Annotated in this window: 43 protein-coding genes and 1 pseudogene; 28 read left to right on the top strand and 16 right to left on the bottom strand. The window is 69.0% G+C overall.

Annotated features, from left to right (window positions below):
• The first annotated feature begins 122 nt into the window (after positions 1–122).
• Together NL1_RS28065 and NL1_RS28060 are read left to right on the top strand one after the other, a co-directional pair.
• The gene (locus NL1_RS28065) at positions 123–749 is read left to right on the top strand and encodes a TerD family protein (RefSeq protein ID WP_084511030.1); all 627 of its coding nucleotides are present in this window, start codon (positions 123–125) and stop codon (positions 747–749) included.
• Positions 746–1,648: an NAD-dependent epimerase/dehydratase family protein gene (locus NL1_RS28060; protein ID WP_162272775.1), complete on the top strand. Its 903-nt coding sequence runs from the start codon at positions 746–748 to the stop codon at positions 1,646–1,648. The genes NL1_RS28065 and NL1_RS28060 overlap by 4 nt, the downstream gene beginning before the upstream one ends.
• Before the next feature lie 10 nt (positions 1,649–1,658).
• Here the strand turns inward: NL1_RS28060 and NL1_RS28055 are convergent, their stop codons facing one another.
• Positions 1,659–2,303 (bottom strand): TetR/AcrR family transcriptional regulator, encoded by a 645-nt coding sequence (locus tag NL1_RS28055; RefSeq protein WP_067845360.1) that lies wholly within the window; start codon positions 2,301–2,303, stop codon positions 1,659–1,661.
• 61 nt (positions 2,304–2,364) lie between these two features.
• On the opposite strand from NL1_RS28055, the gene NL1_RS28050 reads away from it, so the two are divergent.
• From NL1_RS28050 to NL1_RS28035, 4 genes are all read left to right on the top strand, one after another.
• Positions 2,365–3,888, top strand: a complete 1,524-nt coding sequence (locus tag NL1_RS28050; protein WP_067845359.1) for a flavin-containing monooxygenase — start codon at positions 2,365–2,367, stop codon at positions 3,886–3,888.
• Between the two features lie 5 nt (positions 3,889–3,893).
• The gene (locus NL1_RS28045) at positions 3,894–4,724 is read left to right on the top strand and encodes an SDR family NAD(P)-dependent oxidoreductase (RefSeq protein ID WP_067845375.1); all 831 of its coding nucleotides are present in this window, start codon (positions 3,894–3,896) and stop codon (positions 4,722–4,724) included.
• Between the two features lie 5 nt (positions 4,725–4,729).
• Complete coding sequence (locus NL1_RS28040) at positions 4,730–5,647, top strand: alpha/beta hydrolase (RefSeq protein WP_067845357.1); 918 nt, start codon at positions 4,730–4,732, stop codon at positions 5,645–5,647.
• Positions 5,648–5,827: 180 nt separating this feature from the next.
• The gene (locus NL1_RS28035; protein WP_067845355.1) at positions 5,828–7,621 is read left to right on the top strand and encodes an AMP-dependent synthetase/ligase; all 1,794 of its coding nucleotides are present in this window, start codon (positions 5,828–5,830) and stop codon (positions 7,619–7,621) included.
• Between the two features lie 155 nt (positions 7,622–7,776).
• Here the strand turns inward: NL1_RS28035 and NL1_RS28030 are convergent, their stop codons facing one another.
• Positions 7,777–8,640: an alpha/beta fold hydrolase gene (locus NL1_RS28030; RefSeq protein WP_067845353.1), complete on the bottom strand. Its 864-nt coding sequence runs from the start codon at positions 8,638–8,640 to the stop codon at positions 7,777–7,779.
• An 81-nt stretch (positions 8,641–8,721) separates the two neighbouring features.
• Between NL1_RS28030 and NL1_RS28025 the strand changes: the two genes are divergently transcribed.
• The 3 genes from NL1_RS28025 (at position 8,722) to NL1_RS28015 (ending at position 12,219) form a co-directional block, all read left to right on the top strand.
• Positions 8,722–9,276, top strand: a complete 555-nt coding sequence (locus tag NL1_RS28025; protein ID WP_067845351.1) for a CGNR zinc finger domain-containing protein — start codon at positions 8,722–8,724, stop codon at positions 9,274–9,276.
• A 98-nt stretch (positions 9,277–9,374) separates the two neighbouring features.
• Positions 9,375–11,471, top strand: coding sequence for a molybdopterin-dependent oxidoreductase (locus tag NL1_RS39715; RefSeq protein WP_245673584.1), 2,097 nt, complete (start codon positions 9,375–9,377; stop codon positions 11,469–11,471).
• 124 nt (positions 11,472–11,595) lie between these two features.
• Positions 11,596–12,219, top strand: coding sequence for a Uma2 family endonuclease (locus NL1_RS28015; protein ID WP_067845349.1), 624 nt, complete (start codon positions 11,596–11,598; stop codon positions 12,217–12,219).
• A gap of 39 nt (positions 12,220–12,258) precedes the next feature.
• On the opposite strand, the gene NL1_RS28010 is transcribed toward NL1_RS28015, so the two are convergent.
• From NL1_RS28010 to NL1_RS28000, 3 genes are all read right to left on the bottom strand, one after another.
• A complete protein-coding gene (locus tag NL1_RS28010; protein ID WP_067845346.1) occupies positions 12,259–13,740 on the bottom strand; it encodes an MFS transporter in 1,482 nt (493 codons plus the stop codon).
• Between the two features lie 50 nt (positions 13,741–13,790).
• Positions 13,791–14,471, bottom strand: a complete 681-nt coding sequence (locus tag NL1_RS28005; RefSeq protein WP_067845340.1) for a PadR family transcriptional regulator — start codon at positions 14,469–14,471, stop codon at positions 13,791–13,793.
• Positions 14,472–14,719: 248 nt separating this feature from the next.
• The gene (locus tag NL1_RS28000) at positions 14,720–15,607 is read right to left on the bottom strand and encodes a glycine betaine ABC transporter substrate-binding protein (protein ID WP_067845333.1); all 888 of its coding nucleotides are present in this window, start codon (positions 15,605–15,607) and stop codon (positions 14,720–14,722) included.
• A gap of 187 nt (positions 15,608–15,794) precedes the next feature.
• Here NL1_RS28000 and NL1_RS27995 point away from each other — a divergent pair, with 187 nt between their 5' ends.
• The 5 genes from NL1_RS27995 (at position 15,795) to NL1_RS27975 (ending at position 19,947) form a co-directional block, all read left to right on the top strand.
• Positions 15,795–16,727 carry an ABC transporter substrate-binding protein gene (locus NL1_RS27995; protein WP_084511034.1) on the top strand — a complete coding sequence of 311 codons (933 nt, stop codon included), beginning with the start codon at positions 15,795–15,797 and terminating at the stop codon, positions 16,725–16,727.
• Between the two features lie 34 nt (positions 16,728–16,761).
• Entirely contained in the window at positions 16,762–17,931 is a 1,170-nt protein-coding gene (locus NL1_RS27990) for an ABC transporter ATP-binding protein (RefSeq protein ID WP_067845331.1), read from the top strand.
• A 49-nt stretch (positions 17,932–17,980) separates the two neighbouring features.
• Positions 17,981–18,643, top strand: coding sequence for an ABC transporter permease (locus tag NL1_RS27985; RefSeq protein WP_067845371.1), 663 nt, complete (start codon positions 17,981–17,983; stop codon positions 18,641–18,643).
• A complete protein-coding gene (locus NL1_RS27980; protein WP_174553474.1) occupies positions 18,640–19,344 on the top strand; it encodes an ABC transporter permease in 705 nt (234 codons plus the stop codon). The genes NL1_RS27985 and NL1_RS27980 overlap by 4 nt, the downstream gene beginning before the upstream one ends.
• A 177-nt stretch (positions 19,345–19,521) precedes the next feature.
• Positions 19,522–19,947 carry a CBS domain-containing protein gene (locus NL1_RS27975; protein ID WP_067845329.1) on the top strand — a complete coding sequence of 142 codons (426 nt, stop codon included), beginning with the start codon at positions 19,522–19,524 and terminating at the stop codon, positions 19,945–19,947.
• An 82-nt stretch (positions 19,948–20,029) separates the two neighbouring features.
• On the opposite strand, the gene NL1_RS27970 is transcribed toward NL1_RS27975, so the two are convergent.
• From NL1_RS27970 to NL1_RS27955, 4 genes are all read right to left on the bottom strand, one after another.
• Positions 20,030–21,226, bottom strand: coding sequence for an NAD(P)-dependent malic enzyme (locus NL1_RS27970; protein ID WP_067845327.1), 1,197 nt, complete (start codon positions 21,224–21,226; stop codon positions 20,030–20,032).
• Between the two features lie 439 nt (positions 21,227–21,665).
• A complete protein-coding gene (locus NL1_RS27965; RefSeq protein WP_084511025.1) occupies positions 21,666–23,345 on the bottom strand; it encodes an FAD-dependent oxidoreductase in 1,680 nt (559 codons plus the stop codon).
• Positions 23,346–23,396: 51 nt separating this feature from the next.
• Complete coding sequence (locus NL1_RS27960; RefSeq protein WP_084511024.1) at positions 23,397–23,663, bottom strand: hypothetical protein; 267 nt, start codon at positions 23,661–23,663, stop codon at positions 23,397–23,399.
• Positions 23,660–24,514, bottom strand: a complete 855-nt coding sequence (locus tag NL1_RS27955) for a PHP domain-containing protein (RefSeq protein ID WP_084511023.1) — start codon at positions 24,512–24,514, stop codon at positions 23,660–23,662. The genes NL1_RS27960 and NL1_RS27955 overlap by 4 nt, the downstream gene beginning before the upstream one ends.
• 84 nt (positions 24,515–24,598) lie before the next feature.
• Here NL1_RS27955 and NL1_RS27950 point away from each other — a divergent pair, with 84 nt between their 5' ends.
• Positions 24,599–25,675 carry a magnesium and cobalt transport protein CorA gene (locus NL1_RS27950; RefSeq protein ID WP_084511032.1) on the top strand — a complete coding sequence of 359 codons (1,077 nt, stop codon included), beginning with the start codon at positions 24,599–24,601 and terminating at the stop codon, positions 25,673–25,675.
• 27 nt (positions 25,676–25,702) lie between these two features.
• On the opposite strand, the gene NL1_RS27945 is transcribed toward NL1_RS27950, so the two are convergent.
• From NL1_RS27945 to NL1_RS27935, 3 genes are read right to left on the bottom strand one after another with little or no spacing between them, the layout of a single operon-like run.
• Entirely contained in the window at positions 25,703–26,281 is a 579-nt protein-coding gene (locus tag NL1_RS27945; protein WP_156095084.1) for a suppressor of fused domain protein, read from the bottom strand.
• Positions 26,282–26,285: 4 nt separating this feature from the next.
• Positions 26,286–26,777 carry a YflT domain-containing protein gene (locus NL1_RS27940; protein ID WP_067845322.1) on the bottom strand — a complete coding sequence of 164 codons (492 nt, stop codon included), beginning with the start codon at positions 26,775–26,777 and terminating at the stop codon, positions 26,286–26,288.
• A gap of 12 nt (positions 26,778–26,789) precedes the next feature.
• Positions 26,790–27,746, bottom strand: coding sequence for an HpcH/HpaI aldolase/citrate lyase family protein (locus NL1_RS27935; protein WP_067845321.1), 957 nt, complete (start codon positions 27,744–27,746; stop codon positions 26,790–26,792).
• A gap of 26 nt (positions 27,747–27,772) precedes the next feature.
• Between NL1_RS27935 and NL1_RS27930 the strand changes: the two genes are divergently transcribed.
• The 9 genes from NL1_RS27930 (at position 27,773) to NL1_RS27895 (ending at position 35,684) form a co-directional block, all read left to right on the top strand.
• Entirely contained in the window at positions 27,773–29,050 is a 1,278-nt protein-coding gene (locus NL1_RS27930) for a magnesium transporter MgtE N-terminal domain-containing protein (protein ID WP_067845319.1), read from the top strand.
• Complete coding sequence (locus NL1_RS27925; RefSeq protein ID WP_067845317.1) at positions 29,047–29,685, top strand: DUF1003 domain-containing protein; 639 nt, start codon at positions 29,047–29,049, stop codon at positions 29,683–29,685. The genes NL1_RS27930 and NL1_RS27925 overlap by 4 nt, the downstream gene beginning before the upstream one ends.
• Before the next feature lie 359 nt (positions 29,686–30,044).
• On the top strand, positions 30,045–31,286 hold the full coding sequence (locus NL1_RS27920; protein WP_281180869.1) for a lytic transglycosylase domain-containing protein: 1,242 nt from the start codon (positions 30,045–30,047) through the stop codon (positions 31,284–31,286).
• A gap of 116 nt (positions 31,287–31,402) precedes the next feature.
• Entirely contained in the window at positions 31,403–32,245 is an 843-nt protein-coding gene (locus NL1_RS27915) for a lytic transglycosylase domain-containing protein (protein WP_067845313.1), read from the top strand.
• A 19-nt stretch (positions 32,246–32,264) separates the two neighbouring features.
• Entirely contained in the window at positions 32,265–33,401 is a 1,137-nt protein-coding gene (locus NL1_RS27910; protein ID WP_067845309.1) for an Mrp/NBP35 family ATP-binding protein, read from the top strand.
• A gap of 87 nt (positions 33,402–33,488) precedes the next feature.
• Positions 33,489–33,935 (top strand): DivIVA domain-containing protein, encoded by a 447-nt coding sequence (locus tag NL1_RS39710; RefSeq protein ID WP_245673580.1) that lies wholly within the window; start codon positions 33,489–33,491, stop codon positions 33,933–33,935.
• On the top strand, positions 33,902–34,513 hold the full coding sequence (locus NL1_RS27900) for a DNA-3-methyladenine glycosylase I (RefSeq protein ID WP_067845307.1): 612 nt from the start codon (positions 33,902–33,904) through the stop codon (positions 34,511–34,513). Before NL1_RS39710 ends, NL1_RS27900 begins: the two co-directional genes overlap by 34 nt.
• Before the next feature lie 156 nt (positions 34,514–34,669).
• Entirely contained in the window at positions 34,670–34,837 is a 168-nt protein-coding gene (locus NL1_RS36890; protein ID WP_011211259.1) for a DUF3117 domain-containing protein, read from the top strand.
• 19 nt (positions 34,838–34,856) lie between these two features.
• Positions 34,857–35,684, top strand: a complete 828-nt coding sequence (locus NL1_RS27895) for a putative RNA methyltransferase (protein WP_084511019.1) — start codon at positions 34,857–34,859, stop codon at positions 35,682–35,684.
• A gap of 140 nt (positions 35,685–35,824) precedes the next feature.
• On the opposite strand, the gene glgA is transcribed toward NL1_RS27895, so the two are convergent.
• Complete coding sequence (gene glgA / locus NL1_RS27890; protein ID WP_067845363.1) at positions 35,825–36,982, bottom strand: glycogen synthase; 1,158 nt, start codon at positions 36,980–36,982, stop codon at positions 35,825–35,827.
• A gap of 149 nt (positions 36,983–37,131) precedes the next feature.
• Between glgA and glgC the strand changes: the two genes are divergently transcribed.
• Positions 37,132–38,346, top strand: a complete 1,215-nt coding sequence (glgC, locus tag NL1_RS27885) for a glucose-1-phosphate adenylyltransferase (RefSeq protein WP_067845304.1) — start codon at positions 37,132–37,134, stop codon at positions 38,344–38,346.
• 47 nt (positions 38,347–38,393) lie between these two features.
• Here the strand turns inward: glgC and NL1_RS27880 are convergent, their stop codons facing one another.
• From NL1_RS27880 to NL1_RS27870, 3 genes are all read right to left on the bottom strand, one after another.
• On the bottom strand, positions 38,394–38,603 hold the full coding sequence (locus tag NL1_RS27880) for a hypothetical protein (protein ID WP_067845302.1): 210 nt from the start codon (positions 38,601–38,603) through the stop codon (positions 38,394–38,396).
• Between the two features lie 104 nt (positions 38,604–38,707).
• Positions 38,708–38,950 carry a hypothetical protein gene (locus NL1_RS27875; protein ID WP_067845301.1) on the bottom strand — a complete coding sequence of 81 codons (243 nt, stop codon included), beginning with the start codon at positions 38,948–38,950 and terminating at the stop codon, positions 38,708–38,710.
• A gap of 194 nt (positions 38,951–39,144) precedes the next feature.
• Positions 39,145–39,777 (bottom strand): O-methyltransferase, encoded by a 633-nt coding sequence (locus NL1_RS27870; RefSeq protein ID WP_067845300.1) that lies wholly within the window; start codon positions 39,775–39,777, stop codon positions 39,145–39,147.
• Positions 39,778–40,118: 341 nt separating this feature from the next.
• Here NL1_RS27870 and sigE point away from each other — a divergent pair, with 341 nt between their 5' ends.
• From sigE to NL1_RS27855, 3 genes and pseudogenes are all read left to right on the top strand, one after another.
• Positions 40,119–40,736, top strand: coding sequence for an RNA polymerase sigma factor SigE (gene sigE / locus NL1_RS27865; RefSeq protein WP_067845362.1), 618 nt, complete (start codon positions 40,119–40,121; stop codon positions 40,734–40,736).
• Positions 40,737–40,794: 58 nt separating this feature from the next.
• Positions 40,795–41,217, top strand: coding sequence for a hypothetical protein (locus tag NL1_RS27860; protein WP_067845299.1), 423 nt, complete (start codon positions 40,795–40,797; stop codon positions 41,215–41,217).
• 10 nt (positions 41,218–41,227) lie between these two features.
• Positions 41,228–41,532, top strand: a pseudogene (locus tag NL1_RS27855) (serine protease); the annotation flags it as partial.

Genomic DNA, 41,532 nt, shown 5'->3' with positions numbered 1-41,532 from the left:
CGTTCGCCGTTTCCGGATGCATGCTCGCGGGTGTGCGAGGCGCGCCGAAGAACTGAACGCGCCGCCCAGCCGCCACGAGTTGTTCGTCGGGATGCGCGGGGAAATGGGTGCGGCTCGGGCGGATGTGCCGACGGGATGACGTGGCGGCTCCTAGGGTGGGGCGTGACGTGGCGGGCGCGCCGCGCGCCGGAAAGGATTGGTGGAGAGTGGCTCCCGATACGGGTGGGGATTCCCTGACTGTCGTGCAGATGGCTGCCGGATGGGATCCGGCAGCCAAGCGGCGGTGGTTGCCGGGGAAAGTGAAGGACATCGACTTGAACGCGGCGGCGCTGCTGTTCGCGGGCGACGCGATCGTCGACGTGGTGTATCACGAGCAGCTGACTTCGCAGGACGGGTCGGTCCGCCTTCTCGGCGACAACACGACCGGCGAGGGTGAGGGCGACGACGAGATCATCACGCTCGACCTGACCAGGATCTCCCCGCGGGTCACCACCGTGTTCTTCCTGGTGACCTGCTACACCGGCCAGACGTTCGAGAAGATCGAGCACGCCTTCTGCCGCGTCGTCGACGGCAGGACGAAGACCGAGATCGCCCGCTACGACCTCAGCAAGATCCACGCGCACACCGGCTTCCTCGCGGGCAAACTCGTTCGCGCCCAAGAGGGTTGGAAGTTCCGCTCGATCGACGAGGAGATCCAGGCCGAGCACCCGGTCGAGGCGCTGCCCCAACTGGCCCCGTTCCTCGCGTGAAGCCGTTGCGAATCCTGGTCACGGGCGCCAACGGCTACCTCGGCAGCGCCGTCGCCGCGCGGTTGCATAGCGACGGGCACGACGTCGTCGGACTGGCGCATCGCGAACGCGACCGGCTCCCAAGGGAATTACCGATCCGATTCGCGGACTTTCAGGAGCCGGAATCACTCACGGCGGCCGTCCGCGATGTCGATGCCGTATGCCACCTGGCCGGACTCACCCGCGCCAGGGAATCGGTCGCCGACCCCCTGCCGTACTTCCGAGTCAACGTAGGCGGCACCGTGGCGCTGCTCGACGCGATGGCGAACGCGGGCATCGAGAAACTGGTGTTCGCCTCGACCGCCGCGATCTACGCCACCGACACCCAGCCGATGACCGAGGACCTCCCCGACGCGCCGCCCCACCCGTACGCCGCGAGTAAGCAGGCGGCGGAATCCGCCATCGCCGCCCAGGCTGCCTCCGGTCGCCTCGCCGCGATCGTTCTTCGCCTGTCCAACATCGTCGGCGGCAACGACACCGACGACACCCGCATCCTCCCCCGCCTACGAGCCGTCGCGGCCGGAACCGACGCCAACCTGCCGATCAACGGCGACGGCACCGCGACCCGCGACTACCTGCACATCGAGGACGCCGCCCGCGCCTTCGCCGCCGCCCTCACGCATCTCCCTGGCACCGGTATCTGCCGCCGCTACAACATCGGCAGCGGAACAGGCACAAGCATCGCCGAATTGGTGGACATCACGTCGCGCATCACCGAACGCCCCATCCCGGTCGAACACCTCCCCGCCGCCCGCGAACCACAGACCCTGGTGTGCGACATTTCCCGCGCCGCAACGGAACTCGGCTGGAAACCGACCTGGGACATCGAAACGACCGTGCGCGACATGTGGGCCAATTAGAGGCCCACACTCACCTCTGCAACGCGGCAGCCAGCTCCGGACTCAGCGCGAGCGCCAAGCTGAGCAGGGATTCCACCAGCAACTCGATCAGTTCCTCGCGGCTGATCGGCTCGGTCCGCAACCAGGTGAGGGTGGTTTCCTCCACGAAGGCGATCCACCCGCGCATGCCGAGCATGAGCCGCGGGTGGTCGGCGGGGTCGATGGGGGTCGGCGCCTCGGCGAGGATGATGCCGATGATGGCGTCGCGAGTCTGGTCGACCAGCGGGACCAGGTCGGGGCTGACGCTGGTGGGGCCGCGCAGGAGCGCGAGGTAGGACGTGCGGTTCTCGCTGACGTAGTCGACATAGCGCTCGATCGAATCGCGCAGCATGTCGAAGATGCTCAGCGACCGGTCCGGCGCCACCCGTTCCAGCAGTTCGGCGTTGGCGTGCCGGACGACCTCGCGCTGGAAGTCCTGTTTGGTCGGGAAGTAGTGGAACAGCAGTCCGCGTGAGATCCCCGCCTGGGCCGCGATCTCGCTGACCGACAGTTCCTCGATGGTGCGTTCACCGAGCATCTTGGCGCCCAGCGCGAGCAGCTGCTGACGGCGTTCGTCCGGGCTCAGCCGGGTCCGCTTGCCGTTGCCACCGGGGCTTTTGCTGTTCACGGGTCTCATGTTACTGAACGGAACTCAATAGCTGTTGACTCATGCTCAATAAGCTCGTATCCTCCCGTACATGAGTCGCAAGGTTACAGACAAAGCTGTCGGCGACCGGTCCGTCCGCCATGCCAAGACGATCATCATCGGCAGCGGCTTCGCCGGTCTGGGTCTCGCCATCCGGCTGAGCCAGCAGGGTCGCAACGACTACCTGGTCCTGGAGCGCGGCAGCGATGTCGGCGGTACCTGGCGGGACAACACCTACCCCGGCGCCGCATGCGACGTGCCCTCGCACCTGTACTCGTATTCCTTTGCGCTCAACCCGAACTGGTCGCGCTCGTTCTCCCGGCAGGGCGAGATCCAGTCCTACATCCAGGGCGTCGCGAAGAAGTACAACGTGCTCGGCAAGCACATCTTCGACTGCGACGTGACCGGCGCCCGCTGGAACGACGACACCGCGCAGTGGGAAATCACCTCCAGCAAGGGCGATTTCACCGCCGACACGGTCGTCTCCGCGGTCGGCGCGCTGTGCGAGCCGAACCTGCCGGACATCAAGGGCATCAACACCTTCGAGGGCGAGATCTTCCACTCGGCCCGCTGGAACCACGACGCCGACCTGACCGGCAAGCGGGTCGCGATCATCGGCACCGGCGCCTCGGCGATCCAGATCGTCCCCGCCATCGCGCCGCAGGTCGCCAAACTCGACGTCTACCAGCGGACCGCGCCGTGGCTGCTGCCCCGCATGGACCGGCCGTACCTGAAGGCCGAGCGCCTCGCGTTCAAGTACCTACCCGGCGTGCAGCGGCTGTCCCGCGCGGCCATCTACGCCGCCCGCGAGACCCAGGTCGTCGGCCTGGCCAAGTTCCCCGCGCTGATGCAGGGCTTCCAGCTGCTGGCCAAGGCCAAGCTGCAGTACGAGGTGCGCGACCCCGAGCTGCGCATGAAGGTCACGCCGGACTTCCGCATCGGCTGCAAACGCATGCTCATCTCCAACGAGTACTACCCCGCGCTGAGCCGCGACAACGTCGACGTGGTCACCGACGGCATCCGCGAGGTCCGCGCGGGCTCGATCGTCACCAAGGACGGCACCGAGCGCGAGATCGACGCGCTGATCGTGGCCACCGGCTTCCACGTCACCGACTCGCCCACCTACGAGACCATCACCGGCAAGGACGGCCGCACGCTGAGCGAGGTCTTCGACGAGATCGGCCAGCAGGGCTACAAGGGCGCGTCGATCGCCAACTTCCCCAACATGTTCTTCCTGCTCGGCCCGAACGTCGGGCTCGGCCACACGTCGATGGTGTACATGATCGAATCCCAGATCAACTACGTCTCCGACGCGCTCGCCACCGTCGACCGCCTCGGCCTGCGCACCGTCGAGGTGCGCCGCGAGGTGCAGGACGCCTACAACAAGGACCTGCAGGCCAAGCTGAGCAAGTCGGTGTGGAACACCGGCGGCTGCGCGAGCTGGTACCTGGACAAGCACGGCAACAATACGACGCTGTGGCCCGATTTCACCTTCGAATTCCGTAGGCTGACAAAGACATTCGATGTCCCTGCCTACGCGACGACAACCGCGCCCGCCGAACCGAAAGTGGTGTGAACACAGTGAGCAACGAGGCTTACTTCAAGAACAAGGTCTGTGTCATCACCGGAGCAGGCTCCGGCATCGGACGCGCGCTGGCCGAGAATCTGGCCAAGCGTGGCGCCAAGCTCGCGCTCTCCGACATCGACACCGACGGCCTCGCCGAGACCGTCCGCCGCTGCGAACAGCTCGGAGCCCAGGTCAAGTCCGATCGGCTCGATGTGGCCGAGCGCGAGGCGGTGCTGCTCTACGCCGACGCCGTGAAGGCGCACTTCGGTGTGGTGCACCAGGTCTACAACAACGCGGGCATCGCGTTCCACGGCGAGGTCGTCCGCTCGGAGTTCAAGGACATCGAGCGGATCATGGACGTCGATTTCTGGGGCGTCGTCAACGGCACCAAGGCGTTCCTGCCGATGCTCATCGAGTCCGGCGACGGGCACGTGGTCAATGTGTCCAGCCTGTTCGGCCTGATCGCCGTGCCCGGCCAGAGCGCGTACAACGCGGCCAAGTTCGCGGTGCGCGGCTTCACCGAGTCGCTGCGCCAGGAGATGCTGGTCGGCAAGCACCCCGTCAAGGTGACCTGCGTGCACCCGGGCGGCATCAAGACCGCGGTGGCCCGCAACGCCACCTACGCCGAGGGCATCGACGGCAAGTCGGCCGCGTCCATGTTCGACAAGAAGCTGGCCATCCACACCCCGGAGATGGCCGCGCAGACCATCACCGAGGGCGTGCGCAAGGGCCACGGCCGGGTGCTGATCGGCTGGGAGGCGAAGCTGCTCGACGTGTTCGTGCGCGTCACGGCCTCCGGCTACCAGCGCATCGCCGCCGCGGTGAACCGGCCCTTCCTGCCCTGACGCCGATGCGAGAGTTCGACATTCCACTGCCCGTCGGCCGCGTGCTGCTGAAGCCGGTGTTCCGGTTGATGCTCAACGCTCGACTGCCGTTCACAGTGCAGCGCAAGCTGATGGATCTCGGTGCCCCGCTGCAACCGATGCCTTCCGGCGTCACGGTGCGCAAGACGCGACTCGGCGCTCGTCCGGCCGAACTGCACATCGCGAACTCGACCGACCCCACCACCGCCGTGCTCTACCTGCACGGCGGTGGCTACGCGGTCGGCTCGATGGCCACCCACCGCTCGCTGGCGGCGCGGCTGGCCCGCGATACCGGCAGCGCGGTGTACGTCATCGATTACCGGATGGCGCCGGAACACCCGTTCCCCACGGGTCTGGACGACGCCGTCGCCGCGTTCCTGGAACTGGTGTCGGAGAAGGGTTTCCGGCCCGATCAGATCGCCGTCGCCGGCGATTCGGCGGGCGGCGGCCTGAGCGTGGCCACCGCGCAGCGGCTGATCGCCGAACACGGGATGACCCCGGCCGCGCTCGGCCTGATCGCGCCGTGGACCGATCCGAACGAGATCCCCGATCGCGAGGGCGACACGGTGATCAACAAGCCGTGGTCGCGGGCCTGCGCCGCCGCCTACCTGGGCGACGGCGATGGGAACGATCCCCGGTACGCGCCGCTGCGTGGCGTGCTGCACGGGCTGCCGCCGACCTACGTCCAGGTCGACGTCAGCGAGCTGCTGCACGCGCAGTGCGTCGCGCTGGTCGCTGCGCTGCGCGGGGCGGGCGTGCACGTGCGGTTCACCGAGAGCCGCGGGCTATGGCACGTCGCGCAGCTGCAGGCCGGGCTGTTCCGGCCCGCCGCCGTGGCGCTGCGCGAACTCTCCGATTTCCTGCGCGATGCCGTCCAGCCGGTGTCGGCAAGCGACCTAGGATAAGGCGTACCTCCGCCTGCGCTCCGGCTGTGCGCGGGCTGTCGACGGACCTCGTCCGACTGGCAAAACGAGTACGGAAGAGCCGGTCGATTACCGAGCAGCGAGATTTTCGGTAGTCGATCGCACGGACCGGCACAAGGTGTCGTAGATTACTGGCGAGTAAACCCACGTGGAAGGGCACTGATGCGAGAGTTCGAAGTCCCGGCTTCCTACACCATCCCGGATGACGCGAACAATTCCGACAACGTCTTCCGCCACGCCGAGCAGACGCCGAACGCGGTGCTGTTCAACGTGCCGAACGGCAGCGGCGGATGGCGCGACGTCACGGCGGCGGAGTTCGCCAAAACCGTCACGGGCGTAGCCAAGGGCATCATCGCCTCCGGCATCGAACTCGGCGACCGCGTCGCCATCATGGCCCCGACCCGCTACGAGTGGGCCGTGCTCGACTTCGCCATCTGGGCCGCGGGTGGCTGCACCGTCGCCATCTACGACAGCTCCGCCGCCGAGCAGGCCAAGTGGATCCTGCAGGACTCGGCGACCAAGCTGCTCGTCGTCGAGAACGACAAGCACCGCGCCACGATCGACGAGATCGAGGCGGGCTCGCTGCCCGACCTGAAGGACACCCTCCAGATCGACAAGGGCGCCGTCGACGAGCTGATCGCCCGCGGCGCCGAGCTGGACGACCAGGCCGTGCACGACCGCCGCGCGCAGGTCGGCGCCGCCTCGCCGGCCACCCTGATCTACACCTCGGGCACCACCGGCCGCCCCAAGGGCGTCATGCTCACCCACGCGAACCTCTACGCGGAGTCCAAGTCCGACCGGATCTCGCTGAAGAAGTACATCACCGAGGGCAAGAAGACCCTGATGTTCCTGCCGCTGGCGCACGTGTTCGCGCGCGCGGTGGCGCTGACGGCCTTCGACGCCAAGGTGATCGTCGCGCACACCTCCGACTGGTCCACCCTGGTCGACCAGTTCGGCAGCTACAAGCCGCACTTCATCCTCGCGGTGCCGCGCGTGTTCGAGAAGGTGTTCAACGCCTCGAAGCAGAAGGCGCACGACGGCGGCAAGGGCAAGATCTTCGACGCCGCCGCCGACACCGCCATCGCCTACAGCGAGGCGCTGGACAACGGCGGCCCGGGCCTGGTGCTCAAGCTCAAGCACACGGTGTTCGACAAGCTGGTCTACAGCAAGCTGCGGGTCGCCCTCGGCGGTCAGTGCGACGCGGCCGTCTCCGGCGGCGGTCCGCTGGGCGCGCGCCTCGGCCACTTCTTCCGCGGCGTCGGCGTGACCATCTACGAGGGCTACGGCCTCACCGAGACCACGGCCGCCATCACCGTGAACACCCCCGAGAAGATCCGGGTCGGCTCCGTCGGCCGTCCGATCGAGGGCCACGCGGCGAAGATCGCCGCGGACGGCGAGCTGCTGCTGCGCGGCTCCGTGGTGTTCGGCGGCTACTGGGGCAACGCCGGGGCCTCCGAGGAAGCCTTCGAGGACGGCTGGTTCAAGACCGGCGACCTCGGCGCCATCGATGCCGACGGCTTCGTCACCATCACCGGCCGCAAGAAGGAAATCATCGTCACCGCGGGCGGCAAGAACGTCTCCCCCGCGCTGCTCGAGGACTCGCTGCGGGCACACCCGCTGATCAGCCAGGTGATGGTGGTCGGCGACGGCCAGCCGTTCGTCGGCGCGCTGGTCACCCTCGACCCGGAGGCGCTGCCCGGCTGGAAGGAACGCCACGGGCTGCCCGCCGACACCGCGATCGAGAAGCTCATCGAGAACGCCGATCTCGTCGCCGAGATCGATTCGGCCATCGCCGAGACCAACAAGAAGGTCTCGCACGCCGAGCAGATCAAGAAGATCCGTATCCTCGCGGTCGACTGGACCCAGGAGGGCGGCGAGCTCACCCCGAAGATGTCGCTCAAGCGCGCCGTCGTGATGAAGCAGTACGCCTCCGAGGTGGAGAAGATCTACGGCTGATCGACTGATCGCCGAAGGGCGCTGTCCGCGAGTTCGGCTCGTGGACAGCGCCTTTCTCGTTCTATGGATTCTCACCTGTCTGTGCGATTCGCGTACCGGGTCCTGGACACAGCCTGGACATGCGGCACAGCTTCCGCGTGCGGCGCGCGTTCCGATCAGAGACGGTCGAGGAACTTCGCGATGAGCGGAGCGATCTCGGGTAGGTGGGTTTCCAGGGCGAAGTGGCCGGTGTCGAAGAGGTGCAGTTCGGCGTCGGGCAAGTCGGCCAGGTAGGCGTGGGCGCCCGGGGCGGGGAAGAAGGGGTCCTCGGCGCCCCACACGATGAGCGTGGGCGGGGTGTGCTCGCGCAGCCACCGCTGCCATTGCGGGTAGGACTCGACGTTGGACCGGTAGTCGAAGGCCAACGCGACCTGCGCCTCCTTTCGGCCCGGCAGCTCCAGGAAATGCTGGTCGAGCAGCCAGCTCTCGGGCGCGAGCAAGGCCGGGTCGGGCACGCCGTGCTCGTACTGGCCGCGGATGCCCTCGAGGGTGAGCAGCCCGCGGATGGTGTCCTCGGCGCCCTCCTGCTCCGGGCGCAGCGCGACGAATTCCCTTGCGCCGTCGGAAAGTCCGGCCTCGTAGGCGTTCCCGTTCTGCACCACGACACCGGTGATCCACTCGGGGTGACGTAGGGCCAGCCGAAAGCCGACCGGAGCGCCGAAATCGAAGACGTACATCGCGAACCGGCGCAGGTCGAGAGCCTGCACGAAGCGTTCGACCACGTCGGCGAGGCGGTCGAAGGTGTACTCGAAATCGGCGGGCGCGCGAGTGTGTCCGAAGCCGGGGTAGTCAGGGGCGATCAGGCGGTAGTTCGCGCCGAGAGCCTGGAGCAGCGCGCGGAACTGATGCGAGCCCGACGGAAAACCGTGGAGCAGCAACAGAATCGGGGCGTCGGCGCGCTCCGGAATCGATTCGCGGTAGAAGACCTCGACGCCGTCGATCTGGACGGTGCGGTGCTGGATACGGGGCAGCTCGAACATTTCACATGCCTTATCTACGTGATGATGCATTAGTTCTAGCCGGTCTGGATCTAATGTGTCAATAGATGGATGTACCATTAGATGGTGGACACGACCCCGCTGCTCGGTGAGCCCTTGGCGCTGGACCTGGTCAACACCCGCCCGCTCGGCGCCGACCTCCTCGCCACCACGGAACAGCTGGCGGACTGGCTCGCCCGGCAATCCGAGCGTCACCCCGATCTCGCGCTCGACCGCCCGACCGCCGCCGACCTGACCGCCGTGCACGAGGTGCGCGACCACATCACGGCTGCCCTCGACGCGCTCATGCACGGCACACCCCCGCCCGCCGACGCACTGCGCGCGCTCACCGCCGCCCAGTCCGCCGCCCCCGCCACCCGCCGCCTGCACTGGGACGGCACCGCAGTCGTCGCCACCCCCCACCGGGACGCCCCACCCGCTGCGCGCCTGTCAGCGGTCCTCGCCGAAGCCGCCGCCGACCTGCTCACCGGCCCCGCCCTCGCCAGAATCAAACGCTGTGAAGCCGACGACTGCGTACTCCTCTTCCTCCCCGCCCACCCCAAACGCCGCTGGTGCTCCCCCGACCGCTGCGGCAACCGCGTCCGCGTCGCGCGCTACTACCGGAAGCACAAGGAGTAGGCGGAGGGCGCCTGCGGCGGTGTGCCCTCAGAAATGGTGGTTCCCCGATCTGCGCTTGGGGGCGGGCGCGGGCCAGGTGGGCGCAGTAGGCTCGCGGCATGGCCGGACTGCGGTGGCGGGTGGCTGCCGGGATACTGTCCGCCGGGTTGGCGCTCGGTGTGGCGGAGCTGATCGCAGCGTTCATCCGCTCCGAGAGCGCACCGATGTACGTGCTCGGCTCGACCGTTGTCGATCAGACCCCCGATGGCCTGCGTGAATGGGCGATCAGCACGTTCGGCACGGCCGACAAGACGGTGCTGTTCGTCTGCATGGGTGTCGTCGCGGTCCTTGTCGCGGGCCTCGCAGGGGCCTTAGAGCGTGTCGATCGCGCGACTGGCTCAACGCTGCTCGTCTTCTTCGGCCTGCTCGCCGCTTTCCTTGCCGCCGAACGCTACGGCCTCGTCGCCGCGATCCCCACCGTAATCGGCGTCGCCGCAGGCATTTACGCGCTCCGTGTACTGACCGAGCAGATCGCGGACGCGTTCCCGCGTGCAACATCTGAAGCACCCGGCCCGGACACGCCACAACCCGGTCGGACCCCCGCTCCCCAGCCATCCCCGCGGGCACCACAGGTCCCTCTCGGGCCCGCCGAGGCCCCCGCGTGCGCTCCGCCGGAAACCACTGGCGCGCAGCCCGACTCAGATGCCCCGGCAAGTAGCCGCCCCGATCGGGTGCAGGCGGCCGATTCGACGCCACTCGAAGCTGACGCTGCTCCTCATGTCGACACTGCTGGCCCTGCGCCGACGACCGACGACGGCTCCACCGCTCGGAAAGCGCACAGTTCGGCGCAACTCGATGCTGATACCGCCGCTCACACGGACACCGCTGCGGCTGCGCCGATGGCCGACACCTCCACCAAGCCGCTCGGCAAGACCGCGGACGGTTCCAGCCGCACCGAGTCCGGGACCGCAGGCACACCTGCTGCGCAGGCCGATGCCACCCCGCCTTCGCCGGTAGCCGCTCCCGGTGCCGCCGAGCCGCGGAGAGGCACCGACGCGACCGCGGCATCGTCCGGTAGCGCTTCTGCGCGGCGGGCCGAAGCGGATGCGGGGGCGCGTTCCGCTGGGTCCGGGCGGATTACGGCTGGCCCGCAGCGGCGAGATCTGTTGCGGGGCCTTGCCATTACCGGGGGCGTGGCGGTGCTGGCCGGGGTGAGTGGGCGGTTGTTCGGGGTGCGGCGCGGGGATGTTTCCGGGGAGCGGGCGGCGGTGGTCTTGCCGCGGCCGACCGAGCCGGGGATTTCGTTGCTGCCCGATGCCGATCTGCGGGTGCCGGGGCTGACGCCGTACCTCACCGCCAACGACGACTTCTATCGGATCGATACCGCGCTCTTCCTGCCGCAGGTGTCGATCGACGACTGGTCGCTGCGCATCCACGGCATGGTGGATCGCGAGATCCAGATCGGCTGGGCGGATCTCGCGCGGCGGCCGGTCGTGGAGCGGCTGGTGACGCTGGCCTGCGTGTCGAATCCGGTGAACGGCGACCTGATCGGCAACGCGCTGTGGCGCGGCTACCGCATCGACGAACTGCTCGCCGAGGCCGGACCGCATCCCGACGCCGACATGGTGCTCTCCCGCAGCAAGGACGGCTGGACCGCGGGCACCCCGCTGGCCGTGCTCACCGACGGCCGCGACGCCCTGCTCGCGGTCGGCATGAACGGCGAACCGCTGCCGGTGGCGCACGGCTATCCGGCCCGGCTGGTGGTGCCCGGCCTGTACGGCTACGTCTCGGCCACCAAATGGGTGACCGAACTCGAGATCACCCGATTCGACCGCGCCACCGCCTACTGGACCCGCCGCGGCTGGTCGGCCTTCGGCCCGATCAAGACCGGCACCCGCATCGACACTCCGCACGGCCGCGTCCGCAGACCACCCGGCCGCATCCCCGTCGCGGGCGTGGCCTGGGCCCAGCACCGCGGCATCGCGGCCGTCGAGGTCCAGATCGATGACGGCGACTGGCGTCCCGCCCGCCTGTCCACCGAACAATCCATCGACACCTGGCGCCAATGGGTCTACGACTGGGACGCCACCCCGGGCACCCACACCCTGCGCGCCCGCGCCACCGACGGCACCGGCGAAACCCAAACCGCCGAACGCCGCGACGTCATCCCCGACGGCGCCACCGGCCACCCCACCCTCACCATCCACATCGGCTGACGCCGAGCACGGCGGCGGCATTCGCATTCATCGAATGAAATCGCATTCATCGAATGCGATAGCGTTCATCGAATGCATCCGGATAGGGTCTGTCCAGGTAGTTGGCCGATCCCAAGGAGCGCACATGTCCGCGATCTTCGACTGGGCGAAGTTCGAGAACCTGCAGCCGGAACCCATCACCCTCGACATCTGGCGAGAACTGCCCGAAGACTTCTGCCGCCAGGTCGAGCTGGTCAATGGTGAGGCAGTCCGCGCCGAATCGCCGAATCGGCAGCACCAGAAGGCTGCTCGACGGCTGGCCGAACTCCTCGAGACAGGTGCGGAACAGCACATGGATCGATACCAGGACGGCTGCCTCGATGTGGACATCGACTTCGATGTTGTGCTGTGGGAACTTCCGAAGGCCACCGTCCGGCGCCCCGACGTCGCCCTCTACGAGTGCGCCCCCGACGAGTTGCGGCCGCTGCCAGGGTCCATGGTTCTCATCGCGGTCGAAGTCGTCTCGCCCGGCAGCGAGAAGATCGATATCGCTCAGAAGAAGGCCGACTACGCGCTGGCGGGAATTCCCTGGTACTGGATCGTCTGGATCGCCGACAACCGCGTCGATTCGATCGAAGTATTCGTGCTGGATCACGCGCTGACGCAGTACCGTCCGCACATTGTGCTCGAACCGGGCGGGGCCGAGATCGTCGATATGCCGGTGCGGTTGAAGGTCGATTGGGACCGGCTCTCCGGACTCGTGCGCTGAGGGCCGCATCCCCGGCGTGGGGATGCGGCCGGGCGACGGTCAGGCCGAGACGCTGTCGGCCTTGGCGAGTTTGTCGGACGGGCCCGACGGGGTGGCGGCGGTGTGGCGGATGAAGAGGGCCGAGGCTACGACGCCGATCAGGAGGATGGCGGCGGGCAGCAGCATGGATTCGCTGAGGGCGGAGCTGAATTCGCCGAGGATCTGCGGGGGGATGGGGCCGTGGCCGACGCCTTCCGCGCTGGGCGCCCCGCCCGCGAGCCCGTTGGCGGACATCCTGGCCGCGATCAGCGCGCTGATGGCCGCGCTGCCCAGCACCGAACCGACCTGGCGGGTGGTGTTGTAGACGCCCGCGCCCGCACCCGCCTGCTGAACGGCCAGGTTGTGGGTGGCGGTGGAGGCCAGCGGCGCCCAGATGCAGGCGTTGGCGATACCGGCCAGCGCGGCGGACACCAGGAACCACACGAGGTTGGAATCCGGCGTCATGATCGCCGACCACCAGAAGATCGAGACAGCGAACAGCGCGAAGCCGAGGGTCGGGACGATGCGCGGGTGCAGCCGGTCGGCGAACTTGCCGATGAACGGCGCGAAGACGCCGGTCGCGATCGCCATGGGTGCGAACACCAGCGCCGACCTGGTCGGCGACATCTCGCGCACCGCTTGCAGATAGAAGTACGCGGGCACCATCACCGAGACCACCGTGGCGCCCATCGCGGCGATGGCCACGTTCGACAGCGCGAAGTTGCGATCACGGAAAAGGCTGAGCGGCACCAGGGGCTCGCCGGTGTTGCGCGCCTGATTCACCACGAACACGCCGAGCACCACCAGACCCGCGCCGATCATCAGCCAGATGCGCGCCGACCAGTCGTAGGAGTTGCCCTCCTGGATGCCGAACACCAGCAGGAACATGCCGATGCCGCTGAGCACCACGCCGGGGATGTCGAACTTGTGCGGGTGCGTGGGCAGCGCGGGCACCAGCCAGAACGCCAGCGCGAAGGCGAGGATGCCGACCGGCACGTTGACGATGAAGATCCACTCCCAGCTCAGCCCGTCGACCAGCACGCCACCCAGGATCGGGCCGACCAGGGTGGCCAGACCCGCCACGCCGCCCCACAGGCCCATGGCCGCGCCGCGCCGGTCCGGCGGGAAGGTGCGGGTGATCACCGCCATGGTCTGCGGCGTCATGAGCGCGGCGCCGAGGCCCTGCGCGGCGCGCGCGGCGATCAGCATGCCGACGCTCTGCGACAGCCCGCACCACAGCGACGCGGCGGTGAAGACCGCGAGGCCGACGAGGTAGATGTTCTTGGGGCCGTAGCGATCACCGAGCCTGCCGGTGACGAGCAGGGGCACCGCGTAAGTGAGCAGGTAGGCGCTGGTCACCCAGATGACCTGGGAGATGTCGGCCTGCAGGTCCGTCATGATCGCGGGGTTGGCGACCGCGACGATGGTCATGTCCAGCAGGATCATGAAGAAGCCGACGACCAGCGCGACTAGCGCAGGCCACGGATTGCGTTCGGTGGACACGGATGTCGTTCCTCTCCGGGAGGGTCGATGAGTCTGGCCGGTCGATGCGGTCATGGCGCCGCTCCGGCCGAGCGGCGCGGCACCGGCGGCCGCTCCGGGGGATCGTCGTCGGTCCACGGGTGTTCGGGGCCGGCCAGCCGCGCGCCGGTGTGCGGGTCGAACTCCTCCCACTCCAGTGCGCCGCAGGCCAATTCGTCGAGGAAGCCGGTCAACCACCCGAGCTCGGCCGAGAGGGTGGCGCGGAGATAGGGCAGCACGATCCAGTAGCGGCGTTCCACCTCGTGGGTGCGGGCCCAGTCGGCCATCGTGTCGAGGTCGGCGAGATCGCGCTCCAGATGGGCGACGCGTTCGCGCACCAGCCTGAGCACCTCGTCCTTCGGCAGGTTGTGCGCTTCGGACAGCGCGACGGGGAACAGCGGATATTCCCGCGCGGGATAGCGCAGGATCTCGGCGAGCCTGGCGCGCAGCGCGTCTCGGCCGGACGCGGTGATCCGGTAGGTGGTGCGTTCGGGCCGGTTGCCCTCGCGGTCGACGCCCTCGGCGCGCACCAGTTCCTGATCGGCCAGCCGGGCCACGGTGTGGTAGAGCGAGCCGGGCCGCAGCTTGACGATCAGGTCCTCGTTGCGCCGCAGGAGCAGCTGAAACATCTCGTACGGATGCATGGGCCGCTCCTCGAGCAGCGCGAGCACGGAGACCGCCAACGCGGTCAACGCCGGACGCGCCTGCCCCATGTGATCACCTCCCGCTGAATCACCCCCCGCCGCACCGCGGGAGCCGAGCTGTCGAACCCTGGTCGACCGCGCACGGTAGTCACGGGCTCCGACATACTCCACACCAAATACTCCACATGGAATATACGGCCCGAAACAACGACTGGACAAGGGTTTAAAACACCAATGAACCTGTGATCAGCGACACGAACACGCCGCCGTGCGGCGCCGAACACGGCACGATCGCCCCGGCGACGCCCTCGCCGAACCTACAACCCGTGCGTGTCCAGCCAGCCGCGCGCGACCTCACCGGCCGCGGCGCCATCCCGGACCCGGCGGATCATCTCGACCAGGTCGTCCGTCGTCAGTTCGCCCGCAACGTAGTTCAGCTTCTCGAGGCGCTGGTCGTCGAGTAGCCCCTTGCGGAACACCGGGACCACGTTCTGGGCGCGCAGCGCGTACTCGCCGTCGGTCAGCACCGTGAGGCCCTCGATGGCCGAGGTGGTCAGCGCGGACGGACCACCGACCACTCCGGCTTGAACCGAGTTGTCCAGCAGCGCATTTCGCAGCGCGGTCGCGTCGGGCAACGGCGTCGTCCCCGCGAAGTCGCAACCCGTCACCGGTGTGGCGTCGGGGACGCGCAACAGATCCGGCGCGGGGGCCAGCCCGGCGCGGAGTTCTCCGCAGCGCGGCGCGAGTTCGGCGACGGAATCCAGATCGTCGCGGTGCGCAGCCTCGGCGGTGACGAGCACCCGCGGCCGCAAATCGGTGCCGTCGGCCGGATCCGAGACGACCAGCCCCTCCGGCAGCGAGCGGTTCAGATCCTGGATCACCGCGGACGGTGTGCGCGCGGCGGACCCGCTGTCGTAGAAGGCCAGCAGCTCACCGGTGTGCTCGCCGACCAACGCGACCCGGCCCGCGTCGAGGGCGGCCAGATAGTCGGCCCGCTGCCCGAGTTCCGGCTGCACCGCGACGCGCAGCCCGGTCCTCGCCAGCGCACCGGCGTAGATCTCCGCGAGCACCCGCGATTCGACCGCGTCGCCCGCACCCACCACGAAGACGGGGCCCGGATCGTCGTTACCGCAGGACACAACCGCTGCCGCGGCCGCAGCGACCAACACCCGGGCCAGCACCCGCCTCGACGCGGCCAACACCATCCGGCGACACCAACTCTCCGAAGACGACTACAGCCGACAGAAACACCCAGTTGCGGGCAGTATGGACAACCAGAATGTACCGGTGCCCCTTCGGCCTCGGCCGCACGCACCGTCCGCATCTGCCGGAAGGACCCTCGTGAAGACCACGATCACCCCCGCTGCCGGGCGATCGGCGCTGCGGCTCGCGCTGCGCGCCTCTCGGCTCCTCGCCGCTGCTACCTTGCTCGCCGTCGGCATGATCTTGTCGGCCTGCGGCAATTCCGATCCGCTCGCCGCCGACGGCGACTGTGCGGGCGAGGCCCTGATCGTCGGCTCGGCGAACTTCCCGGAGTCCGAGACGGTGGCCAGCATCTACGCGGAGGTGTTGCGGGTCAACGGCTTCCAGGTGGACACCCGTCTCAACATCGGCAGCCGCGAGGCCTACATCCCGGCGCTGCGCGAGTGCGCGATCTCGGTGATCCCCGAGTACACCGGCAATCTGCTGCAGTACCTGGACAAGGACGCGACCGCGACCAGCGCCGCCGACGTCGAGGCCGCGCTGGCGGGCGCGCTCGGCTCCCAGCTGGCCACGGCGGCGCCCGCGCCAGGCCAGGACTCCGACGCGGTGGTGGTCACCCGCGCCACCGCCGAGCGCTGGAACCTGCGCACCATCGCCGATCTCGCGCCGCATTCGGCCGAGGTGAAGTTCGGCGCGCCCGCGGAATTCCAGGAGCGCCAGGGCGGATTGCCCGGCCTGAAGGAGAACTACGGCCTCGACATCGCCGCGGGCAACTTCGTCACGATCCTCGACGGCGGTGGTCCGGCCACCGTGCGTGCGCTGGTGGATGGCCAGGTGACCGCGGCCAACATCTTCACCACCTCCCCCGCCATCGCCGAGAACGATCTCGTCGTGCTGGCGGACCCGAAGCACAACTTTCCAGCGCAGAACGTGATTCCGCTCTTCAACGCCGCCAAGAAGTCCGACAAGGCGGTTGCCGCGCTCAACACGGTGTCGGCGAAGCTCACCACCGAAGCGCTGATCGAGCTGAACGAGTCCGTGTCCGGCAGCAGCAAGACCGAACCGGCGGCGGCCGCCAAGGCGTGGGTCGCCGCACAGGGGTTGAACACGCCGGTCGGGTGATCCGGCAGGGGTGTTGAAGGACGTGAGGGCAGCAGTGTCGGACATCGAGTTCCACGGCATCAGCAAGACCTATCCGGATGGCACGCACGCCGTCACCGATCTCGATCTGCGCATCGAATCGGGTTCGTTCACCGTGTTCGTCGGTCCGTCCGGCTGCGGAAAGACCACCTCGATGCGGATGATCAACCGGATGATCCAGCCCACCAAGGGCATGATCACCGTTGCCGGACAGGACATCTCGACGGTGGACCCGGTCCGGCTGCGGCTCGGCATCGGCTACGTGATCCAGAGCGGCGGCCTGCTGCCGCACCGCACCGTGCTCGACAACGTCGCGACGGTGCCGGTGCTGCGCGGCGATTCGCGCAGGGCGGCACGCAAGGCGGCGCTCGAGGTCCTGGACCGGGTGGGCCTGGATCGCGGGCTCGCCGACCGCTACCCCGCGCAGCTGTCCGGCGGTCAGCAGCAGCGGGTCGGCGTGGCGCGGGCGCTGGCCGCCGACCCGCCGATCCTGCTGATGGACGAGCCGTTCAGCGCCGTCGACCCGGTGGTGCGGGCCGAATTGCAGACCGAAATGCAGCGTCTGCAAGCGGAATTGCACAAGACCATCGTGTTCGTCACCCACGACATCGATGAGGCGATCACCCTCGGCGACCGGGTCGCGGTATTCGGCCGGGCAGGCGTGCTCCAGCAGTACGATCCGCCGCAGCGCGTCCTGGCCGGGCCCGCAACGGATTTCGTCGCCGAGTTCGTCGGGCGCGACCGCGGCTATCGCGGCCTGTCCTTCCGCTCGGCCGATGACGTTGCGCTGCACGATATCCCGACCGCCACCGCAACCGCGGTGGGCGCACTGCGGCTGACGCAGGGCGACTGGGTGCTCGTGGTGGACGAGGCGGGCAAGCCACTCGGCTGGGTCGACGCGACCGGCGTGGCGGCGCGGCGAGCGGGCAGGCCGCTGGAGGACTGCATGGCGGCGGGCGGATCGCTGTTCAGGCCCACCGGCGATCTGCGCCAGGCGTTGGACGCCGCCATCTCCTCGCCGTCCGGAATCGGTGTGGCCGTGGACGATTCCGGCCGCGTGCGCGGCGGCGTGCGGGCCACCGAGGTGATCGCGCACCTGGCCGAGCAACGCAGCGCCGAGGACGTCGAACGCAACCGGCTCGCCTCCGAACAGGGGCTCTCCGACGGTGACGGGACCGGTTCGTGATCGGCCGCAACGCCACCACGGCACCGCGCCGCGACGGGCGGGAGACCGCGTGAGATACCTGGTCGACAACTTCTCCGAGATCCTCGCCATCACCAGGACCCACCTTTATCTCGCGTTGACGCCCTTGCTGTTCGGGCTGGTGATCGCGATTCCGGCGGGCGCGGTGATCCGGCGGATCCCCTGGCTGCGACGGATCACCGTGGCCGCGGCGAGCCTGGCCTACACGGTGCCCTCGCTCGCGTTGTTCGTGATCATCCCTCCGCTGGTGGGCATTTCGGCGATCGATCCGTGGAACGTGATCATCGCACTGACCATCTACTCGACCGCGCTGCTGGTGATCGCGGTCCCGGTGGCGCTGGATTCGGTGCCCGCCGCCGTGGTCGACGCCGCCGACGCCGTCGGATTCGGTCCGCTGCGGCGCACGCTGACTGTCGATATGCCTTTGGCCATACCGGTTTTCGTGTCCAACCTGCGCGTGGTGGTGGTCACCAATATCGCCATGGTGTCGGTCGGCGCGCTGATCGGGGTCGGCGGGCTCGGCAAGCTGTTCACCCAGGGCTATCAGCGCGACTACCCGGACGAGATCGTCGCGGGCATCATCGTGACGCTGGCGCTCGCGCTGCTCTTCGACCGGCTGGTGTATCTGCTCGGCCGGTGGGCGACGCCCTGGACCAGGGCCGACGATCGAGCGCGGCGAGGGGCGAGCGCGTGAACCTGTTCGTCGACGCCTGGCGCTATTTCACCGACGCCGCCAACTGGGGCGGACCCACCGGCATCGAAGCCCGTCTGGCGCAACATCTCTGGTACACCCTGCTGGCGGTGGCCGGGTCGGCCGTGATCGCGGTGCCGCTCGGCCTCGTCATCGGCCATCGACGGCGCGGCGCCGCGGCGCTGGTCGGCTTCGCCAACGCGATGCGCGCGCTGCCGACCCTCGGCCTGCTCACGTTCCTGGTGCTAGGGCTCGGGCTCGGGCTGATTCCGCCGCTGCTCGCGCTGCTCACCGTCGGCATCCCCCCGCTGCTGGCGGGCGCGTACGCCGGGGTGGCCAACGTGCCCGCCGACGTGGTCGATGCCTCCAGGGCCATGGGCATGACCGAACGGCAGGTCCTGTTCCGTGTGGAAGTCCCCAATGCCATGCCGATCCTGGTGAACGGCCTGCGCGGCGCCACCCTCCAGGTGGTGGCCACCGCGACCATCGCGGCGTACGTGAATCTCGGTGGGCTCGGCCGCTACATCTTCGACGGGCTCGGGCTGCACCGGTACGACCGGGTGCTGGTGGGTGCGCTGCTGGTGGCCGCGTTGGCGATGCTGCTGGACGGGTTGCTCGCGCTCGTCGTCTGGGTGACGACGCCGGGGACCGGGCGGCTGCGGCGGGCGACGGCTCCGAATGACGTGCGGCAGACCGCGCGATGACCGCCGTCCAGTCCACCCCTATTGACCGTTGATGTGATCTCCGTCACGATTGGCACTGGCCGTAGGAGTCGTCAGCCGCGCACGCGCTCGACGCCACTGTGGCAAGCCGCGTCGAGACCTGCGCAACCTCGAGTCCTGCGGGGACCCCAACCCGAGACGAGGAGGATTGCCGTGAGCATGAACGCACCGATGAAGGCCCGCGACATCATGCACGCCGATGCCAGGTGTATCCCCGCGGACGAGACGCTCGACCGCGCCGCCGAGATGATGCGCAACCTGGACGTGGGCGCGCTGCCTATCTGCAACAACGACCGCCTCATCGGCATGCTGACCGACCGTGACATCGTCGTCCGCTGCATCGCCGAGGGACGCGACCCCAGCCGCCTCCGCGCAGGCGATCTCGCCAAGGGCACCCCGCGCTGGGTCGACGCCGACGCCGAACTCCAGCAGGTGCTGGAGATGATGGAGCAGAATCAGATCAAGCGGCTGCCGGTCATCGAGAACAAGCGCCTGGTCGGCATGATCTGCGAATCCGATCTGGCCAAGAACGTCACCGACGCCCAGCTGGCAGAGTTCATCTCAGCCGTTTCCGTGCCGCACTGAGCGCAAACAACATGCCTGGAAATGAGGCAGGGCGCCTCGTTCGTCATTGAACGGGGCGCCCTGTCGATTGCGTAATCCGTTGTTACGCAACGCCCTCCGCACGCGCGGCGGCGGCGACAGCCTCGGCGACGGCCGGGGCGACCCGCGGGTCGAGCGGGCTGGGGACGATCTTCTCGGGGCCGAGCTCGTCGGCGACCACGCTCAGGATGGCGTCGGCGGCGGCGATCTTCATGCCTTCGGTGATGCGACGGGCGCCCGCGTCCAGCGCGCCCTTGAACACGCCGGGGAAGGCGAGCACGTTGTTGATCTGGTTCGGGAAGTCGCTGCGGCCGGTCGCGACGATCGAGGCGTACTTGCGCGCCACGTCCGGGTGGATCTCCGGGTCCGGGTTGGACATGGCGAACACGATCGCCTCCGGCGCCATCGAGGCGATGAGCTCCTCGGCGATCAGGCCCGCCGACAGACCGAGGAACACGTCCGCGCCCGCGAGCGCCTCGGCGGCGCCGCCGCTGAGCCCGCGCGGGTTGGTGCGCTCGGCCAGTTCGGACTTCACCTCGTTCAGGTCGGCGCGATCGCGGCTCACGATGCCCTTCGAGTCGAGCACGGTGACATCGCGAACGCCCGCGGCGAGCAGGATGTTGGTGCACGCGACACCGGCCGCGCCGGCGCCCGACACCACGACCTTCAGACCGTCGATGCCACGACCCTGCACCCGGGCCGCGCCGTTCAGGGCGGCGAGCACCACGATCGCGGTGCCGTGCTGGTCGTCGTGCATGACCGGGCAGTCGAGCGCCTCGATGACGCGCTTCTCGATCTCGAAGCAGCGCGGCGCGGAGATGTCCTCCAGGTTCACCGCGCCGAAGCTCGGGCGCAGCCGGATCAGGGTTTCGACGATCTCGTCGACGTCCTTGGTGTCCAGCACGATCGGGATCGAGTCCAGTCCGGCGAACTTCTTGAACAGCGCCGCCTTGCCCTCCATCACCGGCAGCGAGGCGCGCGGGCCGATGTCGCCGAGGCCGAGGACGGCGGTGCCGTCGCTGACCACGACCACCAGGCGGTCGGTCCAGGTGTAGCGCTTGGCCAGCGTCTCGTCCTGAGCGATCGCACGGCTGACCTGAGCGACGCCGGGGGTGTACGCGATCGAGAGGTCGCGCTGAGTCTCGAGCGGAGCCGAGAGCTCGACCGAGAGCTTGCCGCCGAGGTGTCCAGCGAAGATTTCGTCGTTGGTGATTTCGGACAAACTCGCGGTGGCATTCGGTGCGTCAGTCACAGGTGACACGATTTCACTCCTGCTCGGGTCGGGCTGAACCGGGGGACGGTTACCGCCGGGTAATTCGTAATAGGTGATTCGTACCGCTCATCGAGTGCGCTGACCGGGACGTTTCGAGTCGGGGTCGATGTGTCGAAAACCCGACGATCAGCTCGAGACGTGGCGCTGCACTGATCCGCAAAGCGGGGGCCGGACGGGTGTGTCCGGACAGAACATGCGGGGCGATCCTCGGGGGCGCGACGGTACGTTGCGCAGCTCGGAGCACCGCGATTCCCGAACCCGGCGGTGGCATAGGAGGGGAATCCGCAACATTCTGCCAGCCGGTCCGATGACTTGCCAAACCGGTGTGTCGGATCCCGGTTGCGCGTCATATTTCCGAGGGTAAATCCCCGGAATTACCCCGAAGTAAGGGGAAACTCGCATCCGCACACCGCGGGGCGGTGAGTTGTCACATCGCCAGGCGATCCGGGGGTGTGAGATCGGGCTCCCGTCGGCCCGGCACGATCCGCGGGGTCCCGGACACCGCGGGAGCGGGCTCCAACCCGACCGGGACCTGGCCGCGTACGACGGCCGGACCTCGCACGGCGGGGGCCTGCTCCGACGGTACCCGCCGTAATCGCTCGGTGCCGACCCAGACGTCGTCCAGCCCGCCTGACGTCAGTCGCACCAGCCACTCGGCTCCGGTATCGGGATGGTCGGTGCGCCGATGCATGCCGCGGGTCTCGGTGCGGGCCAGCGCGCTGTGCTTGGTCCATCTGGCCACCGCGAGCAGGGCCGCCGCCTGCCTGGCTCGCAAGCGCTCGGCGCCGACCCCACCGAGATCGAACGCCACGCCCGGCCACATGCCGTCGAGCTCGGCGATGCTGTCGCGCAGGCTGCCCGCGCTGCGCCAGTAGCTGCGCCGCAGCGGCAGCGTGTGCTCCTGGACCAGTCCCACGATCGCGCGCGGGTCGATGCGCGCTCGCGCGGCGAGGCCCGCGCCCGGCACCGGATGCACCACGCCCACCGCGCCTCTGGTCCGCGCGAAACGGGCGGCCCCCGCCCCCGCCCAGACGCCGGAGGCGATGGCCCACGCTCCGCTCTGACCGCCGAAGCCGCTCACCGCGCCCGTGATCGCCTCTCGGCTGACCGCATCGCCCGCGCCGAACAGCCCGGCCACCGTGGTCGCGCAGTCCGGACCGGTGAGCGCCAGACCGCCCGTACCGCGCACCGTCCCCTCGAGCACCGCGCGCAGCGGCACCCGTTGTGTGTGATCGGCCGTGCCCTGCCTGGTGAGCCAGTCGCGGACCGCCGCGGGCATGTCGTCCGCGGCGGCGAACACCCGCCGCCCGTCGGCGATGGCCGCGAACGCCGCGTGCCGATGTCCCTCGAGAACCGTGCCGCTCTCGTCGTAGAGCGTGGCGTATTGCAGCGCGAGACCCGGCGTCGAACTCGGATGCATCGCAGGCGTGACGGAATTCGGCATGGCCGCCAAGCCGTAGGCGCTGGAGAATTCCATGCCGGACAGCCGCGCACCCGCCTCGGCGGCGAACAGCAGCCCGTCACCCGTCGCCACGTCGGTGCCCGCGCCGCCGGAGAGAAAGGCACAGCCGCCGGTGGCAATCACCACCGCGCCCGCGCGGACCGTCCAGGAGCGAAAGCCGTTGTTCTGCTGCACCCCGGCCGCACCGGAGATCACGCCGTCACCGTCGCGCAGCAGCTGCAATGCGGGATGGTGATCGAGGACACGCACACCCGCCTCGATCACGGTGCGGCGCATCCGGCGCAGGTATCCCGCGCCATCCAGGCGGACCCGCTGCGAGCCGCCCCGCGAGTCGTCGGGAAACCGATAACCCCAGCCCACCAGCTGTTCGATCCGCCGATGGGTCTCGTCGAGCACTCGGTGCATCCATTCCGGATCGCCGAGGTCACCGCCGTGCGCGTGCGATCGGCGTACCGCCGCGTTCCTGGCCGCGCCGGGCGGGATGTTCCACACCATCGTGCTCCCGAACGCAGAAGGCCCGCTGCTTCCGCAGCGGGCCTTGTCGACGAGCACCACCCTCGCCCCTCCGGAGGCGGCCGAGACGGCCGCCCAGGCTCCGGCGGGGCCACCGCCTAGAACCAGCACGTCCGTCTCTATCTCGTTCACAAGAAAAGATGTTCGTCCACAATTCACCCGGCCGCAACCAGTACCGGATTATCAACCCCACCATTGTGTCCAGAGCAATATTCCGGTGACCAAGAAAACGACCGCAGATCCGGAAAAGGCGAGAAAACCCCGATGCCTATCCGAAAAGATCTGCGCCCCAAGCACGGTCACCGAGGCCACCAGATGCCAGGTCACCGACTCCGCGCCCGGACCGGGGAAGCCGCGCTGCGCGCCGATCACCGCCGCACCGACGACGACGAGCGTCAGCAGCACCGTACCCGCCGCAACCACCCCGCTGAGCGCGCGCAGGTATCTCACGAAGTGATCACGGGCACACCCGTCGCCTTGCCCGCGAGCTCCTCGAATTGCGCTGGGTCGGTGGTGAATTCGCCGAGGCGGATGGTCTTGTTGGCGCCGTGGTAGTCCGACGAGCCGGTGGTGATCAGACCCAGCTCGTCGGCGAGCTCGGTCAGCACCGCGCGATCGGCGGCGGAATGGTCGGGATGGTCGATCTCCAGGCCGCCCAGTCCGAGGGTGGCCAATTCCCGGATGTCGTCCAGGGCGAGCAGCCGTCCCCGCTTGCGGGCCCTGGTGTGGGCGAGCACGCTGACCCCGCCCGCGCCCGCGATCATCGCGACCGCGCGGTGCAGCGCCGTGTCGGCCTTCTCCGCGTAGTACGGTCCGCGCGGTGCGAGCAGCTCGGTGAAGGCGGCGTCCACGCTCGGCACCACCCCGGCCTCGACCAGCGCCCGCGCCAGATGCGGACGCCCTGCCGAAGGCCCCGCCGCCGCGAGCACCGCGTCCGGGTCGATCGGCAGTCCGTCGGCGGCCATCCGCTCGGCCATCGAGCGCAGCCGGTCCACCCGCTCGGCGCGCAACCGCTCGCGCTCCTCGGCGAAACTGCGGTCGGCCGGATCGAACAGGTAGGCGAGCAGATGCACCGGCACCGGCCAGCCGTCCTCGCCCAGCCCGACGCACGACATCTCCATCCCGCGCACCAGCGTCATGCCCTTCGGTAGCGCGTCCACCGCCTCGACCCACCCGGCGGTGGTGTCGTGATCGGTGATCGCGACGACGTCCAGGCCGGCGGCCGCCGCGTTCCGCACCAGCTCGGCCGGGGTATCGGTGCCGTCGGACGCGGTCGAATGGGTATGCAGGTCGATGCGCACGTCCTCCAGTGTCGCAGTGCGCGATCACCGGTGGTCCGCGGCCATCCGCTCGGCTCGCGGCGCGACGCCTCTACCATCGTCCTCGTGCCGTCCATACCGCCGCTCTCGTCCCTCCGCGGTCAAGGTCGCGCCGTGACGCCGCGCCCACGCATTCCCGTCCCCACCGCGCGAGCCGTCGTCGACTGCGCCGTCTACGTCGACGGACACAGGCTGCCGGGTCGCTTCACCCACGCCGAGGCGCTGGCCGAGGTCCGCTCGCGCGAGAACGGTTTCGTCTGGATCGGGCTGCACGATCCGGACGAGACCCAGATGGCCGACATCGCGGCGACCTTCGACCTGCATCCGCTCGCCGTCGAGGACGCGATCAAGGCCCATCAGCGGCCCAAGCTGGAACGCTTCGACGACACGACGTTCGTGGTGCTGCGCACGGTCTCCTATGTCCCGCACGAAATGCACAGCGTCAGCGAGATCGTCGAGACCGGCGACATCATGGTGTTCACCGGACGCGATTTCGCGGTGACCGTCCGGCACGGCGAGCACAGCGGCCTCGCGGGCGTGCGACGCGAACTCGAGGATCGCCCCGACCATTTGAGCCACGGCCCGTACGCGGTGCTGCACGCGGTGGCCGACCACGTCGTGGACTCCTACATCGAGGTGGCGGCGCTGGTGGAGAACGACATCGACGAGATGGAAGAGGCGGTTTTCACCCCGCGCAACCACGTCTCCATCGAGTCGATCTACCAACTCAAGCGCGAGGTGGTGGAGCTGCGCCGCGCGGTCAATCCGCTCGCCGCGCCGCTGCAACTGCTGGCGCACAAACCGGATCTGCCGATAGCCAAGGAGATTCGGCGCTACCTGCGCGACGTGGCCGACCATCACACAACCGTCGCCGAGCGCATCTCCGATTTCGACGAGTCGCTCAGCGAACTGGTCAGCGCCGCCCTGGCCAAGATGACCGTGCAGCAGAGCACCGACATGCGGAAGATCTCGGCGTGGGTCGCCATCGCGGCGGTCCCGACCATGATCGCGGGCGTCTACGGCATGAACTTCGACCACATGCCGGAACTGAAATGGACCTACGGCTACGGCATGGTGCTGCTGCTCATGGCGACCGTGTGCACCGGACTGTTCATCACGTTCCGCCGCAACAACTGGCTCTGAACACCCCACGCCGCAGGAAGCACGCCGCTACAGCGTCGCCGCCCCACGGCCCGGATCGCGCACGTCGATGCCCGCTTCGGTCCACGCGTCGCGCAGCGCCTGCGCACCGCGCACCCGCACCCAGGCCGCCTCGGTCGCGGTCACCGGTGTCACCGTCAGATACCTGACCGGCTCGGCGGGCTCGGGCAGCGGAATCTCCGGAATCTCGCTGTCGGCGAGCAGCGCCGCGGTGAACGCCGAGCCCTGCCACAGCGGCTCGCCGAGGTCGAGCAACGCGTCGGCTTGCAGCACAACGCCTTCCACGGAGGGCGTGGCGACCAGGATGCCCAGCGCCTTGGGCAGGCCTGGCATGGCGGTGCCGGTTCGCAGCGTCAGCACCAGCTCCGCGCGCGGGCCGCGCACCGGATCGGCGTGCAGGTCACCGGGATCGCCCATGGGATGACGCGAACCGCCGAGCGTCGCGTAATGCACGACGTCGCCGTCGACGATGCGCAGGATCTCGATCGGCTCCAGCCCCAGAAACGTCACCGAGGCCGAATCCACACCGGTCGCGGCCACGCCGTAGTGGTCGAGCACGCCGGTGCGGACCGTGTCCATCACGTCCATGCGCTCAGATCGCCAACCGCGCGAGCATGTCCCGCGCCTGCTCGGCCGACTTCGGGTCGCACAGCACGTCGTAGCGGCCAGCCACCAGCTGCATGGTGGAGGCGAAATCGCGCTGGCCCTTGGTGGCCGCGTACGGAATCGAGGTCGAGATCACACCGAAGATGATGCCGCCGACCAGGCCGACGAGCAGCGGACCGAACGCGCCGCTGGTGGTGAACAGGCTCAGCAGCAGACCGAGGAACAGGCCGAGCCAGGCGCCGGAGACCACGCCGCCACCGATCACCTTGCCCCAGTTCAGGCGGTAGAGCACCCGCTCGACCTGCATCAGGTCGACACCGACGATCGTCACGTCCTGCACCGGAAACTGGTTGTCGGCCAGGTAGTCGACCGCCCGCTGCGCCTCGGCGTAGGTCGGATAGGAGCCCACCGGCCAGCCCGACGGCGGGGTCGGCAACCCCTGGCGGGCGCGGTTGGGATTCCCCAAGGGATTCGTCATGACTCCATTCTGCTATTCGGAGCGGCCGTTCGGTGGTGTGAAACGCGTGGTGCGCGTCATCCCGGCGGCCCGTCCCTTGTCCGCAACCACCTGCGCCATCTTCGCGCTGGCCTCGTCGATCATCTCGTCGCCGAGCATGACAGCGCCGCGCGCACCACCCTCGGCGGAGGTGTGGAAGGCGTAGGCGTCGAGGATCTCCTCGGCCCGGTCGTAATCGGCTTGGCGCGGGCTGAAGATCTCGTTGGCCGCGTCGATCTGGCCGGGGTGCAGCACCCACTTGCCGTCGAAGCCGAGCGCGGCGGTGCGCCCGGCGGCCCTGCGGAAACCGTCGAGGTCGCGGATCTGCAAGTAGGGGCCGTCGATCGCCTGCAGGCCGTGGGCGCGCGCGGCGAGCAGGATGGTCATCAGGATGTGGTGGTAGGCGTCGCCGGTGTCGTAACCCTCCGGCTGTTCGCCGACCACCAGGGTGCGCATATTGATGCTCGCCATGAAATCGGCAGGGCCGAAGACGAGCGCTTGCACCCGCGGGCTCGCGGTCGCGATCTCATCGATATTGCGCAGGCCCATGGCGTTTTCCAGCTGCGGTTCGATGCCGATCCGCCCGACTTCCAGCCCGTTGGCCTTCTCCACCTGGGTGAGCAACAGGTCCAGCGCTTGCACCTGGCCCGCGTCGGTGACCTTCGGCAGCAGGATCGCGTCGATGACGCGGCCCGCGCCCTCGACGACCGTGATCACGTCGGCGTAGGTCCAAGCGGTCGTCCAGTCGTTGACCCGCACCACCCGCAGTTGCTCGCCCCAGCCGGGCTGATTCAGGGCGGCGACGATATTGGCACGCGCCGCGGCCTTGGCTACCGGCGCCACCGCGTCCTCCAGGTCGAGGAAGACCTCGTCGACCGGCAACCCTTTGGCTTTCTCGATCATCTTGGGGTTGCTGCCTGGCACGGCGAGGACCGATCGGCGCGGCTTCATGGAGCCTCCTGTCTAGTCTGGCAAGCATGGCAGCTACCAGGGTGTACGTCGCCAGGCTCGCGGGCCTGGCGGTGCTGGGACCGGACGGGGAGTCTATCGGCCGGGTCCGCGACGCGGTCGTGGCGATCCGCTACGACCGTCAGGTACCGCGCGTACACGGCCTTGTCGTCGAATTGCCGAGCAGGCGCCGGATTTTCGTGCCGATGTTGCGGGTGACCTCGATCGAACCGGGCATGGTGACGCTCAACACCGGCACCGTGAGCCTGCGCCGTTTCCAGCAACGGCCGGGCGAAATGCTGGCGCTGGCCCAGATCGTGGATTCCACAGTGCAGGTGGACGATCCGGATCTGCCCGACCTCGCGGGCGTCGACGTGTTCGTGGTCGATCTCGGTATCGAATTGACCAGAACCAGGGACTGGCGGGTCTCTCGCGTCGCGGTGCGCGGACACCGGCGGATCGGGCGGCGGCGCACCGTGCACGTCGTCGACTGGACCACGGTGACGGGCCTGACCCCGTACGAGATCGGCAGGCCCGGCCAGGACGTCACGCAGTTGCTCGAGCAGTTCGAGGGCCTGCGCCCCGCCGACGTCGCGCACATGCTGCGCGAACTGCCGGAGAAGCGCCGCATCGAGGTCGCCGAGGCGCTGGACGACGAGCGGCTCGCCGACGTGGTGCAGGAACTGCCCGACGACGATCAGGTCGACCTGCTCGGCCACCTCGAGGTGCGCCGCGCCGCCGACGTGCTCGAGGCGATGGATCCCGACGACGCGGCCGACCTGCTCGGCGAACTGCCGACCGGGGAACGCGAATCGCTGCTCGCGATGATGGATCCCGAGGAATCCGAACCGGTGCGCAGGCTGCTCGCGCACTCCCCCGACACCGCGGGCGGCCTGATGACGACCAAACCCATCGTGCTGACACCGTCGACCACGGTCGCGGAAGCACTGGCCAGGGTGCGCAACCCGGATCTCACGCCGGCGCTCGCCTCCATGGTGTTCGTGGTCCGCCCGCCCACCGCCACGCCCACCGGTCCGTACCTCGGCTGCGTGCACATCCAGCAGTTGTTGCGGGAACCGCCCGCGCACATCGTCGGCGGCATCGTCGATTCCGATCTCGCGCCGCTGCGGGCCGAGGTGCCGCTCTCCGCGGTGACCCGGTACTTCGCCACCTACAACCTGGTCTGCGGGCCGGTGGTGGACGACGAGAACCATCTGCTCGGCGCGGTCAGCGTCGACGACGTGCTCGACCATCTGCTGCCGGAGGACTGGCGCGAGGAGGAGCAGGACGAAGGGGCCGGCGCATGAACGACAAGAATCCGGCGAAGCATCCGGCGGCGGGCATCACCAGGGTCGGCACCAGCTCCGCCCGGCAGCGTTTGGAGACACCGCTCGAGTCCCGGTTCCGATTCGACTGGGACGCAGAGGCATTGGCGCGCAGCTCGGAGCGGGTGGCCCGATTCCTCGGCACCGGACGCTATCTCGCGATGCAGACGGTCGTGGTGATCATCTGGATCCTGATCAACGTCTTCGCGGTGTCGCTGCGCTGGGACCCGTATCCGTTCATCCTGTTGAACCTCGCGTTCTCCACCCAGGCCGCCTACGCCGCGCCGCTGATCCTGTTGGCGCAGAACCGTCAAGACAACCGCGATCGGGTGGCGCTGGAAGAGGATCGGCTGCGCGCGGCACAGACCAAGGCCGACACCGAATTCCTGGCCCGCGAACTCGCAGCGCTGCGCCTCGCGGTCGGCGAAGTGGCGACTCGCGACTATCTGCGCCGCGAATTGGAGGAGATGCGCGAGGTGCTCGACCGCATCGAGGCCGCCGGCGCGCCGGAGCGCAACACGCCGCGTGAGGTGAAGTCGGGCAAGGCGAGTCGCAAGAAAACCTCCGGTGGAAAGCAGGCGGGCGTTCAGCTTTCGCCGCCCGTAGCTGACGATTGACCGGAAATGCTCAACAACCTACTGACCGCTGGGTAACCTGGACAACGTTGTCCTGAGCGGGCCGGGTTGTGGGATCTGCCGGACACCGCTCCCATGACGTAGAGGATTGGTGTGGCCGAATGCGAGTTTCCGCTCCGATAACCATGTCAGCCCTCGTTGTCGCTGGTCTGGTCGCTTCCGGGTCGGCGGCACACAACACGACCACGAGCACGCCGCCGCAGGCACCGGAGGCGAGGCTTGCCGCGTCCGGCGGTCGCGACGGCACCGGCAACGCCTCGGACACCGAATCAGAAGGCGCCCTGTCTCGGACAGTAGGCCTATTGCCGGTGACCCCGGACACTCCTCGCAAACTTCGAGCTATGACTCCGCCCGCCGACGGGATGCCGCCATTCGGGGGACGGGTCCCCCTGCACGACATCAGGTTACCCAGGGTCGGTGGGGCGCTGGGCATTCCGGAGATCGTGCTGGCCGCGTACCGGAACGCGGAGCTGGCGATGGAGTCATCGATGCCGGGGTGCGGACTGCCGTGGAATCTGCTGGCCGGGATCGGGCGGATCGAGTCCGGGCACGCCGGAAGCGGTCGCACCGATGCGGCGGGCACGACGGTGACCCCGATCTTCGGACCGGCCCTCGACGGAACGTTGCCGGGCAACGAGGTCATCAGGGCCACGGACGGCGGGTACGTGCGGGCGATCGGCCCGATGCAGTTCCTGCCAGGCACCTGGAGCCTGTACGGCGCCGACGGCAACGGCGACGGCGTCGCCGATCCGCACAACGTCTTCGATTCCGCCTTGGCCGCAGGCAAATACCTGTGCTCGGGCGGGCTGAACCTGCGCGAGCCCGCGCAGGAGTTGCGTGCCGTGCTGCGCTACAACAACTCGATGTCCTACGCGGCCAACGTGTTGAGCTGGTCCTCGGCCTACCGCACCGGCGGCAGCCCCAGCCAGGTCACCATCTCGCCGGAGCTGATCCCGCCGGGATCGTCGCCGATGATCGCGGCGGGCCCGGACATGGCCGCGGTGCAGACCACCGTGCCCACCCCCACCTCGCCCGCGGTCCCACCGCGGCCCCCCGTTCCGGCGGCTCCGCCGGCCCAGGTGATGATCACGATCCCCGGCTTGCCGCCGATCCCGTGCGGCATCTTCTGCCCGCCCCCGCCGCCGCCCGCCAATCCGTGCGAACAGGTCGCGGTGCCCGCGCCGATGCCGCGGCCGGGCGAGCCCGCGCGTCCGCTCGCACCGAAGCAGGAGTTCGGTGCGCAACCCCGCGACCCGAACGCACCGGTCGAGGCGGGCGAACCGCTCGATCCGAACGACCCCGCCCGCGCCGCGCAACCGCTGCCGAAGGAGGCGTGCATGGCGCAAGTGCCGGTCCAGCCCCTACCCCAGGCGGGCGCTCCCTCTCCGGCCCCGGCCCCGGCCCCAGGCCCGGCGCCAGCGCCCGCACCGGCTCCCGCCGAGGAGCAACCGGCCCCGGAGCCGGAGGTCGCCACGACCCCCGAACCCGCGCCCGCCGAGGCTCCCGCCCCGACCGAACAGCCCGGCATCACACTGCCGTTCGGCATCGTGATCCCGTTGCCCCCCGCTCCGCCACAAGGCTGAGATCAAACCTCGATCCAGATCACGAAGCAGTAACAAAAATGTCTCGAATACGGTAACCTCTCCTTCGTCCACGAGGGCTCGTCACCGAGCCTTTACCGGAGGAGGGTCACCACACCGTGGGGCGTCACCGCAAGCAATCGCCTGCCACCGTCAGGCGCGGCTCCGTACTCGCAATGACCGGATTGGTTCCCGCCGGATTCGTGGCCTGCGCCGCGGCGTCCGATCTGGATTCCGATCAGGCCGCTGTTCAGCAGCTCCTCGCCGACGACCAGGACGCGCTGAGCTCCAGGACCGTCGGATCGATCGAGTTCGTCGAGCACTCCATGGCCGAGCAGCGCTCGGTCGCCCCGCCGGTCGTGAAAACCGTTGCGCTGCCGAACAATCGGGAGAAGGCCGATCTCCCCGCCGGAAATCTCGGCGTGCCGGGCGTCGCGATCGCCGCCTATCAGAGCGCCGAGCGCACGCTGGACGCGGAGAACCCGGACTGCAACATGCCGTGGAATCTGCTGGCCGGGATCGGGCGCGTCGAATCCACCCACGCCTTCGGCGGCAAGGCCGACACCGACGGCAACCCGCTGAGCCCGGTCTACGGCCCGGTGCTGGACGGCTCGCTCGCGGGCAACAACGTCATCCACGACAGCGACGACGGCGCGCTCGACGGGCTCGGCGGCTACGACCGCGCGGTCGGCCCGATGCAGTTCCTGCCCGAGACCTGGAAGCGCTACGCCGCCGACGGCAACGGCGACGGCATCGCCGACCCGCAGAATCTCTACGACGCCGCGCTGACAGCAGGGAAGTACCTGTGCGCTGGTGGTTTGAACATGCGCGACCTGGCCCAGCAGTCGCGCGCCATCCTCCGTTACAACAACTCCATGGCCTACGTCGCGAACGTCATGGCGTGGTCGAATTCCTACGGCAGCGGGGTCGCACCCAAGCCCGCGGAGCTGCCGCGAATCTGATCCGCCTAAAATTTCGGTTATGTCAGTGGTAACGGAATCGGATGTGCGGGGTGCGCTCGCAAAGGTCGACGACCCGGAGATCCGCAAGCCGATCACCGAACTGGGCATGGTGAAAAGCGTCGCGATCGACGCCGGAAGCAATGTCCATATCGAGGTCTACCTGACGACAGCGGGCTGCCCGCTGCGTACCGAGATCACCCAGCGGGTCACCAAGGCGGTGGCGGACGTCCCCGGCGTCGGCGCCATCTCCGTCGACCTCGACGTGATGAACGACGAGCAGCGCACCACCTTGCGCAAGCAGCTGCGCGGCGACTCGGCCGACCCGGTGATCCCCTTTGCGCAGCCGGGCTCGCTCACCCGCGTGTACGCGGTCGCCTCGGGCAAGGGCGGCGTCGGAAAGTCCTCGGTCACCGTCAATCTCGCGGCAGCCATGGCCGCGCGCGGCCTGTCCGTCGGCGTGCTCGACGCCGACATCTACGGGCACTCGGTGCCCCGCATGCTCGGCACCGCCGCCCGGCCCACCCAGGTCGAGCGGATGATCATGCCGCCCGTCGCGCACGAGGTGAAGGTCATCTCGATCGCCATGTTCACCCAGGGCAACACGCCCGTGGTGTGGCGCGGCCCGATGCTGCACCGCGCGCTGCAGCAGTTCCTCGCCGACGTGTTCTGGGGCGATCTGGACATCCTGCTGCTCGACCTGCCGCCCGGCACCGGCGACGTGGCCATCTCGATCGCCCAGCTCATCCCGAACGCCGAGATCCTGGTCGTCACCACCCCGCAGCTCGCGGCCGCGGAGGTGGCCGAGCGGGCGGGCTCGATCGCGCTGCAGACCCGTCAGCGGATCGCGGGTGTGGTGGAGAACATGTCCTGGCTGGACCTGCCCGACGGCAGCCGGATGGAGCTGTACGGCTCCGGCGGCGGTCAGACCGTCGCCGACAGCCTGACCCGCGCGGTCGGCGCGACCGTTCCGCTGCTCGGTCAGATCCCGATCGAGCAGGGGCTGCGCGAGGCGAGCGACGAGGGCACGCCGATCGTGCTGAGCGATCCGGAGTGCGCGTCGGCCAAGGCGCTGATCGAGGTCGCCGACAAGCTCGCGGTGCGCCGCCGCGGCCTGGCGGGCATGGCACTCGGCATCGACACCACGCGGCACCTGTAGCGCTTTCGCGAAATCGGTTCCCGCCTCGGCGATCGCAACTGCTCGGTCGTGAACGAGCATGTCGGAGGGGCGGAATAAGCTCGTGTCATGCTCACGCTGCTGTTGTACGTGCTGATCGTCGGCCTGGTGGCCGCGGTGCTGTTCCTGCTCGCGAGTGCGGTCTTCGGGCGCGGTGAGGAACTGGGTCCGCTGCCCGAGGGCACGACGGCCACCGTGCTGCCCGCCGAGGGCATCTCCGGCGCCGACGTGCGCGCGCTGCGCTTCCAGCAGGTGGTGCGCGGCTACAAGGCGGGCGAGGTGGACTGGGCGCTGGCCAGGCTCGCCGCCCGTATCGATGAACTTCAGCTGCAATTGGCCCATGCCCGCGGTGACACGGCGGTCCGCGGCCAGCTGACCAAGACGGGCGACAGCGCGACCGCGGCACGCCAGGACACCGCGAGCACGGCGCACCGAGACGCGGCCGCCCCACCCCACCACAACACCGAGCGCGGGGCCACGCCATGGCCCGCGCCGAGCACCCCCGAACAGCCGTGACCGCCCCGCTCGCCGACGACGGCAGGGCCCGCTGCCCGTGGGCGGAGTCCTCACAGCTCTATCGCGACTACCACGATTTCGAGTGGGGCCAACCGCTGCGCGGCCCCGACGCCATGTTCGAGCGGGTCTGCCTCGAGGCGTTCCAGTCGGGCCTGTCCTGGATCACGATCCTGCGCAAGCGTCCGGCCTTCCGCTCCGCGTTCGCCGAGTTCTCGATCGACCGGGTCGCCGCGTTCGGCGACGCGGACGTGGCCCGTCTGCTCGCCGATCCCGGCATCGTCCGCAACCGCGCCAAGATCGAAGCGGCGATCGCCAATGCCAGGGTCGCCCAGACGCTCGACCGCGGTCTCGACGAGTTGATCTGGTCGTACGCTCCGGCCCCGCGCCCGCGCCCGCGGGCCATCGGTGACGTACCCGCGACGAGTCCCGAATCCATAGCTCTTGCAAAAGAATTGAAGCGGCGCGGGTTCCGTTTCGTCGGGCCGACCACCGCCTATGCGCTGATGCAGGCAACCGGAATGGTCGATGATCACCTGGCCGATTGCTGGGTCGGAAGTGACCCGCACAACACCGCCTGAGCGATCACATTTCGAACTCAGGTATCCGTCCACAACGGCGATAGGGAAGAATAGGACCGGTGTAGCTCGCCAAATGCCGGTGAGCTACCTGGTTGGTGACAACTGTAGTTCCAAGAAAGTGCGCAGAAAACCGCGCAGATCTGGAGGGAGCAGAGGATGGCGGCCATGAAGCCCCGCACCGGGGACGGTCCCCTCGAGGCAACCAAGGAAGGGCGTGGAATCGTTATGCGGGTTCCACTCGAGGGTGGCGGGCGTCTGGTCGTCGAACTCACGCCGGATGAGGCAGCGGCGCTTGGTGACGAATTGAAGAGTGTCACCAGCTAGTCCCTCGGCACTCGCTGATGTGGCCGGCCTGTTGGCCTGCCCGGAATGTCGTCTCGGTCTCGAGGCGACGGATCGGGCATTGCGCTGCGGCCGCGGCCACAGTTTCGACATCGCCAAACAGGGCTACGTCAGCTTGCTGACCGGTGCGTCGACCAAGATGACGGGCGACACCGCGGCCATGCTGGATGCCCGCGCCGCCTTCCAGAGCGAAGGGCATTTCGCGCCCATCGCCGATGCCGTGGCCGCCGCCGTCGTCGGTCCGGTCGGCGATCGGGCCGAGACCCTGTTGGAGGTCGGCGCGGGCACCGGCTACTACCTGAGCACGGCGCTCGACGCCGCACCGCAGACGCGCGGCATCGCGCTGGACGTGGCCAAACCCGCCGCCCGCCGCTGTGCCCGCACGCATCCTCGCGCGGCAGCCGTGCTCGCCGACGCCTGGCGCGGCCTACCGGTCCGTGATGGCGTACTGGCGGGAGTGCTCTCGGTGTTCGCGCCACGCAATCCGGCGGAGGTGGCCAGGGTGCTCGATGCCGGCGGCCGCTTCGTCGTCGCCGCGCCGACCGCCCGCCACCTGGCCGAGCTGATCGATCCGCTCGGCATGGTGACCGTCGACCCGGACAAGGATCGCCGCATCACCGAGGCGATGTCGGGCCTGTTCGAGCAGGTCGATCGGGTCGTGGTCGAGTATCCGATGAAGCTCGACCGCGCGGCCGTGGCACAGGTGGTCGGCATGGGTCCGTCCGCGCACCACGCGGAACAGGCGCGCGATCCGCGCCTCGCGGCGCTGCCGGAGCCCATGGAGGTCACCGCTTCGGTCATGGTGTCGACCTATCGGCCCCGTCGCTGACCACTCGCCGAGCTGTCACGACGCCGCGACTCACGCGGCAGCAGCGGTCCGAGACGCCAGGCTCCGCCGTGACATCCGGGCTGCGCCATGACATTCAGGGCCTTCTGTGCACCGGCAGGCATGCCGATCCGCGACCCGGATCAGGGCTTGCGCACGTGCTCGTACACCGCGACGGTCCGCTCCGCGATTCGCGACCAGTCGAATTCCGCGATGGCCCTGGCCCGCCCCGCCGCGCCGAACTCGGCGGCCAGGATCGGGTCGCCCGCGATCTCGTTGACGGCCGCCGCCAGTCCCCGCTCGTACTTCTCGGCCGCGCCCGCGTCGTAGTGCACGAGCCTGCCGGTGCCGCCGTCGACGACGACCTCCGGGATGCCGCCCACATCGGAGGCGACGACGGCGGTCGCGCAGGCCATGGCCTCCAGGTTCACGATGCCGAGCGGCTCGTACACCGACGGGCAGACGAACACGGCCGCGGCCGCCAGGATCTGCCTGATCTGCTCGGTGGGCAGCATTTCCCGCACCCAGTAGACGTTCCCGCGCTTGCGCTGCAACTCGGCGACCGCCGCGGCCGTCTCGTCCGCCAGCTCCTGGGTGTCGGGCGCGCCCGCGCACAGCACCAGCTGGATATCCGGCTCGAACTCGCGCGCGGCGGCGAGCAGGTGGCCCACCCCCTTCTGCCGGGTGATGCGGCCGACGAAGGCGACGATCGGGTGGCCGGGCTGCACGCCGAGCTCGTCCAGGATCCGCCGTTCGCCCACGGCGGGCGGGCCGGGCCGCCACAGTGTCGCGTCGATGCCGTTGTGCACCACGTGCACCCGGCTCGGGTCGATCGCGGGGTAGGCGTCGAGCACGTCGTGGCGCATGCCCTCGCTCACCGCGATGACGGCGTCGGCGTGCTCCATGGCGTTGCGCTCCGACCACGAGGACAGCCGATAGCCGCCGCCGAGCTGTTCGGCCTTCCACGGCCTGCGCGGCTCGAGCGAGTGCGCGGTGAGCACGTGCGGAATGCCGTACAGGGTGGCGGCCAGGTGCCCGGCCAGGCCGGTGTACCAGGTGTGCGAGTGCACCACGTCGACTTCGCCCGCCGCGTCCGCCATCCGCAGCTGGGTCGACATCATCTGAAGCGCGGCGTTGGCGGCGTAGAGCACCGAGTCCGGTTGGTGCACGACGGCATCGGTGCGCTCGGCGCCCATGCAGTGCACGGTCACCTCGCAGAGCCGCCGCAATTCGGCGGTCAGCTGGGTGACGTGTACGCCCGCGCCGCCGTACACCTCGGGTGGGTATTCGCGGGTCAACATCGCGACGCGTAACCGGTCCTGGATGGCCCCCGGGTCGCCGGATCCCGTCGCCGAGTGCCCGCCGTCCGTGCCGAAACTCACCGATTCAAACTAGACGCTCGGCTCGGCAGGGGCCACCCGCGCCAGGACGACACGGTAGTTTGGGCACTGTGAGGAGCCAGCCGCACGTACTCGGGATCGTGCTCGCCGGTGGCGAGGGAAAGCGCCTGTTTCCACTCACCGCGGACCGCGCCAAGCCAGCGGTCCCCTTCGGCGGCGCGTACCGCCTGATCGACTTCGTACTCAGCAACCTGGTCAACGCGGGCTATCTGCGCCTGTGCGTGCTCACCCAGTACAAGTCGCATTCGCTGGACCGGCATATCTCCCAGACCTGGCGGCTCTCGGGGTTCGCGGGCGAGTACATCACCCCGGTGCCCGCCCAGCAGCGTCTCGGCCCGCGCTGGTACACCGGCAGCGCCGACGCGATCATGCAGTCGCTGAACCTGATCTACGACGAGGACCCGGACTACATCGTGGTCTTCGGCGCCGACCACGTGTACCGGATGGACCCGGAGCAGATGGTCTCCCACCACATCGATTCCGGCGCGGGCGTCACCGTGGCGGGCATCCGGGTGCCGCGCAGCGAGGCCAGCGCGTTCGGCTGCATCGATTCCGACGAGTCCGGCCGCATCATCCAGTTCCTGGAGAAGCCCGCCCATCCGCCCGGCACGCCGGACGACCCGAACGTGACCTTCGCGTCGATGGGCAATTACGTCTTCACCACCAAGGTGCTCGTCGATTCGATCCGCGCCGACGCCGAGAACTCCGATTCCGATCACGACATGGGCGGCGACATCATCCCCGCGCTGGTCGCGGCGGGGCAGGCCGCGGTCTACGACTTCGCCCACAACGAGGTGCCCGGCGCCACCGAACGCGACCGCGGCTACTGGCGCGACGTAGGGACCATCGACGCCTTCTACGACGCGCACATGGACCTGGTCTCCGTGCACCCGGTGTTCAACCTCTACAACAAGCACTGGCCGATCCGCGGCGCGGCCGAGAACCTGCCGCCCGCCAAGTTCGCCCAGGGCGGGCTGGCCCAGGAGTGCATCGTGGGCTCGGGCAGCATCCTGTCCGCCGCGACGGTGCGCAATTCCGTGCTGAGTTCCAACGTGATGGTCGACGACGGCGCGACCGTCGAGGGCAGCGTGCTGATGCCGGGTGTGCGCATCGGCAGGGGCGCGGTGGTGCGCCACGCCATCCTGGACAAGAACGTGGTGGTCGGCGAGGGCGAGATCATCGGCGTCGATCTGGAGCGCGACCGCGATCGTTTCGCGGTGAGCAAACGCGGCGTAGTGACCGTCGGCAAGGGCGTCTGGGTCTGAGATTCATTGCAGCCGTGGATGATTCGCGGCGGCAGCGCGCCACCGCGTCACGGCGTCCCGGGCGGAGCGGTACAGAACGGCTGGCACGAGCCCGGCGTGCGCGTCACCGTCGGCCGCGATCGGTCGCCGAAATCGGCGGTGCTGACCAGGATCGCGAGCACGATCGCCAGCACGAGCAGGATGCCGAACACGACAGTCGCGCCCGCCCACTCCTCTGAGCGGTTCCTCGATCGATCGTCGTCGTCGTTCCAGAACATCGGCTCGTCCTCCGCGCGGTCCCGGGCTCACCCAAACACACCGCGGGACGTACGGACACCGAAATCACGAACCTCACCCGGGGATTCGTGGAATTCGGCCGGTGTCATGGTGCGGGCGGTGGCGGCGATCCGGTACAGAAAGGCTCACACGGCCCGGTGGTCGGCACCACCTTCGCGGGGCCGGTATCGAAATCGGCATTGCTCACCACGAGCAGCACGAGCACGACGAGCAGAATCGCGACCGCGAAAAAGCCCAACCCGGCCACCACCCAATTCACCGAACCCTTTTCCTTGACCACATGTCCGACATGGCCGTAATGGACGATTTCCGCCGCCCGATCCCACATCACCGAACCTCCGAATTCGCTTGCGGCGCCGGGGTTTCTCGGACGCGAGTCGCACGATCACGCACGGGGTCGCCCGCTGCCCGGCTACTTGCCGGATACCCGGGGCGGGCGAAGCGAATCACCGAATGCCGACGGATCCGCAACGGCGGCAGGCTGTTCGGCCACCGTGTCGCGAACGACGCGGTGCGCGTGCGCTAACCGCGCGAGGCGCAGAGCAATCCGTCGCCGACGGGAATCAGCACGCAGGTGAGTTCCGGATCCTCCGCGATGGCGCGGGTCGCCGCGCGCACCGCCTGGGTAGCCGGATCGCGCTGGCTCGGGTCGGGGACACGGCCGCCGAGCAGCGCGTTGTGCAGGATGATGGCACCGCCGTCGCGCAGTAGCCGCACCGCTTGGGCGACGTACTGCGGGTGCTCCAGCGGCGCGGCATCGATGAAGACCAGATCGTAGGCGCCGTCGGCGAGGCGGGGTAGCACGTCGAGCGCGCGCCCGTTGATCAGCCTGGTCCGCGCGGGCGGGATGTCGGCGGCGCGGAACGCGTCCTTGGCCGCCCGCTGATGCTCCGGCTCGGAATCGATCGTGGTCAGCGTGCCGTCCTCGCGCATGCCGTCGAGCAGCCACAGGCCGCTGATGCCCGCGCCGGTCCCGACCTCGACGACCGCGCGCGCACCGAGCAGCTGTGCGTACATGCTCAGCAGGGCCCCGACCGACGGCGGCACCGGTGCCGCGCCCAGCTCGGTGGCCCGTTCACGCGCGCTGACGAGGATCTCGTCCTCCACGACGGATTCTTCCACGTAGGAGAGATTTCGCTCCAGGTTCGATGCCACGCCTAAGAGGCTAATGCGGGGCGCGTTGTCTCGGCGTTCCGACAACACGCTTTCTCTGCGGATCGGTTTTCTCAGGTGTCCCTCAGGATCTCCATATCCCCGCCATATCGAGGCAGGAAAGAGTAAGGGCACGCAAGACCAGCCGACCGGATACGCGGGACGCGGGAACAACGACATACAGGTAGTCGGTTGTATTCCGTACGCGACGGTTCGAGACCCGAACCGAAACGGGAGTCCTGAGATTACGGTCCCGAGTAGGAGGTAGCCCCATCCACATGGTCAAAGGTTCGTTTGCGGCTCCGCATGGGCACTCCGAGTACGTCACCCTCCCCGACAACATCATGTCGATCGAGACCGATCAGGCCGAGGATCTCGACGTCGAGCTGACCGGCACGGCCGCGTTCGACGCGACCGGCGATCGTGCGGTCATGCCGTCCTGGGACGATCTGGTCCGCGAACACGCCGACCGGGTCTACCGGCTGGCCTACCGCCTGTCCGGCGACGCGCAGGACGCCGAGGATCTCACCCAGGAGACCTTCATCCGCGTGTTCCGTTCGCTGTCGAACTACCAGCCGGGCACCTTCGAGGGCTGGCTGCACCGCATCACGACCAACCTTTTCCTGGACATGGTGCGCCGTCGTAACCGCATCCGCATGGAGGCGCTGCCCGAGGACTACGACCGCGTGCCCGCCGAGGGCCCCGGCCCCGAGCAGGCCTATCACGACGCGCGCCTGGATCCCGACCTGCAATCCGCGCTGGACGCGCTGGCGCCGGAGTTCCGCGCCGCCGTCGTGCTGTGTGACATCGAGGGTCTGTCGTACGAGGAGATCGGCGCTACGCTCGGCGTGAAGCTGGGCACCGTGCGCAGCCGGATCCACCGCGGCCGTCAGGCACTGCGCGAGCACCTTGCGCATAATGGATCTCAGCAGCGGTTAGCCGCTGACGCGAACATCGGGTGATTCGCCGGGCACCGGCGAAGCCCGGGCCAGAGGATGTCGTTGGAAGGGTGAGCACCGCATGAGTGGCGAGTCCAGCACGTCCGGTCGTCCCGCACGTGGGGCGGACCGCCGGACGCCAGGCAGGTCACCGCGCTTCGCACCCACCGAACATCTGGCCAGCGAGGCGGTTGTCGCCTACGTCGACGGTGAGCTGCGCATGAACGCGTATCTGCGCGCCGCCCAACATATTTCGCTCTGCCCGGAGTGTGCGGCCGAGGTGGACGCGCAGCAGCAGGCGCGGATCGCGCTGCGCCAGTCCGGCCCCATCTCCGTCCCCACCGGGTTGCACGACAGCCTGACCCGTATCCCGCTCGCGGAACTGCCCGGCGGTGCGTCGAACGATCCGGGCCGGCCGTCCGGGAACGCCCGCAACGAGGCAGTTTTCGGTTTTCTGCCCGATTCGTTCACCGCGACCCGGTGGACGACGTGGTGGCGCAAGTAGAGTTTGGCGCGTGACCACCGAATCGACGAACACCGGATCTGTGTCGGACGCGCGGCCCACCGCCAGTGACACCTCCGATTCGGCGGCCAACAGGGGGAACCTGAGGCCGTCGGACGCGCCCGTGCTCGGACCGCGGCCGGTCGTTCGCCCCCATGTCGACACCCATACCGCCAGCGCCTTCCGCCGTCCGTCGGGCACCTCCGGCTCGTTCGCCGACTACACCCCGTCGCGCGCCGGGGCCGGCGCGGCCCCGCTCGGCCCCGAACTGCTGAACCGGCCGCCCGACGCGGTGCTGGCCGAGGCGTTCGGCAGGCC

The sequence above is a fragment of the Nocardia lijiangensis NBRC 108240 genome, assembly GCF_001613045.1.
Lineage (GTDB): Bacteria > Actinomycetota > Actinomycetes > Mycobacteriales > Mycobacteriaceae > Nocardia > Nocardia lijiangensis.
Note: the sequence above shows the minus strand (reverse complement) of the source record. Positions and strands in the feature narration are given on the sequence as shown.

What these genes read in the sequence shown, in the direction of transcription:
- NL1_RS28000 (WP_067845333.1), bottom strand. Translation starts at nt 15,607, where the DNA reads ATGGTGTTGGCCGCGTCGAGGCGGGTGCTGGCCCGGGTGTTGGTCGCT.
- NL1_RS27910 (WP_067845309.1), top strand. Translation starts at nt 32,265, where the DNA reads ATGTCAGTGGTAACGGAATCGGATGTGCGGGGTGCGCTCGCAAAGGTC.
- sigE (WP_067845362.1), top strand. Translation starts at nt 40,119, where the DNA reads ATGTCGATCGAGACCGATCAGGCCGAGGATCTCGACGTCGAGCTGACC.
- NL1_RS27930 (WP_067845319.1), top strand. Translation starts at nt 27,773, where the DNA reads ATGGCAGCTACCAGGGTGTACGTCGCCAGGCTCGCGGGCCTGGCGGTG.
- NL1_RS27875 (WP_067845301.1), bottom strand. Translation starts at nt 38,950, where the DNA reads ATGTGGGATCGGGCGGCGGAAATCGTCCATTACGGCCATGTCGGACAT.
- NL1_RS36890 (WP_011211259.1), top strand. Translation starts at nt 34,670, where the DNA reads ATGGCGGCCATGAAGCCCCGCACCGGGGACGGTCCCCTCGAGGCAACC.
- NL1_RS28005 (WP_067845340.1), bottom strand. Translation starts at nt 14,471, where the DNA reads ATGGGGCAGGCGCGTCCGGCGTTGACCGCGTTGGCGGTCTCCGTGCTC.
- NL1_RS28050 (WP_067845359.1), top strand. Translation starts at nt 2,365, where the DNA reads ATGAGTCGCAAGGTTACAGACAAAGCTGTCGGCGACCGGTCCGTCCGC.
- NL1_RS28040 (WP_067845357.1), top strand. Translation starts at nt 4,730, where the DNA reads ATGCGAGAGTTCGACATTCCACTGCCCGTCGGCCGCGTGCTGCTGAAG.
- NL1_RS27920 (WP_281180869.1), top strand. Translation starts at nt 30,045, where the DNA reads ATGACTCCGCCCGCCGACGGGATGCCGCCATTCGGGGGACGGGTCCCC.
- NL1_RS27935 (WP_067845321.1), bottom strand. Translation starts at nt 27,746, where the DNA reads ATGAAGCCGCGCCGATCGGTCCTCGCCGTGCCAGGCAGCAACCCCAAG.
- NL1_RS39710 (WP_245673580.1), top strand. Translation starts at nt 33,489, where the DNA reads ATGCTCACGCTGCTGTTGTACGTGCTGATCGTCGGCCTGGTGGCCGCG.
- NL1_RS28055 (WP_067845360.1), bottom strand. Translation starts at nt 2,303, where the DNA reads ATGAGACCCGTGAACAGCAAAAGCCCCGGTGGCAACGGCAAGCGGACC.
- NL1_RS28025 (WP_067845351.1), top strand. Translation starts at nt 8,722, where the DNA reads ATGGTGGACACGACCCCGCTGCTCGGTGAGCCCTTGGCGCTGGACCTG.
- NL1_RS27975 (WP_067845329.1), top strand. Translation starts at nt 19,522, where the DNA reads ATGAACGCACCGATGAAGGCCCGCGACATCATGCACGCCGATGCCAGG.
- NL1_RS27900 (WP_067845307.1), top strand. Translation starts at nt 33,902, where the DNA reads ATGGCCCGCGCCGAGCACCCCCGAACAGCCGTGACCGCCCCGCTCGCC.
- NL1_RS27925 (WP_067845317.1), top strand. Translation starts at nt 29,047, where the DNA reads ATGAACGACAAGAATCCGGCGAAGCATCCGGCGGCGGGCATCACCAGG.
- NL1_RS28015 (WP_067845349.1), top strand. Translation starts at nt 11,596, where the DNA reads ATGTCCGCGATCTTCGACTGGGCGAAGTTCGAGAACCTGCAGCCGGAA.
- NL1_RS28035 (WP_067845355.1), top strand. Translation starts at nt 5,828, where the DNA reads ATGCGAGAGTTCGAAGTCCCGGCTTCCTACACCATCCCGGATGACGCG.
- NL1_RS28030 (WP_067845353.1), bottom strand. Translation starts at nt 8,640, where the DNA reads ATGTTCGAGCTGCCCCGTATCCAGCACCGCACCGTCCAGATCGACGGC.
- NL1_RS39715 (WP_245673584.1), top strand. Translation starts at nt 9,375, where the DNA reads ATGGCCGGACTGCGGTGGCGGGTGGCTGCCGGGATACTGTCCGCCGGG.
- NL1_RS27880 (WP_067845302.1), bottom strand. Translation starts at nt 38,603, where the DNA reads ATGTTCTGGAACGACGACGACGATCGATCGAGGAACCGCTCAGAGGAG.
- NL1_RS27940 (WP_067845322.1), bottom strand. Translation starts at nt 26,777, where the DNA reads ATGACGAATCCCTTGGGGAATCCCAACCGCGCCCGCCAGGGGTTGCCG.
- glgA (WP_067845363.1), bottom strand. Translation starts at nt 36,982, where the DNA reads ATGTTGACCCGCGAATACCCACCCGAGGTGTACGGCGGCGCGGGCGTA.
- NL1_RS27860 (WP_067845299.1), top strand. Translation starts at nt 40,795, where the DNA reads ATGAGTGGCGAGTCCAGCACGTCCGGTCGTCCCGCACGTGGGGCGGAC.
- NL1_RS27945 (WP_156095084.1), bottom strand. Translation starts at nt 26,281, where the DNA reads ATGGACGTGATGGACACGGTCCGCACCGGCGTGCTCGACCACTACGGC.
- NL1_RS28065 (WP_084511030.1), top strand. Translation starts at nt 123, where the DNA reads ATGTGCCGACGGGATGACGTGGCGGCTCCTAGGGTGGGGCGTGACGTG.